Below are 46,268 nucleotides of genomic sequence, written 5' to 3'. Positions count from 1 at the left end.
CGTTGCTTATAATCTTTCTACGTCGCCGAATTTAGTACAAGTAAAAGCTATGCTGGAACAAGCTTTTACAGAGGACCATTACGAAAATACAATTCTCCACAGTGACCAAGGATGGCAATACCAACACGATTTCTATCATCATTTTTTAGAGGATAAAGGAATCCAACCCTCTATGTCACGTAAGGGGAATAGCCCAGATAATGGAATGATGGAATCTTTCTTTGGCATTCTTAAGTCCGAAATGTTTTATGGATATGAGAAGACGTTTCAGTCACTTGAGCAATTGGAACAAGCTATTGTAGACTACATTGATTACTACAACAATAAACGAATTAAGATCAAATTAAAAGGACTTAGTCCTGTGAAGTACAGAACTAAATCCTTTAATTAAATTATTTGTCTAACTTTTTGGGGTCAGTACATTGTCCTAGCCTCTTTTTATGAGTTCTTCAACTCCATTTATTGGTTGATTAGCTTTTCAGAAAGACTGTTTAATGGCGTTTTAAGCCCCGAAGCAAAGACTTCAAGAGTCCGATATCATCCGTCTGTAAGATCAAGCCCGCATATCTACGGCCAATATAGACAATCAGCCCTAAACAGGTCAGAACCAAAATTAGTAAGGATAGACCTGCTTCCAGATTCGATGCAAATCCGTTAATCAAACGGACAGGCATGTAAAACGGAGAAGAGAGAGGGAAGTAAGAAAGAACCTTCAGGACAATCGTATCTCCCGAATCCGTAAAGGCATAAGTTCCAAAGAACAAGGCCATGGTGAGATATGAAATAGGCTGGGCGGCCTTGGTCGCATCTTCTGCTCGGGTCACCAAGGAACCAGAAAAAGCAGATAAGATGACAAACAAGAGCAACGCAAAGATGGCAAAGACAACGATCAACACGTTCAATTGTCCAATCGCCATTTCAATAAACTCTCGGAAAGGAGCGACAGATTCTTGTTGAATCAGTATAGGATAAGCGATCAATGCTGCAAGGACATAAATTCCAATATGGGTCACAATCACCCCAAAAAGGCCTGCGATTCGAGCGAAAAAGTAATTTTTAGCTTCGATACTGGAGAAAATAACCTCCATGATCTTGGTGCCTTTTTCTCCTGCAATTTCTTGAGCCGTCATCGTCGAATAGATCAACAACAAGAAATACACAAAGAAATTAATCGCCATAAAGGACAGCTGTTGTACCGCCTTCTTCAAGTCTCCTGACTCATCCTTCAAGACCTCCTTATAGTCCGCTTGTTTACTGAGGATTTCTTGTTGAGAGGTAGATAATTGAGCTTGACTTTGATTTTCCTGGACCTGTAGTAGTTGGAGTCCTTGCATGAGCAACGTTTTCTTTGTCTGTGCTAGACTGTCATTTCCATGATAGGTCGCAACAACTTGTCCATTTTCATCGCTAATTTCGATATAGCCGTCTAATTTCTTGTCCTCAAACGCCTCCTGTGCTTGAGTCAAACTGGTGTAATGCTCAAATGAATCATCTCGATCCACAACCTGTTGGATTTCAGGAGTCGCCACTAAGGCAATCGGATCTTTCGCCGCACTTTTCGAAGTCATCCATCCTACAAAAAAGGAAAGTCCTAAAATCAGGAATGGCGCTAAGACCATGGAAATAAAGGCCCAGGATTTGATTTGTCGAAGATAAGTCTCGACAATGACTGTTTTAATTTGTTTCATCTTACTCCCCCGCAATCATTCTGAAGATTTCATCAACCGTCGGTGGTTGTTGGTCAAAAGTTTGGATATACTGACCACCCGTCAGTTTGTCAAATAAGTCTCGACCAGCTGACTCGTCCTCCAAAATCAGGCGCCACGTTCCCTGCTTGGTCACACTGACTTCTAGGACATGCGGCAATTGCTCCAACTCCTCTTGGGTCCAGTCACTGCTGATAAAGAGTCTGGTTCGACCATAGGACAAGCGCACTTCCTGTACCGTACCTGCAAGTGCAACTTCACCATCTTTTAGCATCACGAGGTCATCACAAATCTCTTCAACATCGGTCATGACATGGTCTGAAAAGATGATCGTTGCGCCACGTTGTTTCTCTTCCAAAATCACTTGTTTGAGAAGGCTGGCATTGACAGGATCTAGACCTGAAAATGGCTCATCCAAAATGATCAAATCTGGCTGATGGATCAAGGTTGCAATCAGCTGCACTTTTTGCTGATTTCCCTTAGAGAGACTCTTGATCTTATCCGTGACCTCTCCTTTAACCTGCAAGCGTTCCATCCAGCTTGGAAGAACACGCGATACCTCCTTCCGGCTCATCCCTTTCAATTCTGCCAGGTAGGCGACTTGATCCCGAACCGTCAGCTTGGGCATCAAGCTTCTCTCCTCCGGAAGATAACCCACCCGCTCAAAGGTTTGTTGCGTAATTCTCTGACCATCAAAAATAATCTTTCCTGTGAAGCTGACAAAGTTTAAGATGGAATGAAAAATCGTTGTTTTCCCTGCTCCATTCTTACCAACAAGACCCAAAATTCGCCCTGGTTCTACAGCAAAACTGACTCCATGGAGGACCTCCTTTTCGCCAAAACTTTTTCGTAGTTCTTGAATTTCTAACATCATTATCTCCTTATTTGTAGTACCGTTTGACAATGCGGTATTGGTGGATGATCATATAAATATAAATACAGCCTACTGTCACCATAGCTAAGGTGATATCCATCCTAAACAACGCACTTAAGATCAAGAGAAGAATCAAAATCGCTGGGATGACTTGGTTCGTCAATCGAATGACCAGCTCAAAATTCTCTTCATAATTAATTTGCTTTTCTACCTCATCCATATGGCTCATCAGAACCTCTCGCTTTTCCTTAGAGTTCGCATAGCGCGGAAGGGCTCGACCATTTACCACCTTATAACTTCTATCGGCAAGAATGCTCGTCGCCACACCAGATAGAAAAACAATGACTCCATATAGGTTAGCTAGTACCCCGTCTGCCTCATAGCGATAAACTGTTCCTATCATATAATTAAAGACGAGAAGGGCCGGAACGATTAAAACAGCCGCAATCATAAAGAGAAGACTAGACTCTTTCTGCGATCGAATTTCGATGGCATTTGCCAATTCCTCATCCTCCGTTTGACTTCTTAGGGCTACATTTTCCTTTAATTTGCGATAGAGATAGCCTGCTACCAAAAGCAAAAAGACAGATAGAGTAGTTAGCCCTCCATAGAGAAGGGGTTGGGAAAGGATGTTTGTCAGTCGTACACCCCTTTCTAGGTGAAAGACTTTTACTCCATACCCAATCAAAACACCACACAGACCGCTTAGTCCGATAATGAGGACATTCCTCCAGAAACGATAACGCTGCGTTTTTTTCCTCTTTCTCACTCTTCATCCTCCTCTATGCGAAATACACTCTCCACTGGTTCTTTAAAGATTTTAGCAATCGTAAGGGCAATGACAACCGAAGGTGTGTACTCCCCACGTTCTAACAGACTAACCGACTGTCTAGATATTCCGGCTAGTTTGGCTAGTTCGGTCTGGTTGAGACCATCCCTCGCTCTCAACTCCTTGAGACGATTTTTTAATACCATCTTGTCCTCCTATACTTGATAAATGATCAAGCCATTCTCAGTATCCTCTGCTCGAATCTCACCCTTGCCATACTTGATCAACAGCAGGTAGAGGTAGAAAAAGTCTCCTACACAGCCACAGGCATGAAAAGTAACCCAAAAAAGATAATGGACCGGTGAGAAAAGATGCAGCGCACAGCCTACTGTTAGGAGCGCTGTTAGCATGACAAACGGCGCTCCAGCAATCATCGCCATCTGCTTCCTCTGGTAGAGACTTCCAGGACTGGTCGCATAGGCCATCATCGAAGACCACTTGAACCCAAACCTGACAGGTCTTTCCGGAGCAAAAAGCTTGAAAAACAGCCCATGAATGAGCTCGTGGACAGCTAGTAAGGGAATAATCCCCAACATAACCCCTATCAGATCAGTATAAGGAACATCCCACTGCTGTTGCCCTCCTGCTAGAAAAACCGTCAACCAAGCAAACGGGAAAAGAAGAAGTATCCAAAGGATCACAGCAACCATGTTCAATCCAAAAACCAAGCGCTTGTTTTCCTGGATGTCCACTTTTTCTAAAATTTTCATATCGCCTCCTTGATCATCTGAACTATCTTACCTGTATAGTATAACACTTGGTTTTATTTTTGACAAGTATTTTTTTCAAAAAAATATCTATTGTTGTCATTTTGTACATTATTCGATACATCAAAATACCTGTTCATTTCCAAACAAAACCTGTAGACAAAGAAGAAAGTGTTCTTTTGTTCCTTATAACCTATCTGTTCTACCTAGCCTTCCCTTGCCACGCGTTCCTATCCGCAAAAAGGGTACATTTGGCTCCATCAAAAAAAGACCGAGGATTTCCTCAGTCTTCATTTGAATCTTATACATGTTGTCCGACTGCTGCGAGCAACTCAGCGATTTTGCTGGCATTGGAACCTCCTGCCATGGCCATGTCTGGTTTTCCACCACCACGTCCATCGACGATTGGAGCTAATTCTTTGACCAAGTTTCCAGCATGGATATCCTTAGTCTTGCTAGCTACAAGGACATTGACTTTGTCACCGATAGCGGCAACTAGGACAAGCACATCGGAGTAGTCTTTTTGTTTCCACTTATCCGCAAAGGTCCGAAGCGCACCAGCGTCTGATACAGACACTTGGCTTGCGATGTAACGGTGGCCGTTGACTTCTTGAACATTCTTGAAGACATCGCCTGCAGCTGCTGCTGCGGCTTTTTCTTTGAGTTCCGCATTTTCTTTTTGGAGTTGACGGAGTTGTTCTTGAAGACCTTCGACCTTGTGAGGGACTTCCTTGACTTGAGGAGCTTTAAGCGTTGCTGCGACAGCTTTCAAAGCGTCTTCTTGTTCACGATAAGCTTCAAAGGCTTCCTTACCAGTTACTGCCAAGATCCGGCGAGTTCCAGATCCAATCCCTTCTTCTTTGACAATCTTGAAGAGACCAATCTCAGACGTATTGCCCACATGGGTACCCCCACAGAGCTCGATAGAGTAGTCCCCGATCGTCACAACTCGAACGGATTTTCCATATTTCTCACCAAAGAGGGCCATAGCTCCCATTTCCTTAGCAGTATCAATGTCTGTCTCAACGGTCTCAACCGCAAGTGCTTCCCAGATTTTCTCATTGACTTGCTCTTCAATCGCACGCAATTCTTCAGGAGTTACGGCTTGGAAATGGGTAAAGTCAAAACGGAGAAATTCCACTTCGTTCAAAGATCCTGCTTGTGTTGCGTGATTTCCAAGGATATTGTGAAGGGCCGCGTGAAGCAAGTGAGTCGCAGTGTGGTTTTTCATGACCCGGTGACGACGATTGGTGTCGATGGCCAAGGTGTATTCTTGGTTCAAAGCAAGCGGTGCGAGCACTTCGACCGTATGGAGGGCTTGACCGTTTGGTGCTTTTTGAACATCGGTCACAGTAGCCACGACGTTTCCTGCTGCATCCAAGAGTTGACCATGGTCAGCGACCTGTCCACCCATCTCTGCGTAGAATGGTGTTTCCGCAAAGATCAGAGAGGCAGTCCCTTCAGAAACGGCTTCAACTTCTGCATTGTCCGCTACGATAGCGACTAATTTAGAAGACAATTGACTAGCATTGTAGTTGAAGACACTTTCTACGGTAATGTTTTGGAGGGTTTCATTCTGCATACCCATAGAGCCACCCTTGACAGCTGACGCACGCGCCCGCTCTTGCTGCTCTTTCATGGCTGCTTCAAAACCTTCACGGTCGACAGTCATGCCCGCTTCTTCAGCGATTTCTTCTGTTAATTCCACTGGGAATCCATAAGTATCGTAGAGTTTGAAGACATCTTGACCAGCAATGACAGATTGACCTTTTTCTTTCAAGCTAGCTACGATACCTTGGGCAAAGTGTTGACCAGAGTGCAGGGTACGGGCAAAAGATTCTTCCTCGCTCTTGATGATTTTTTCGATAAAGTCTCGTTTTTCAAGCACTTCTGGGTAGTAGCTTTCCATGATCTTTCCAACCGTTGGAACGAGTTTGTAAAGGAAAGGCTCGTTGATCCCCAATTTTTGACCGTGCATAGAAGCCCGACGGAGGAGACGACGAAGGACATAGCCACGACCTTCATTTCCTGGAAGAGCCCCATCCCCAATGGCAAAGGAAAGGGAACGGATGTGGTCAGCGATGACCTTAAAGCTCATGTTGTCGCCATCTGGATCGTAGACCTTTCCAGATAATTTCTCCACTTCACGGATAATCGGCATGAAGAGGTCCGTTTCAAAGTTGGTTTTAGCTCCTTGGATAACGGCCACCAAACGCTCCAAACCAGCGCCCGTATCAATGTTCTTGTGGGGCAGTTCCTTGTATTCGCTACGAGGCACAGCTGGGTCTGCGTTAAATTGTGATAAAACGATGTTCCAGATTTCGATGTATCGGTCGTTTTCGATATCTTCTGCAAGCAGGCGAATCCCGATGTTTTCTGGGTCAAAAGCTTCACCACGGTCAAAGAAGATCTCAGTATCGGGTCCAGAAGGCCCCGCACCGATTTCCCAGAAGTTGTCCTCGATTGGGACCAAGTGGCTTGGATCCACTCCTACTGCAATCCAGCGGTTGTAAGAATCCTTGTCATCTGGGTAATAGGTCATATAAAGTTTGTCTTTAGGGAAGTCAAACCACTCAGGACTGGTCAAGAGTTCAAAAGCCCAAGTGATGGCTTCATCACGGAAGTAGTCCCCGATTGAGAAGTTCCCTAGCATCTCAAACATGGTATGGTGGCGAGCCGTTTTTCCGACATTTTCAATGTCGTTGGTCCGGATCGCCTTTTGCGAGTTGGTAATCCGAGGATTTTCAGGAATGACAGTTCCATCGAAATATTTTTTAAGAGTCGCAACCCCTGAGTTGATCCACAAGAGAGTTGGGTCGTTGACTGGAACCAAGCTGACAGATGGTTCTACCGCGTGGCCTTTGCTGGCCCAGAAATCCAGCCATAGTTGGCGGACTTGTGCACTAGATAGTTGTTTCATGAGTTCTCCTTATTTTTGTTTAATTCGATCCGCTTTCCAGCATTTCTACATAGTCAATGGCGACACAGAGGGAAATGACCAGATCAGCGTATGCATCCTCAAGGACCGTGACGGTGTAAGTCGAGGTGAGGTGAAAGAGTTCTTTCCTAATCTCCGCAATGAGTTGGTCACGGTCATCCAATAGTTTGAAATCCAAATCCCAGATATTGCCCTCAATCCGAAGATTGAGGTTATCAAAGGTATACTTATCACGTAAGAAGGTCAACTTCTTGCGAATCACAAAACTTGAACCGTCCTGAAGCTGAATGGTAAAGCGTGGCAAGAAGGTCATCACTTCTTTACTGATGCTACTCACCTTCTGACCAGCTGCATCATAGAGGGTAAAAGTCTTGGGAATCTTCATAAAGGACCCTTCCACCTGATAAGCGATTTCTCCCCTGTCATCCTTGATAGCGAAGCGTTCGCCTCCAAAACGGAATTGTTGTTTCACGAGATAGGTTTTCATCTGCACCTCCAAAAGCAAAAGACAAGTCCACATCACGAAGGGCGAAAAACCGCGGTACCACCTTCATTCAATGAACTTGTCATTCTCTTATTCTTATGCAATTGTGACATCGAGTAGCATGACTCTCTCTCTCAGATGGCTCGCAGCACCGCCACTTCTCTGGACTAAGAGGACCGAAAATCAATTCTCAACCCCTCTATTATACTGTTTTTGAAAGCTTGCGTCAACTTAAAATCAGCCCCACTGTATCGTTGACAATGATGAACAATCCCATCGCATGGTTAAGTCTTCCCTTTATTTAGCCTTAACGAAGCAAGTCTAGCATTTCTTGATTCAGTCTTTCATAACAAGAAAAATAACCAACATCTATCTCAAACATATCCTGTAAAATGAACCGTTTCATTTTATCACTAAATATCCGTTTGTCAACTATTTTTTCAACTCACCAAAAAACGAACCAGTTTGACTGATTCGTTTTTTCTCTGATAGGTCTGAGGCTTTCAATGGAGATGGGAAGGAGCCAGAAGATAAGGCTGAGTCGCCTGGCCCTTCTAGGCTCATTGCCTTATCACCAGTTTTCACAGACGCTTACTTAGAGCTTGAACTTGAAGTGGAAGACTCTGATGTACTTGTACTTGAGCTTGCACTGGTGCTAGAAGATGCACTTGTTTTGGCGTATTGAGAAATAATGCTTTGGAAAGCTTCGTCTTTAACTTTTACATTGTACTTGGTCAAGGCTTCTCCGACGACTTTTGCTACATAGGTAGAGTCACTTTGTTTTGACTTAACGATAGCTTCCTTCAGGACATCCTTGTAATCTTCCCAGTTCTTAGACTTTTCAGTCTTCTTCACCAGCTTTACGATATAGTAGTTAGAAGCATAGGTACTGTAATCTACGACCGAAACGAGCTGAGACCCTACTTGACCGTCCTTAAGTGCAAAAATCGCTTTTTGGACGTCTGTTGGAACAGTTGTTGACGTTGAATCAAACTTAACAGTTCCTCCATTTTCTTTTGTCGTTTTGTCTGTGGAATTTTCCTTAGCCAACTGGGCAAAGTCATCCCCGTTTTGGGCTTTTTTCAAGACTTCGTTGGCCTTGTTTTGGTCCGTCATTTGGATGATTTGAGCTTCTACTTCTGGCGTGTAACTATCGTAAGCCGTCTTATATTGCTCATCGGTGATGTCTTTTTCAGCTGCAACCTTCACTGCATACTCTACCAGCTTGCTCGTCCGAATTTGCTGCTTGTAGGCTTCCTCTGTCATGCCGGCAGATGCCAAGGCTTGGCTAAAGGAATCCCCATAGTTTGCTTTTGATTCATCAAATGCCTTTTGGACATCATCATTGGTAACTTTGCTACCGTATTCTTCTTCCAACACATCCGAAATCAGCATTTGAAGCAAGACAGACTGAGCTTGGCTGTTGGTCTTAACCGTTTCGTAAAATTCACGGATGGTGATGCTTCCGCCCTTGTAGGTCACAATATCGTCTCCCTTCAAAGCTTTCGCTTCAAGGGCCTTATCTGTGTCTTTATTCGCACTCGAAATCGCTCCGTTGCTTGATGAACAAGCAGCTAGCGTCGTTGCAGCAACCAGTGTCACTGCCCCGAGAAGAAATTTTTTAGCTTTCATCAAAAGGTTCTCCTTTTTATTCATTAACTTTACCAGTATACCACAAATCCTTAAATTTTGCTTAAAACACTAGGCTTCCAATCGGACTTCCTCGACATTTTTTCTAAGTAGCAAAAGCCCATCACTTAAGGGCAACAAACTAGCCGTCAAGTCGGGATTGTCCAAGGTTGCATCAAACAAGCGCTGAAGCCCCCTATAGATCGTGCGCTGACCTCGTCGGACTTCCTGAATGTCCCGTGCTACATCTCCTCCTTGAAACACATCATCCAGCACAATGAGCCCTCCGACCTTGACTTTTTTCAAAATCTCAGGCAAAAAGACAATGTACTTGGACTTAGCAGAATCCATAAAGACAAAGTCATACTGATCATCTGGAAGGCTCGAAAGCAAGTCTCCGGCTTCTCCTTCTAGCAATTCAATCTGCTTTCGCTGGTCATACCGAGCTATATTCTCACGCGCGTAGCTCAGCATTTCTTCGTTCCGATCAATGGTCGTTATCCGAGCCTTGGGACTATTTTCTGCCATCAGCAGGGCTGAGTAGCCAATGGCTGTGCCCACTTCCAAGATTTGTCGTGGCTGAAGCGTCTGAAGTAAGACGCGAAAATAAGCCACTGTCTCATGTGGAATGATCGGAATATTCTGTCCACGCGCAAAGTCTTCTAGTTCTTTCAAAAATCCTGTATGTTGTGCTTGACGCTCCCGCATCAGCTCGACAATTTCTTCTTTCACAACTGGACGTCGCATGTTGTGATTTGCATTTTGACTATATGTTTTCACCATAGAGTTCATTATACCATAGCTCCTAGTAGAAACCAATGGACATCCCTTCGTAGCGATTCGGAGAGAGCCATCATGGGAGGCAGGGCCTTTTACTCTTGAGACAGCACTCAAAAAAGAGAGCGGCGTCGCTCTCCCTTAGACAGTTTGCTTTCTAATCCCTTCCCCGGAGACAAGGACTTAAAGATGAACGCCTTTTTCAATCAAGGCTTCTAACTCATTTAAGCGTTCCTCAAATACCTTGAAAGCATCATTGAGGTAATCTTCTTTGGTCATATCGACTCCTGCTTTTGCAATAACGGCAAGAGGATAATCTGAAGAACCTGCCTTTAAGTAATCCAGGTACTTTTCGATATCTTCTGGACTGCCATGGACGATTTTATGGGCCAGTGCAGATGCTGCCGCAAAACCTGTCGCATACTGGAAGACATAGAAATTATAATAAAAATGTGGAATCCGTGCCCATTCGTATTGGATCTCTGGGTTTTCTACCGCAGATAGGCCATAGTAGCGCTCATTCATCTCTGCATAAATCGTATTGAGAAGCTCTGCAGTAAGGACTTCCCCATCTTGATCGGCCTTGTGAATGGCTTGCTCAAACTCAGCAAACTGCGTTTGTCTAAAGACAGTCCCCTTAAAGCCATCTAAATAATGATTTAAAATGGCAAAGCGAGCTTTTTCATCAGTCACTTCTTGTAAGAGACGTTCCGTCAAGATATTTTCATTGGTCGTTGACGCGATCTCAGCTAAAAAGATCGAGTAGTGCCCGTACACATAAGGCTGGTTCTTCCGAGTATAGACAGAATGGATCGAGTGCCCCGTTTCATGGACTAGGGTAAAGAGGTTATCCAAGGTATCATCCCAGTTCAAAAGCATAAAGGCATTGGTGTCATAGGAACCCCCCAGAATAAGCGCCCGAACGTTTGCCTTCATTTTGCATCGCATCAATCCAGCGATCAGAAAAGGCTGCTTTCACATACGAACTGTACTCTTCCCCAAAAACAGACAGGGTTTCTGATGCTTTTTCCAGAGCTGCTTCATAAGTATAAGAAAGGTCCATCTCAGACAAAGGCGTATAGATATCATACATCTTCAAATCATCTAAGCCTAAAACCTTCTTGCGCAAGTCGACATAGCGTTGCAACAAGGGAAGGTGCTTGTTAACCGCTGAAACAAGGGTATCATAGACGGATTCTGGGATGAAGTTTTCAGCAAGGGCTGCTTCTCGAGCGCTAGAATAGTGGCGTAAGCGAGCATTCAAATTGTGGTATTTGGCATTGGTTTGCAGTGTTTTCGCATAGGTATGCTGAAACTGCTCATAGACTGCATAAAGGTTTTCGTAGGCTTCTCTGCGCAGTTCCCGGTCTTTAGACTCCATATAAGAGATAAAGGTTCCGTGGGTCAATGGTTTTAAATGACCCTGTTCATCTGCTACATCCTCAAAAGAGATGCTGGCATTGTCCAACACTGAGAAGGTCTCTGACGCAGCACCATAGATTTCAGAGGAAGCCGCTAAGACTTCTTCTACTTCTTGCGATAAGACATGGGCTTTTTTGGTCAACAGGGTATCCAATTGGTGGCGGTATTGTTGGAGAGCAGGCTCTGCCTCATAAAATTCTTCCAATTGTTCAGGTGTGATTTGCAGAAACTCTGGCTCATAATAAGCAAAAGCTTGAGAGAATTGGGAATAGGCTGTATTGGCCTTCGCTTGAAACTCCTGATACTTGGCCACTCGTGTATCTTGGTCATTTTTCATTGAGGCATAGACGTACAGCTTTTCAATCCGACGCATCAGGCTCAATTGTAATTCAGAGACTGTACGGAAGGTTTGAGCTGATTCGAGCAAGCGTCCTGCATAGTCTTTTCCAGTCTCAATCGTGGACAAAAGATCCTTGTATTCCTCTTCCCAAGCGGCGTCACTCGGATAAACGGTCGTTAAATCCCATTGGAATTTTTCTTCAATTTCCTGACGTTGTTTTGGCATAATCCATCTCTTTTCTTTTTAAATTGCTTCTATTATACCATCCTTCCCTTCGTCATGACAATCTCCATCTGCACCCTTTTTCCAAAAAATCGGTCCTAGGGGAGCCCCTTGAGTCCCTTGCTCTTCCCTCTTCTTCAGATCGAACTTCCTCCAGAACAATCTCTTCCTATCCATTCGTTTTCCAGACTGCCCTCTCCCTCCAAGGGGCGCTACTTCATTCGATAATATGCAGGAGAATACACGACTTGCTGTCGCTTATCCGTTTGTTCTTGGTAGTATCGGTCAAATGCTTGATAATAGTGGTTCAAATCCGTCGTAATTTGACAAAAATCCTGTCGCTTGACAGGAGTCAGTTGGGGATAAAAATCATCCCGTGAATAGGTCAATAGATTCTTTCCCTCTTGATAAGCTACGGCCTGCCGTTTCATCCATTTCGGATCACGGTGAAAGAGCTGGCAGGCCACATAGTGCTCGATGTCTGGATCCACTTTTGCCCTCAAGTGAGAAAGAGCTTGTCCTTGAAACGGAAAGCGAAAGATTGATAACAGATCTCCCTCCCCAAATGGGAAACATCTCTGCAGATACTGCACTTTCCCGTGCAAGTCTTCATGAATGAGGTATTTTAACCGGATTTCTTTCTGTTTTAGGTCTAATTCCCAATAGTGAAACCCACAATTCCAGCTAAAATATAAGAAGTGCTCTTGGAGCTTGGTAAGCCGGTCTTTCAGCCAGAGCTTCTCTCCCAATAACCATAAGACCCTTTGCCCATTGTTGTGATAACTTCTCGTCCGATCCTTAAGGCGCTGGATCGACAAGGAAGAACACTGAATCTCTAGTGCTAAGTTTGGAAAGACAAATAAATCCGCGATTTGCTGGATTTCTGGGAAGGCATATTCTATCTCGACTGCTTTCGTCTGTCTAAGCCAGCGGTATAAGCTGGCTTTCAATTCTAAATGCTGAGGGGATTCATTCTCCGAATAGGCCAAACAATCCTGTAAAGAGCGATGGGCAAAATGAGCTTGTAGGACCTCCCCTTTTTTAAAAATCAGCTGACCTCCACATCCCGGACAGGTATACCTTCCCCGTTTTAAGTTTGGGTCGGCTAGTAGATTGATTCGATTCCCGTGTGTATCAAGTGCTGTGAACATCCGCATACCTCCACTCTCTTTATTCGTAAAAGGGGGATAAAGGCAGCGAACGACTCTCAAAAGGGGTGAAGCAGCAAAAAGAGGCTGGGACAAAAGTCCTAGCCTCTCCATTGTTTTTGGATTGTCGAGCAAGACGCAGTGGTTGAGTGGGCTCTACTAGGCTGATTGCATCAGCCTTTACAGCCCTACTCAACTGTGCGGAGGTGGGACGACCAAATCGAATTCTAAGGAATTCCCGATTTCTGTCCCACTCTCAGATACATGATGTCATTCGCCTACTTCCATTTACGAGGTAAGCCATTCTGCTTATTCTCATTTTAAGAGTAGGAATACAGACAGGAAAGCATTAGGAATGAGAAATTTTAAAGAAGGGTAATCCCAATGCTGTGTCATCCTTGTCCGTGCTCTTTGTGTTAAACAGGTAAGACATGGTATACCAACCGGACAAGGATTGAGTATAGGGGTCGGTCACATATACCATCCCATTGTTGTAGCCTTTTAGCACAATCTCATGAGAACCTTGATTCACAAAGACATTTCTTTCTACACCAGCCAACACATAATCGCCTGACTTCAAGGCTGAAACAATGTGATTGTAACTAGATAAGTTCGTTGCTTTTAATCCCCAGGCATTTGCCGCTTTTACAATCCCTGGTGCGCGCGTCCCAGGAACAGTCCGATCGAAGTCGTTGGTGTTATGATATAACCAATCTGCAACTGCGGTTGGCATGATGGTTTTGCCAGTTAAAGAAGAAAATACCATACTAAGCGAAGTGGGAACACAGCCAGTATCACCCATTGTATAACGGCCGTAGTATTTGCTAATCCAGCGCGCATCTCTTTGGTTAAAGTAAGGCATGGGATACTTTTTTGGTTTGGCACTTTGTTGTGCTTGTTTCTTCACGAAGGCATTGGCAGTTGTGCCAGGAGCCTTGCTCCCTTTTTTAACCAAGGTGACTTCTACAGCTTCAACGCCCAAACTGAAGCCTTCCGTTCCTGCTGCTGATCCATTCTTGGTCCAACCCAACCAGCCCTTATTTTGACTATGCACACGATAATAGACATCGTAATCCTTACTAATATCACCGATTAAGGAAATCTTGACGGCTTCAACTTGCTTTCCTGATCCGCCAACCCCACTCGCCTGACCATCACGGACAAGGGGCACCCAGCCAACATTCTGTATGTGGGTCTGATAGGATACATGACCGAAATAATCCGAGTCCAAGCGGACCCCTAAAGCCTCAATTCGTCTATTCTTTCCGACGCTACCACTGACAGAACCATCCTTCACCTCTGTTTGCCAACCATTCTGCCCTACATAGGTGCGGTATGAAATACTGGCTACTTGTTGACCTTTTTTTATGAAACTACGACGGTTGTCTCCTTGAAAGCTGTCTTCTTTAGATACCAACTGAACTTCAATCGCTTCTAAGCGCAAGGACAAGCCTTCCGTTCCTGCATTCCCACCATTTTTAGCCCAACCTAGCCAGCCAACATTCTGAACATGTGTTCGATAATAGACGTCGTAATAGGTTGCTAATTCACCTGTCAGACGCATATTAAATGCTTCTAAACGTTTACTTTTTGCAACGGTGCCACTCATTTCACCTGTTTTAACTGTTGTTTGCCAACCAATATCTTGAACATGCGACTGGTAAATGATATCGCCAATAGCAGATAAGCCATCTTCTAGTTTGAAAACCAGCGCTTCAAGTCGCTTGCCTTTTCCAACTGTCCCGATGACTTGACTCGCATCAGAAAAGCCATTCCATCCAGTCCCTTGAACATGAGCATTGACCTTGATGTCTTTTGTATCTGCCTTTTTGTGTCCTTGGTCTCCTCCTCCTTCTTCCTCCGCAGAGGCTGTTGAGGTTGGTTGGACACCTGCTTCTGCTTGAGTGGAAGCTTCTGTTGTACTTCCATTAACTGAAGAAGCAACAGTCGAATCTATGGTATCCGAGGTCACTCCTACATTTGACGGTGTAACATCCTGTCTTGTGTCAGCCGATTGCTTCGATAACACGATACTGCCTGTCGTCGAATCCACACTCGTTTCACTGGTCTCCTCAGTTGAGCTATTCTGATTATCAACGATAGGAGAGGGGACTGCTTCATTCACTTGACGGTTTGTTTCTGGTATTTGAACATCAGATGCTGGGCTTAATGAAGTCCCATAAGCAGTCGTTGGTACTACTTCTTCAGCTAAAACACTCGGTGCTAGCAAAAGCCCTGTCAACGTGATACCAGCAACAACCCAATTTTTCTTTGACGGATATATCTTCCTTCTCATAAATCTACTCCAAACTATTACTACTACAACTATAAACTAATTTGATACCATTGTCTATATGCATCGCCCCTCTTTATCAAAAGAAATGAAAAAAATGAACCGTCCCCCATAAATTAGACTAAAAAATCTAACTTTTGGGGTGCAGTTCATTTTTGGGGATAGAAAACTTACTTCAAGTTCTTCGTTTATCCAATAATGGAACCATTCGGCACACTTGCATCCACTGTCAAGAGGGTTAAGTTTCCGTCGTGCTCTGCCGAGAGAATCATGCCTTGGCTGACATATTTTTTCATCATCTTGCGTGGTTTGAGGTTGGCCACGATTTGAACTTTCTTGCCGACCAATTCTTGTTCATTTGGATAGTATTTGGCAATTCCAGAGAGGATTTGACGGTCTTCACCGTCTCCAGCATCCAGGCGGAATTGAAGCAACTTATCAGAACCTTCTACTTTAGCAACTTCCTTGACTTCTGCGACACGGATTTCAACCTTGTCAAAGTCTTCAAACTTGATTTCATCCTTGTTGAGTTTCAGTTCCACTTCATAAGGATTCCATTCTTTTTCAACTGCTGGTTTATTGCCTTCCATTTGTTCCTTGATATAGGCAATTTCTTCTTCCATATCGAGACGTGGGAAGATAGGCGTTCCCTTAGCCACTACTGTGACTCCTACAGGGAAATCTGCTAGATGCAAGTTTTCAAGGCTGGTCGCTTCTGGGAGACCCAGTTGAGTCAAGACTGCACGACTGGTTTCCATCATAAAGGGCTCGATCAAGTGAGCTACGACACGAAGACTAGCTGCCAAGTGAGCCATGACTGCTGCCAATTGCTCCTTGTCACCCTCTTCTTTAGCGAGTACCCAAGGAGCGGTTTCGTCAATGTATTTGTTGGTCCGAGAGATGAGGGTCCAGACAGCTTCGAGGGCACGCGGGTAGTCAACTGCTTCCATGTAGGTATGGTAGTCAACGATAGATTGATCTGCTACTTGGGCTAGCGCAGTGTCAAACGCGGTCACCCCTTCTTCGTAAGCTGGAACTTGTCCATCAAAGTACTTGTTAATCATGGAAACCGTCCGGTTGAGGAGGTTTCCAAGGTCATTGGCCAACTCATAATTGATACGGCCCACATAGTCCTCAGGAGTGAAGGTTCCGTCCGAACCAACTGGAAGGCTGCGCATGAGGTAGTAACGAAGTGGATCAAGCCCATAGCGTTCGACCAGCATTTCTGGATAAACCACATTTCCTTTAGACTTGGACATCTTGCCATCTTTCATGACAAACCAGCCGTGAGCAATCAAGCGGTCTGGGAGTTTCATGTCCAACATCATGAGAAGGATGGGCCAGTAGATGGAGTGGAAGCGTAGGATGTCTTTTCCGACCATGTGGAAGACGGTTCCATTCCAGAATTTGTCGTAGTTAGCATGTCCTTCTTGACCATAACCAAGCGCAGTGGCATAGTTGAGAAGGGCATCAATCCACACATAGACTACGTGCTTCGGATTGGATGGGACAGGCACTCCCCAGGTAAAGGTCGTCCTAGAAACAGCCAAATCTTCCAAACCAGGCTCGATAAAGTTTTTTAGCATCTCATTGAGACGCCCTTCTGGGCTAATGAAGTCTGGATGGGATTTGAAAAATTCCACCAAGCGGTCTTGGTATTTGCTGAGGCGAAGGAAGTAAGATTCTTCAGACACCCATTCGACCTCATGGCCAGATGGCGCGATCCCGCCTGTCACATTTCCAGCTTCGTCACGGAAGACTTCTGCCAGCTGACTTTCTGTAAAGAATTCTTCATCTGATACGGAATACCAACCCGAGTACTCTCCCAGGTAGATATCATCTTGAGCCAGCAAGCGCTCAAAGACTTGCGCCACCACTTTTTCATGGTAGTCATCCGTTGTCCGGATAAAGTGATCATAGGAGATATCTAAAAGCTTCCAAAGTTCTTTAACCCCAACAGCCATGCCATCCACATAAGCTTGTGGCGTGATGCCTGCTTCTTCTGCCTTTTGTTGAATCTTTTGCCCGTGCTCATCAAGACCTGTCAGATAAAAAACATCGTATCCCATGAAGCGTTTGTAGCGCGCTAGGACATCGCAGGCGATAGTTGTATAGGCAGAACCGATATGGAGTTTTCCAGATGGATAGTAGATCGGCGTTGTAATATAAAAATTCTTTTCAGACATGTTTTTTCCTTTCCAGGCAAATGAAACCTGTTTGTTAACACTTTATTATACCAAAAAAGAGCCACTCCTGCACTCCTTTTTCGCTTGGCAAGAGGACTCTTATTCTTCTGGTTTATTGGGAATCACCTTAAATAAGTAGTAGGTGATAAAAATGGTGAGACCAAGTAGAGCGATCTTCACCCAGATGATGGGTGCAAAGTAAATGGAAATCCCCATCAACAGGTAAATTTGAAGAAGAATTTTCTTCTTTCTTCCTTTCGCAATGGCTTTTGTCTCTCGGTAGTCCGCCACATAAATCTGGTAGAGACGGCTATTGTACAGCCAGCTTTCAAAGCGTTTTGAACTGCGTGCAAAGCAAGCAATGGCTAATAATAAAAACGGGGTTGTCGGTAAGATCGGAAGCGGAATACCAATAATCCCTAGCAATAAAGACAAACAACCAATGATTAGATAAACCAGTCTCATCTTTTCTCCATTTTCTCTCTCATTTTCATATCACTTCAGACCAAAAATTGCTGATCCCACTCCCACTAAATAGCTCATCCGATGGTAGGCAACTACTTCTTTTAGAAGAAGGGTTCTCTCTCTTTGTCTTTCGTATTGATGCTATTATAGAATTTTCGACAGATATTTTCAAGCCCACAAATATCGGAAGTTCTTCCTTTTTGATATAATGGACACAGAAACTAAAAAAAGGATAGACTATGAAACTGATTTCCTGGAATATTGATTCCCTTAATGCTGCACTGACCAGTGATTCGGCACGTGCCAAACTCTCACAAGAAGTACTAGCCACTCTTCAATCTGAAGATGCAGATATTATCGCACTTCAAGAGACCAAACTATCTGCCACTGGCCCTAGTAAGAAGCACTTAGACATCCTAAGCCAACTCTTCCCAACATATGACCTCACTTGGCGATCTTCCGTCGAGCCAGCTCGCAAAGGCTATGCTGGAACCATGTTTCTCTATAAAAAAACATTGCAACCCAAGGTGACTTTTCCTGAAATCGGGGCTCCGTCGACCATGGATAGTGAAGGGCGCATCATTACCCTTGAATTTGATGACTTCTTTGTGACCCAGGTCTATACTCCGAATGCTGGAGATGGGCTCAAACGCTTGGAAGAACGCCAAATTTGGGATGTCAAATATGCAGACTACTTGGCAGAACTAGACCAGCAAAAGCCTGTTCTGGCAACAGGAGACTACAACGTAGCCCACAAGGAAATCGACTTGGCCAATCCAGCTAGCAACCGTCGTTCCCCAGGCTTTACCGATGAAGAGCGCGCTGGCTTTACTAACTTGCTAGCCAAAGGGTTCACTGATACCTTCCGCCACTTGCATGGGGACCTTCCAGATCAATATACTTGGTGGGCACAACGTAGCAAGACATCTAAAATCAATAACACAGGCTGGAGAATTGACTACTGGCTCACTTCTAACCGCATTGCGGACAAAGTGACTAAATCAGCTATGATTGACTCCGGTGCCCGTCAAGACCATACCCCCATCGTCTTAGAGATTGACTTCTAACAGACAAACAACAGGAACTCCCTTTTCTTTCTGAAGGACGTGAACGGTTTGAAATTTTTATTGGATTCGTTCTACTCATTTTAGCCATCTGCTTTTTCAAGAAGAAATTCGGGACTGTAAATATACAATCTATCCATTGGTTGATTGAATAGGTAACACTTATTCAATCAACAAAAATGGTGTATCGGACATCCTGAATAGGCGTCTCAAACACGCTATCAGCATAACAAATTACGCTCCCATACTACAGAAAAAACGAAGCAGTGATCCCCCTCACTGCTTTTTCTGATCTCTGTAGCTCTTGACGGAATCCATTTAGTTTCCAATTCAGCGAATCGTCAGCCCGTTACGCCGTAAATTGATATAAAAAAGCGCTTAGACATTAAGTCGCAAGCGCTTGAGATAGGCGGGACCGCCGAAGGTCGCCCGCATTTCTAGACCCACCTATAAAGGTGGCGCGTTGGAGGCGGATACTTTTCAACCTCTATCTCTCTTCGCATTCATCGTAACACTATTTTTATTTATTGTAAAGTCTCTTTCCTTCTTTCTTGAGCTTGTTAATTTTTTGCTTTTTGACTTTATGATAATCAATGACACTATCATCGACCTTTTAAACAATCTAAATAGGAAAGAAAAAACGTGCCCCTTGAGCACCAAAAAAGCCCCTTACACACGTCAGAAACGTTGATCTAAAGGGCTTTTCGTGTTGTTATTATTTTACAGCGTCTTTAAGAGCTTTACCAGCTTTGAATGCTGGAACTTTTGAAGCTGCAATAGTGATTTCTTCACCAGATTGTGGGTTACGACCTTTACGAGCTGCACGTTCGCGAACTTCGAAGTTTCCAAATCCGATTAATTGAACTTTTTCACCTTTTGAAAGATATTCAGAAACTGCTGCAAATACTGCTTCTACAGCTGCTGTTGAATCTTTTTTAGTCAATGAAGTTGCTTCTGCAACTTTTGCGATCAAATCTTGTTTATTAGCCATTGTGCTAAATCCTCCAATTTTTATTCTGGGGTGAGTGACTCACAACTTATATATTACCCCAAAAAGCGCATAAGGTCAAGTATTTCCCCACTTTCCTAGCTAGTAAATTTGCAAATAGCAGATGATTCTCCTCCAATAATGAACAAACGAATGCACCAATGCAAAAAACAACATACAGATGGCCCTATCACCCTGACCAGCTTGCGGACGATCCCTCGGAGAGGTCCGTTCAAAACCTGTCTAGATCACTTTATTTAGCTACTTTTCCGATAGAGATCAAAGATGATTTGGTCATTATATAAGTCAATGGTATTGGCTTTGACGTAAATCCCCAATTGATTTTCTATCTCGGGTAGCCGAATCGTAAGGGTCGCCTTTTCAGCATCAATGCTGACAAAATCGGGCAAATTGCCACCTTTCGCTAAGGCCTGTAAGACGGTCTCCTTGGGAACTTGGAAGGTCCCGACAGAGAAATCCTTGAGAGTTAACAAAACACTCCCATCTTCCAACTTACTAGGTTGAAAATAAATGTACAGAGGGTATTCGTTCCCTAAAAGGGTGATCTTCCCTTCTAACAGAATTTGTTGGTTATCCGCATACAATTTGTACTTGTCTAAACGATAAGACTTGAGCATGACCGCAATCGTGTCATTCAGTTGGGCACGATTGGTCGTCAGCGTCCCAATCTTTGCATCTTTTGAGGTATCCGAGGTTTGGAGTTGCTTCATATCTTCCCGCGGGGTCGATAAACGGCTATGAAGAACAAGTCCAAACGCAATGACAAAACTGAGAAGCGCAAAAAACAACCATTTCCAAATTTTCCCTCTTTTAAGTGAGGAACTTGACGGTCTACTGGACAGTTTGGGGTGTCCTGCCCGCATAAGGGGCCTATTTTTTGCTTTTCCACTGATCCTTGGTTTCATTCACTTTCTCCAATATCGCATCTTTCATGATTTCATATCCAGTATTATTAGGATGAAAACTGTCTTCCGAGTATAAGGCATCATTTGTAATGATGGTCTTGTCATTTCCGATTTGAGCCACGCCACTTTGTCCATTCACTCCTTTATAGAGCCGATCATTGATGGGAACAAAATACACATTCTCAAATTGCTTGACCGTATTTTCGGTTGTTTGATTCCAGCTGTCCACCACTGTTTGCATTTCCGTTAGCTCAGGGAAGTTCAGATAAAATGGATTGTAAATCCCAACAACATAGATAGGAAGCGTCGGATTTTCTGCACGCGCCAACCGAATGATTTCCTTGACATTCTGTGTATAGGTCTTGGCGGGTGTCGTAAAACTGCTGGCTGACAAATCTAAAAAATGATCCAAGACCACCTTTCGCACATCATTGCCACCCACTGTCAGGGTCAGGAGATCTGCGTCTTTTAAACTCTCTTTTATTTCACTTTTTTCCTGCATCCGCTTGAGGATTTGCGCACTGGTGTTTCCAGATACCCCATAATTGACACTAGTGACTTGAAATGCATTTTCATTGGTTAGACTTTGCGCTAAGAGTGGTACAAATCCTCCCTGATTGGTCGTATCTCCTACGCCTTGCGTGAGCGAATCGCCAATGGCCACATAGTGAAACTGGGAGAGTTCCTCGGTTGACTGGACTTTAGTCATGACTGGTTTAGCACTTGGCAGAAGGAGGTTCCACAACAAAATAAATGTTAAAAGGCTGGTAAAAAATACAACCAAGCCTTGAATAGTTTTTTTATGATTCATATCTCACCAAGATCGCCCAAGCGTCCTCCCCAGTATGGGTCTGTATGATCGAACTGGTCTCCAAAACCGAAATTGGTACCGGAACAAATGGCTGCAACTGCTCAGCCATCTCGTCTGCAAAATGACGAGATCCAGCATACGAAATCCCCAGTTCCTTGACCTTTTTGTGAGACAAACCTTCTGTGAAATTGTCCAACCATTTCTTAAAGGTCTTCTGTCCCCGTCCTTTGACAATCGGTACTAGAACATGATCTTGCATTTGCATAATCACGCGAATATTCAACAAGGAAGAGAGCAATCCAGTCACTCGGCCAATCCGTCCTCCCTTGACGAGATTTTCTAAAGTAGAGACACCGATATAGAGTTCAGAATGAGCCCGGACATCCTCAATCGCTGCTAGAATTTCTTCTTTACTAGCCCCTGCTTTTGCCATACGCGCAGCCTCTAGCACTTGAAACTTTGCGGCTTGGTCCGTAAAAGTGGAATCCACAACCGTCACATCTGCGCCGGAAAGATTTGCCCCTTGACGGGCTGCTTCCACAGTCCCAGAAAGAGAATGGGACATGTGGATGGCAATAATCTGACTCCCATCCTTGGCTAAGTCTGAGAAGATATCTGCAAAGACTCCGACAGGGGGTTGACTGGTTTTAGGGAGATTTTTCCCTTGTCGCATCAGCTCTAGGAATTGACCTTCTTCCAAATCGCTGTCAGAGTACACTTCTCCATCAATCATGACGGACAAAGGAATCACTGTGATTCCCAACTCTTGGGCGAGTTCCTTTTCCATTGTGTTACTTGAGTCTGTCACTATTTTTATACTCATAATTTCATTCCTATTCCAAGTTTCTATCCCTATTATTATATCAAAGAATGCTTGAAAAATAAAAGGATAGCAGTATTCTCCGCTGCTTCCTTTTACCAACAGGGCGGACCCGTTTTCTATCCTATTTTTCTAAAAGTGCTCTTGCTTGATTACGAGCAGCATCAGTCAGACGATCTCCCGCCAGCATTTTTGCGATTTCTTCCACTCGTTCCTCTGGTGTTAATAGACGAACGGTCGAAACTGTTGTTTGCGCATCTGATTTCTTTTCAATAAAGTATTGATAATCGGCGATAGCGATTGCTTGAGGGAGATGGGAAATCACCAAAACCTGCCCATGCTGGCCTAATTTATAAATTTTTGCCGCAATCGCTTGAGCTACACGGCCAGAAACTCCGGTATCGACTTCATCAAAGACGATGCTTGTTTTCGAATCCCGTCTGGCAAAGGCTGATTTGATGGCCAACATCAAGCGCGAAATTTCTCCACCAGAAGCTACTTTCACCAAGGGTTTTAGCTCTTCTCCCGGATTTGTCGCGATATAAAATTCGACTTGTTCATTCCCTTGAGAATTGAATTTAGCTTCCTGAAATTGAACCTGAAAACGAGCCTTTTCCATATATAGGTCTTTAAGCTCCTGTTGGATCTCATCCTCCAATTGATGGGCCAACTGATGGCGGGCTTGACTCAGTTCCTGAGCCGACTGGACCAATTCTTTCTGCAGGCGACGTAAGGTCCTCTCCAAGTCCGGAACCCCGCCACTTTGACCTGTCAGCAGGTCATATTCTACTGTACTATTTTGCCAGTAGGCTAGGACATCTTCTACAGAACCGCCATATTTTCGTGTCATCGAATGGATGACATCTAAGCGTCGTTCCACTTCCATCAGCTGATTGCCATCAAACTCCATCTCCTCGATCATGTCTTCCAGTTGCTTGCTGACTTCTTCCAGGTTGTAATAGAGGTCGCTGATCATTCCCGCCACTTCTTTGTAGCGTTCATCGTACTCTTCAATCGATGTGAGTTCATTCATCGCTAAACGGATATGATGAATACTGGAGACCTCTTCATTATCGAGTAAAATCGTGGCGTTTGTGAGACTATCTGCAATCTGCTTATGATTCAACAACTTTTGTCGTTCTTGCTGCAGGGATTGTTCTTCACCGGGTTGGAGGTTGGCTGCCTCGATTTCAGCGATTTGAAAAGCCAACATATCAATCCGTGCCTTGTTTTCTAACTCATGCTTTTGCTGGTGAATAACTTGTTTTCGGATCTGGCGATACTCTTCGAAAAGTTCTTGGTAGCGCGCTTTCAATTCCTTAAAATCAGCCTTTCCAAAACTATCTAACAGCCGAATATGATGGGGACTCCGCATCAGTTCTTCCTGATCATGCTGACCATGAATATCCACTAGGAAACTCCCAATTTGTCGTAGGAGGGACAAATTGACCAACTGACCATTAACCCGGCTGACAGACCGCCCATTGACCAGCACTTCCCGGCGAATCACCAGTTCATCTTCTCCTTCGATCCCTTGCTCTTTTAAGAGCTGGTGCAAAGCTTCTTCTTTCTCAATCGAAAAGAGACCTTCTACCTCCGCCTTCTCCGTCCCGTGTCGGATGACGTCCGTCGTTGCTCTAGCTCCTAGCAGGAGATTCATGGCATCAATAATAATGGATTTCCCCGCCCCAGTCTCACCAGTCAAAACAGTCATCCCATTTTCAAAAGACAGGCGGACAGACTCAATGATTGCAAAATTTTTAATCGAAATTTCTAATAACATTTCCTACCACGTTTGAATTGTCTGAATGATTTGTGGGACATAACCCGGATCCCGAGTTACAACCAAGATACTGTCATCATCTGAAATAACGGAAAAAAGGAAGGGATCGAAGTGCTCTAAAATCTGCTTTTTCAAAACAAAAGTCGTTCCTGGAACGGCATCAATGTGAATCATATTGTTCAAAGAGCGTACATCCCGTACAGTTGAAGCTTTGATTTTATTCTTATTTGACTTTGGCAAACTATAGCAGTACCCCTTTCCGACAGGGACCTTTACAATTCCAAGTTCCTTGACGTCCCGTGAAACGGTCGCCTGTGTCGCCTCGACTCCAGCTTCTTTCAAGCGCTCCACAATTTCGTCTTGTGTATCAATTTGATACCGTACTACAATATCTTTAATCAAAGCTAAACGTTGTCTTTTATGCATTTTTCCTAAACTCCTTATGAGCGCAGGCTACAACCTCCGCTATCTCTATCTTTTTAGCATTTTCTTTCACAGGGCCTTTTTTAAGATAAAGCAAAAATTCGATATTGCCATGACCGCCTTGGATCGGTGAAAAATCCAATCCCTGTGGTGAAAATCCATCTTCTTCCGCTATTTGAAGAACCTTTTCCAATACTTGACAGTGGATTTGGGGATCTTTTACGATCCCATTTTTCCCAATTTGCTCTCGTCCTGCCTCAAATTGTGGCTTCACCAAGGCGACAACTTCCCCGTCCTCGGCCAAAATGGTAGACAGAGCAGGAAAAATCAAACTCAAGGAAATAAAACTGACGTCTATGGATGCAAATTGGGGACGTCCTTGGTTAAAGTCTTCGATATTCGCATAGCGGAAATTATATTGCTCCATACTCACAACCTGAGGATTTTGCCGCAATTTCCAGACCAATTGGTTGGTCCCGACGTCTACTGCATAGACTCGCGCAGCTCCAGACTGAAGCATCAGGTCCGTAAATCCTCCCGTTGATGCCCCAATATCCAGGGTCACTAAATCCTCAACAGAAATTTGAAAAACATCTAAGGCTTTTTCAAGCTTCAAACCGCCTCTGCTGACATATTTCAGTTTTTCCCCTTTCAACCGTAGCTCTATTCCCTCGTCGATTTTTTCACCGGGTTTATCCAAGCGTTCGCCATTGATTGCTTTAACGACCAAGCCTGCCATCACCCCACGTTTGGCTTGCTCCCGCGTTTCAAAAAGCCCCTGTCTCAGCGCTAATATATCTACTCTTTCTTTAGACATTTTTTATCCGCATACTTTCTATCAAAGCCACCAGATCCCTCAGGTCACAGGCTTCTTCCTGCTCTATTTGTTCTAGTTCTACCAGTGCTTGCTGCAAACATTCCTCCAAAAAGACTCGAGCGCCTTCTAGCCCCATCAGGGAGGGGTAGGTCGCTTTATGGGCATCCTGATCCTTATTCGGCGTCTTCCCAATCTCCTCGAAACTCGCTGTGACATCCAAGATATCATCTCTGACTTGGAATGCTAAGCCAGTCAGTTTACCGATATTTCGGAAACGCTCGATGATTTCTGGTGAAAGCTCCAACACAATCGCTGCTGCAACAAATGGAAAGGTGAAAAGAGTCCCCGTTTTATGAGCATGAATCTGCTGCAACTCACCCAGGGTCAGGGAGCGTCCCTCTCCCATCATGTCCAAGGTTTGCCCTGCAACCATTCCAAAGGTTCCAGATGCTTGAGAAAGCTCTCTGATGAGCTGTAAAAGAATGGGAGCTGGCAAGTCAATCTGGGATAAAAAGCCAAAGGGATCTAAAAATAAGCTGTCTCCAGCTAAAATGGCAACAGCCTCTCCATAAACCTTATGATTGGTCAGTTGACCACGGCGATAATCGTCGTTATCCATCGCTGGTAAATCATCGTGGATCAAACTAGCTGTATGAATCATCTCTACAGTTGCTGCGACCTGGTAATGGGCCGTGGATAAAGGAATCCCAAAAGCCTCCACTAGGTTGAGAAAGATCATCGGGCGAATCCGTTTTCCACCGGCCTTTAGAGAATACAAGATTGCTTGATTCAACTGGTCCGCCACCAAGGGTTGGTAATAGGCAGCGAGGGTGTCTTCTAGGAGCCTTTTCTTTTCTACCTTACTCGTTCTCATCTTGTTCTACTTCACTTTGATCTTCTTGCACGATTTTGACCAAGGTCTTTTCGGCATCATTTAGGGTCTTTTGGAGTTTTTTTGACAAGGTCATCCCTTCTTGAAAGGCCTTAAGGGCATCTTCCAAGGCAATGTCCCCTTGTTCCAATTGGGTCACGATAGTTTCTAATTCACTCAAATTTTCTTCAAATGTTTTTTTCTTTGCGGGCATGTTTTACCTCCACTTCTACTTGTCCATCTTGCAGTTGGATGCTCCATTCTTCCCCTTCCTTAACTTGATCGACAGAACGAAGAAGAACATTGTTTTTCGATACAATCGCAAAGCCTCTAGCTAGTATTTTTTTCGTATCGAGTAGTTCCAGGGACTGTGAGATTTGTTCAAATCTCGCTGTTTTCCGATCCAGAATCTGAGTCATACTGGACTGGATCATTCTTTTCTCGCGCACAAGTCTCTCCCTTAGGCCTTCGATACGGGCCTTTGGGGACTGATTTTTTAACCGCTCGAGAATCCAACGAAACTGCTGGCGTTGCTCATCATAAAGACGGGTCATTTGGACCTGGAGATCATTCGACAAGCGATCGAGCTTTAGAAGATAAGAATCATAGAGTCGTTCTGGCTGGCGAAAGACAACAGATTGTTGCACCACGTCGATGCGCTTGCGCTGTTTCTGAATATAGGCAGCTAAGGCTTGAGACATGCGATTGTCTGACTGTTGGAGGTAGGTAAGAAGGTCCAGCTTCGTCACCGGAGTTGCCAATTCTGCAGCAGCCGTCGGAGTCGCTGCCCGGTAGTCTGCTACATAGTCTGAAAGGGTCGTATCTGTCTCGTGACCTACACTAGAGATGACAGGGATCCGAGATTCAAAAATCGCACGGACAACGATCTCTTCATTAAAAGCCCATAAATCCTCTATGGAACCGCCCCCACGGCCAACGATCAATACATCGATTTCACCGCGTTGATTGGCTTTCTGAATATTGCTCGCAATCGCTTCTGCCGCTCCATCTCCCTGTACCTTAGTCGGATAAAGAAGTATTTCAGCATTGGGATAGCGCCGATTGACAGTTGTAATAATATCTTGGATAACCGCGCCACTTGGACTCGTCACCACACCGATCCGCTTGCTAAAGCGGGGAAGCGTCTGCTTCAAGTCAGCCCGAAACAACCCTTCTTTTGTCAAGGCTTGTCTCAATTGCTCGAACTTGAGCGCTAAAGCCCCCAGTCCATCCGGCTCGATCTTTTCGATAATAATAGAATAAGATCCATTTGGTTCATAGAGTTGCACTCGTCCAACCACATTGACCTTCATCCCCTCTTCTAGGTCAAACCCCAACTTCTGATAGACCCCGGACCAGACAGTTGCCTGAATGACGGACTGCTCATCCTTGAGGGAAAAATATTGATGAGTTGGTCTTCTTCTGAAGTTAGAAACTTGTCCGGTCAAATAGACCCGCTCCAAATAAGGGTCCCGGTCAAATTTTAACTTTAAATATTTTGTCAACTGACTGACTGATAAATATTCAACCACACGGGCTCCTTTTCCTTATTTTTATTAATTATTATAGCAAAAAAGACAAAAAACCCATCTCGAAGGACTAGATTAGGGTAAAAAAACACCCAATGTTTTTCAAAAACAGAGGGTATAAGCGATTCATCCTAAACTTCTTGATGCGATACAGCCTATTTGATTCTGAGAGGGTCGGAAAAGTCTTCTCCCTCACAGACCCTCCTCATAAAGGATGGAATCTGCCTCGTAAGCTGACTAGGCAAGACGACATAGGCTTCTTTTTTCAATCCGTCTGCAATCGCTGAATGCACATAAGTGGCAGCTGTGACACATTGATAGAGCGAAACTTGTTTAAATTGCGCTGTAAAACCTGCAATCATCCCAGCCAAGGTATCCCCCATGCCACCTGTAGCCTGATGGGGACCGCCGACTTGTAACTGATAATGATCAGACCGACCTTTTTCCCATATGCGCGTGTGGGGTCTCTTCTCTACAAGGATGGCTCCTAAAGGCAAGCGCTCTATAGCCGTCTGGACTTTTTCTTTGGACTGTTGCTCCACTTCTAAACCGAGCAAGTCCTCCAGTTCCTTTTGGTGGGGGGTAAAAATCAAGCGACAATCTGGAAAAGGAATAGAGCCTTGAGCGATCAGACGGATAGCCCCGCCATCTAGGATGAGAATCTGCTCTTTTTGGATCTGCTGACAGACTAGACCTAATAATGTCATCCCCAAATCGTTTGTGGACAAGCCCGGACCAATAACCACCGTCCTAGCTTTTTGAAGCTCTTGTATCAAACTTGGTTGATCCTCTAGGTCAATGGCCATCGCTTCAGGGATCCGTGCATGGAGGGGGAGGATATTTTCACGATCTGTTGCCACAGTCACGAGACCTGCTCCACTGTAAAGAGCTGCCTGGGCCGCCATGAGGATGGCCCCACCGTATGGGTAAGTCCCCCCTATGAGTAAGACGCGACCAAAATCCCCCTTGTGGCTGTTAAATGGTCGCTCTTGAATCACTTCTCCTAGTAAAGACATGAGATTCCTCCTCTCAACCCTTTTTAGCTTAGGCAGGTTCTTCTGTGCAAGGCTTTTGAATAAAATGTGCCAAGCTTCCGCTACCCTTGAGCTATCCCAGGCCTCAAGCTTGCTGAGTTCGTAATGCTGCCTGGTAGGTCTGCTCCATCAACATGGTAATGGTCATCGGTCCGACCCCTCCTGGTACCGGAGTGAGGTAGCCAGCTCGCTCTTTGACAGCTTGAAAATCAACATCCCCGACTAATTTGCCATCTTGACCGCGGTTCACCCCGACATCGATGACGACAGCACCTTCCTTCACAAAGTCAGCCGTTACAAACTGACTCTGTCCAATCGCTACCACCAAGATATCCGCCTTTCTGGCAACGGATGCCAGATTTTCTGTCCGAGAGTGGGTCAAGGTCACCGTCGCATCCTCTTCTAATAGAAGCTGAGCCATTGGTTTTCCAACGATATTGGATCGGCCTATGACGACAGCATTTTTTCCAGCAATGGGAATATTATACTCTGATAAAAGCTCCATAATCCCTGCTGGTGTACATGGGACCATCACTCGTTGGCCAGACCAAAGATAGCCCATATTGGTAGGGTGAAAGCTATCGACATCTTTTTCCGGGCGAATCGCATGCAAAATCCGTCGTTCATCAATGTGGTCCGGTAAGGGTAACTGAACCAAGATTCCATGAAATTGGTCGTTTTGATTGTAGCTTTCGATGAGTTCCAAAATGACCGCTTCGCTGACAGTTTCTTCTAAGCGAATAGTTTCGCTGTGAATCCCCACTAAATTCGCTGCACGCTCTTTGTTACGCACGTAAACTTGACTGGCAGGATTTTCTCCTACAAGGATGACGACTAGACCTGGGACACAGCCTGTCTCAGCTTTCATCTGCGCAATTTGTTCCTTCAATTGAGTTTGCTTTTTTTGTGACAAGTGCTTGCCATCCATTAAAACAACCATTCTACTCTCTTTTCTTTCTGTGATATACAGTATTATAACAGAATTTTCACATCGGTACGGTTAGTTTTCCTTTAGGCCCCCTTATAGAAAGAAACTATACGAAAAAGAGGAGACTCTTTTTACAAGACTTTTGATAAAAAGTCCTTTGTTCGCTCCTCTTTTGTTTCTTCAAAGACTTGCTGAGGTGTCCCTGTCTCGACGACAAGTCCCCCATCCATAAAAATAACCCGATCTGCTACTTCACGCGCAAATCCCATCTCGTGTGTGACGATCACCATCGTCATCCCTGTCTTAGCCAAATCCTGCATTACTGTTAAAACTTCGCCAACCATTTCGGGATCCAGGGCAGAGGTTGGTTCATCAAATAGCAGGACATCTGGATCCATAGCCAAGCCTCGGGCAATGGCAATCCGCTGTTGCTGTCCACCAGAGAGACGCTGCGGATACGCCGTGGCCTTATCCGGCAAACCGACACGCTCTAAGAGCCCCATGGCCTTGACCTCTGCATCAGCGTTTGACAGACCTTTGGTCTTCACTGGTGACAAGGTAATATTCTCTAGAACCGTCATATTGGGAAAGAGGTTAAACTGCTGGAAGACCATGCCCATCTTTTCACGCATCTTAAAGATATCATTAGACTTATCCGTAATGTCCGTTCCTTCAAAGGAAATCACGCCCTTTGTCGGTGTCTCTAAGAGGTTCATGGAGCGCAACAAGGTGGATTTTCCTGAACCAGATGGTCCAATAATCACCACAACCTCTCCAGGAAAGATCTCCAAGTCAATCCCTTTTAAGACCTCATTATTCCCGAAATATTTGTGTAAATTCTTAATCGAAATGATTGCATCCGTCATTAGGCCGTTTCTCCTTTATTATATTTTTTCTCGAGCTGCTTGAGAATAGCAGAAAGTACCGTCGTCAATATCAAATAATAGAAAGCTCCTAGCAAGTAAGGGCCTAACGGCGTATAAGTCGCAGCCTGGACCGTCTGAACACCCTTCCATAGCTCCATGACCCCTATCGTAGAGAGCAAGGAACTATCTTTGATAATTGTAATGAATTCATTTCCAAGGGCTGGTAAAATATTCCGGAAGGCTTGAGGAAGGACAACATAGCGCATGGCCTTCCCAGGTCGAATACCAAGAGAATACGCGGCCTCTAGTTGCCCTTTAGGGACAGCATTAATCCCACCACGAACCACTTCAGAAACATAGGCTCCTGAGTTTAAGGCAATCACAATGACCCCCGCAATCAGACGTCCCGTATCAAGCTGAATCCCAAAGACGTTGAGAACAGGTGCCCCTGGAATATCAATCAAGAGATAGGAGAGGGAAATCTGGACAATCATCGGCGTACCACGAAAAATCCATACATATAGATTAACCAGCCAAACCAAAGGTCGGAACTTCGAGCGCTGCATGAGGGCTACCAACAAGCCAATAATCGATCCGAAAAATACAACCACTGCTGAAATGAAGACGGTGATTAGAGCTCCAGTATTAAAATAGGGGAGGTATTCTGAGATAAAGGAAAAATTATCATTAAAAAACTGTATCATGTCACTAAAATAAGGAAATGGGAGGATTTCCTGTCCTTTCTTTTGTTCTCTTTTATTCTAGCAAAAAAAGTATAATAATACAAGAATAAATGCTATTTTTTCTTTTTATGCACAAAAAGACAGCCTATCAGCTGTCTTTCTTATCGATAAAATGTTCAATAATTAATACAATAATTCGTAAATTTCCATCGCAATCAAATCAATACTATCAAATGTATAGGTTTCTCGTGCAGCAACATCACGCAAGGTAAATACTGCTCCGTTTTCTTCATCAAAACTATATGAGACTTCTGCTACAACAACGCCTTCGCGTTCAAAATTGCGCTTTAACGTTCCACCATCTGAAGCCATGGCTTCCAATCGATTAATAATTCTCACCAAATGTGATTCCATGTCATTTCTCCTATTTCTATATATCATATCTATATAACTAAGAATATTTTACCATAAAATGAAGAGAATCAGCAAGGAGAACCTTTAAAATCGATGATTTTTACCGATTTGGATGCTTTGAAAGCAGGGGGACTTCCTTCACTTTATCCTTGCTGGACCATCTATCTGACTCCTATTACAAGATCGTTCAATTTCTCAATGCAATCGTGGATCGTCTCCCCAGGTAACTTTCCCACTTGGTCGTCACAGAGAATACCTTTCCCATAAACCATATTTTCACCCAGCCGGCCTTTTATTCCCGCTGGAGCCTGAATCTTAACGCTGCTAAAAACTCCACCAGGTCTAGTATTTTCAAGTGCATCCCCTTCAAAAAAATAGGGAAAAGACTGAAAATACCTTTCCTCGTAGTGGCCAGCAATAACTTAGACCACCTTCCTCACTATTTCGCAGCCAAAGAGATCGCGGTCGCGGCCTTAGGTCAACGTAATAGCCATGTGAAATAGCAAAGGCTTGGTAGACTTTATTGCTCTTATTGTCATGGCTAATGGCCCAGTAGACCATCCAATAAGAGCAAAATAATCAGCATAAGAATGAAAAATCAGTGCAAAGTTCGTTTCCTCTCCCTACATTTTAATGATTTCTACTATTATTTATTTTTTAAGATAGCTTGTCGCTACCTGTTCTGCAAAATGGTCTATGGGGCTGACAAAAAGAGGGAGACCACATCTCATTTCTCTTTTTTGGCACTCTTTGCATTTGAGTGCTAATCCTTGATACTTTTTATTTGCTTTTTCAATAAATCTTGCTATAATGAAATTATATTTGACCTTTATTGACTATTTACCAAGGTCTTCCCTGAAAGGAGAATGTCTATGCTATGTCAAAACTGTCAGATCAACGATGCGACTATCCATCTCTATACCAATTTAAATGGAAAGCAAAAACAAGTTGATCTCTGTCACAACTGCTATCAAATTATGAAGACGGATCCGACGAACCCTATCATCCAAGGATTGGGAGATATCAATCCTAACAGCATGGATCCCTTCAGTGAATTTTTCAACAACATTGGAGGATTGACTGGGAATTCTCCTGTTAATAATTCTCGCTCTCGTGGGGAACAGACTCCTCCGACTCAGGCGGGACGTGGCCAAATCCCTCCACAAGAACCACCCCAAAATCGGAAACAGGGCTTGTTGGATGAGTATGGCGTGGATATTACCGAAATCGCCCGCAATGGGGATATCGATCCTGTCATTGGAAGAGACGATGAAATCAAACGGGTCATCGAAATTCTCAATCGTCGAACCAAGAATAACCCTGTCTTGATTGGGGAACCTGGGGTCGGTAAAACAGCCGTTGTCGAAGGCCTTGCCCAAAAGATTGTCGATGGAGATGTTCCTCAAAAACTTCAAAATCGCCGTGTCATCCGTTTGGATGTGGTGAGCCTCGTCCAAGGAACTGGTATCCGCGGGCAATTTGAAGAGCGGATGCAAAAGCTCATGGAAGAAATCCGTTCTCAGAAGGAAATTATTCTCTTTATTGATGAAATCCATGAGATTGTAGGGGCTGGATCAGCCGGTGATGGAAATATGGATGCCGGTAATATTTTAAAACCTGCCCTCGCTCGCGGAGAGTTGCAATTAGTGGGTGCCACTACCTTGAACGAATACCGGATCATTGAAAAAGACGCGGCCCTCGAACGCCGGATGCAACCCGTTCTCGTAGATGAACCCACGGTGGAAGAGACCATTACCATCCTAAAAGGAATCCAATCCAAATATCAAGACTACCACCATGTCAAGTACACGGATGAAGCGATAGAGGCCGCAGCGACGCTTTCCAATCGTTATATCCAAGATCGCTTCTTACCGGATAAGGCCATCGATCTCCTGGATGAAGCGGGTTCGCGAATGAACTTGACCTTAAATTTTGTCGATCCAAAAGAGATTGATCAACGACTGATCGAAGCGGAAAATAAAAAGGCCCAGGCTACACGAGATGAAGACTACGAAAAGGCTGCCTACTACCGTGATCAGATTACGAAATATAAGGAACTACAGAAAACATCGATCAGCGATGAAGATCTACCGGTCATTACCGCGAAGGAAATTGAAGCCATTGTCGAGCAAAAGACCAATATCCCAGTTGGGGAACTCAAAGAAAAGGAACAGACACAATTGGTTCATCTGGCAGATGACCTCAAAGCCCATGTCATAGGACAAGATGCTGCTGTCGAAAAGATTGCCAAAGCCATTCGACGCAACCGGGTCGGTCTGGGTGCTCCAAACCGTCCGATTGGAAGTTTCCTCTTTGTCGGTCCAACCGGTGTCGGAAAGACTGAGCTGTCCAAACAGCTGGCCATCGAACTCTTTGGTTCTGCAGATAGCATGATCCGCTTTGACATGAGTGAATACATGGAAAAACACAGTGTCGCAAAACTTGTCGGTGCCCCTCCAGGTTATGTCGGCTACGATGAAGCGGGCCAGTTAACCGAACAAGTCCGTCGCAATCCTTATTCTCTCATCTTGTTGGATGAAGTAGAAAAGGCCCATCCTGATGTGATGCACATGTTCTTACAGGTTTTGGATGATGGCCGCATGACAGACGGTCAAGGTCGAACAGTTTCTTTCAAAGATACCATCATCATCATGACCTCCAATGCTGGAACAGGGAAGGTCGAAGCCTCCGTTGGGTTTGGTGCTAGCCGGGAAGGTCGGACCCACTCTGTCCTAGGTCAACTCGGTGATTTCTTTAGCCCTGAGTTTATGAATCGCTTTGATGGGATTATCGAGTTCCAAGCACTAGGGAAAGAAGACTTACTCAAAATCGTCAACCTCATGTTGGACGATGTCAACCACCGTCTGGCAACCAATGGGATCCACATTCATGTGACAGATAAAGTAAAAGAAAAATTGGTGGATCTTGGATATGATCCGAAAATGGGAGCTCGTCCGCTTCGCAGAACGATTCAAGACTACATCGAAGATGCTATTACCGACTATTATTTGATCCACCCACACGAAAAGAACCTACGAATTGGCTTGACCTCCAACGGAAAGATCACCGTCAAATCAGCCACTTCTCATTAACATATGGGAAGGCTCCTGATCCCTACTATCTTCACGATGGTGGGGATTTTTTCTATGCAATTTTTTTGTCCATATTTTTCACATCAATTTAGACGCATCTCTGTCCAGTCGGAGACTAGACTCTCTGTCAGTCCTCATTTGGCATTCTTTCTTAACATTTCGATCCTTAACTAAAAAACACCCAAAGGCGATTGATTTCTCAAACCTTTTGGGTGTTGCTGTGATTGAAGGCTTTAAAAACTACAGAAAGGAAATCTTTTACTGCTTGTCTTCTTCTCCATCACTCTCTTTTTCCTTATCCGAACTATTGACTGCAGACTTAAACTCAGATAGCATCTTTCCAATAGACTGGCCCAACTCTGGCAAACGCTTCGGACCAAAAATCAGCAAGGCTCCTAGGATAATAATGATGAAGCCTGGTGCTCCGATATCCCGTAAAATTCCCATTATTTTCTCCTTTTTCTTTTATAGACAAATCTGCTCAAGAAAATACTCACTTCATAGAGCAGAATCAGCGGTACGGTCATGGCCAAATCACTGATAAAATCAGCAGGCGTCAACACAACAGCTAGAACCAATAACACAAAGTAGGCATACCTGCGGTAGTGGATCAACCAAGACGGATTCAATAAGCCAATCCTTGTTAAAAATGCGACGATAACGGGCAACTCAAAGAGTATCCCCATTGGAAGGGTCGTATGCAGCAAGAAGAGGAGGTAGTTTTGAGCAGTTAATTGCGTTTCAAACAGCCCATCTCCTAGACTGAGGAGGACCTGTAGAATGGCCGGACTGACAAAGTAAAAGCCAAAAAGCAAGCCCAAAACAAAGCAGATAAAACTGGCAGGGATGTAGAGCAGAGCAGCCTTCACTTCCCCCTGTCTCAAAGCTGGCTTGACAAACTGCCATATCTGAAAAAAGCTAAAAGGCAAGGTCAGGGACACTGCCATGATGCTGGCTAAATTCACATACACCCAAAGAATATCATTCGGTCCCAGCACCAGTAATTTCTGCTCAAAACCAGCCGTCAAAAAGCTGTATAAATCCCCTGCGAAAACAAAACTTCCACAAAATACCAGTAAAAAACAGAGCAAAACCGCCATGAATCGTTTCCGAAACTCTAGTAAATGCTCAACGATCGTCAACTCCTTATCCTTTTTCATGATGTCGCACCATGACTAAGGCAATCACCAGAATGAAAAGCCCTTGCGCTCCCAAAACCTCTAGACTCGGGTAGATGCCCGCCCAATCAATCGTTGGAAATCCATCAACTAAATGACTGGGGACTATATTGGTCAGCTGGAGGGCATGGATGCTAACTCCCAGCATTTTAAAGGCCAAGGCATAAATCAGCCAGGTTAAGACGAAAAAGATTTTATGAGGCTTGAAATAGTGACTGGCCTTGGTCATGACCAGCGCAATAATGACTAAGATCAGGATAGCTAGTAAAATCCCCGATAAGAAATCTTGCATGGTAATGCGAGGAATGATTCCAACATAAAAGAGGATGGTTTCCGCTCCTTCACGGAACACGGCTAAGAAACTAAGGGCAAACATGGAGACAAAACTTCCCGTCGCCGTCACAGCCTTCATTTGCCGATCCATAAAGTCATTCCACTGTTTGATGGAGGTCTTGCTATGTAGCCAAATCCCAATCAAAATCATCATCAAGACTGCAAAGATTCCGACTGCTCCTTCTATAATCTCCCGGTTAGAAGCTGAGGTTACAGCTGGAAAGACCAGTTGCAAGACGACTGCGATGACCGCACTCGCTAAAATACCGACAAAAGCGCCACCGTAAACCCACTTCAGTCCCTTTTTCAGTTTGGCTGCTTTGAGTGTCGTCACGAGAGCCATGACGATGAGAAGAGCTTCGACGCCTTCTCGTAGAAGGATCAACATAGCATCAAAAGCATTGTAATTAGCACTGGTATCAATGGCTGATAAGTCTGTAATCAAACTTTCCAGTTTATCTTGGTATTCTTTTTCTGCTCCCTTTACCATAATCACAGGACTGTCACTTTCGACCCGTGTATAGAGGCTCGGATTGGTCGTGCTAACAGCTCCCTCGATCGTCGGCCAAATGGTGATAAATTCCTTCATATTGGCAGAAGCTTTCTTGTTCTCACCAGATTGAAACTGACTCAGTGCTTCTTTAAGGAGTTTAATCCCATCTTGCAAGGTCGAGTCAGTAGAAGCTTCTTCCACCTTTGTCCCCTTAACAAAGTTATCAATGGCTGTTTTTAAATCATCAAAAGAGGTCTGAATGGCTTCAAAATCTGTAGGCTCTGTCTCAATCGCACTTCGAAGGAAAGAAATCGCAGTCTCAACCTTCCCATAATGTCCTGTACTACTATCCCGGACGACACCTTCGTTGATCGTCCAGGTAGAGTTCATCTTTTTATAGGCTTCTTTGGTTTGCTCCAAATTCTTCGCTGTTATAGCTGACTGCAAGTCTGCAAACTTTGGCTCCAAGCGGCTAACCAACTTGGACTTTTCAGCATCCAAGTCCACGGGGTTTTGCTCTTTTTCAAAGGCCAAAATCGCCGCTGAAACCTGAGTCAACTTGCTCTCGGTCACTTCTCCCTCTATTTCCAAGGCCTGACTCACTTTTTTTCCTGCTTCAGAGTCATGATTGGTCTTGCTAGCAAAGTCTGCCTGTAGCTCTTCTACTAACTCCTTGGCTTTTGCTTGGTCCCCAGCCTTTACAGCCGTCGTCGCATCCGTAATCTTAATAAAGAGCTCGCTATAGGATTCCGCAGCAGAGACGGGTGTCCCCAAAAAAATCAAGAAGAGACTCAGTACCCACAAGATTCTACTCAAATAAGTCTTGACCAAGGTAGCCTCCTTTCTCCACTCCAGCAAAGCAAGCAAACAGGCCACTTCCGATATGGGTAATGTATTCGTTCATCTTGTCGTCTGCTCCGAGATTGGTTTGCACTTTTACAAAACTATCTGGGTCCTTTTGATAAGAGATAAAGAGTAGTCCCGAATCAAACTGACCGGTCGTCTCATCGATTCCATCTGAGTAAGAATAGGACCTGCGATAGATGGGTTTGTCCACCTCTTTGGCGAGTCGAACGTGTGAGTCTACCGGAAGGAGACTCAGGTCTACCTCATCAAACTCATTTTTTTTGCCAAAAGGCGCTCCACTATCTTTGTACCGTCCAAAGGTATTTTCCTGCTCCTGAAGGTTGGTCCGATCCCAGGTCTCTAGGTGCATCTGAATCCTGCGAACGGCCATATAGGAGCCGTCTTTCATCCAGTCCTTACTATCCGTCCAAACCACCTGATCAAAGTCACTTTCCTTCGTGACATTGGCCGTCCCATCTTTAAAACCAAAGAGATTTCGCGGGGTCTCCAAACGATTTCCAATGGCCGCAAAGCCTGACTGACTCCATTTCATGGTAATGCTATTGCGACCTTTGCGAATCAGATTACGGATAGCATGAAAGGCCACCTGCTCATCGTCTGCACAGGCTTGAATGGCGATGTCCCCACCAGTGTATTTGTCCTGCAATTGCTCCTTAGGAAAAGGAGGCAAATCTCGAAAGAGTTTTGGTCGTTTGCTTTCCAGTCCCATCTTTTTGAGAAAATCAGCCGATACTCCAAAGGTCAAGGTCAAGCGATGAGGATTAAGACCAACCGTCTCCCCTGTATCCGTAGGTGGTAAGAGAGCATTGCTCCCATCCTTTTTGACCAATTCGCCCTCGACGAGCTTCGCGCTATAATCTGTCCAGTCCTTAAAGAGCTGGATGATTTTGTCCTTGTCCGTAGTATGTAAGTCCAAGACAACAAAGTAAATATTTTTTTGCATGGCAGTAGTGATACCTGCCTGATGCTTTCCGTAAAAACGGATCTTCTCATCACCATCGGAAATCTTCTCTGCTTCATCCGTCTTAGTAGCGAAAAAAGCAGATGCACCAGAGAGACCTAGTGCTAGTCCTGCTCCTCCGATACCTGCTTTTTTGAGAAATTCCCGACGATCCATCTTTTGTTCAAAAAAAGTCTCGTCTTTCGTCATCATTTTTCTCCGTCAAGGATAGTTCCCATCTGTGACAAAGGTTCCCCGAGTTTGGTAACTGCTTCTGCCAACTCTTTCGTATCTTCCTTTGTCAAATCCGTGTAGAGTTTATAATGCTCCTTGTCTGTCATGTGTTTGTCCAGCAGACTATTGACATTTTTAAACTCCGTTTCCAGTTCCGTTACCAAGTTCGGATTTTTCTTTTGAATGAGAGGCTTGAAGAGTTCAAAAATCTTTTGTGCCCCTTCGATATTGGCTCTAAAATCGTAAAGGTCTGTGTGGGAATAGATTTCTTCTTCACCTGTGATTTTGCTCGTCGCTACTTCATTGAGCAAGTCCACAGCACCGGTTAGCATAATATCCGGCGTCACTTCTACTGTTGCGATCTTCGCTTTGAGTTCCTTGATATCCTTGACCAGTTGTTCCCCGTATTCAACGGTTCCTTCTGTCGTGTTCTTCTCCCACATGATTCGCTCAATCCGGTGGAAGCCTGACCAGCCATCCTCTGTCTTATTTTCATCCAGATAGTCCGCTAGGCGGAAGTCAATCTTCACATCTGACTCTCCAAAACTCTCTGCAATCGGCTCCGAACGCTCGTAAGCCATACGGATCAGTGGATAAACCTTCTTGGCTTCCTCGAGTTTTCCTTCTTTAAGAAGAGTGACAAAACCTTCTGTATCCGTCAAAAGTTGGCTAATTTGTCCTTCTACAAAGGTTTTATAATCAGCCGTTGCTTGATTGAGCTCCTTTTGATCGGCAGAAGACAAGGTCACACTTGCCTGGCTGGAATCCGAAGTTTTGTTGCTTGTTGGTGAGGCACAAGCAGTCAAGAGCAGTGCGGTAGAAAAGAGTAAAAAACTTCCTTTTTTCATGATATCTCCTTTTATCATTAGATAAATTCTCAACTTCTATTATAGCATCGTTTTTCCCACTTTTCAATAATTGTCAGATAATTCTTAGAAACTTTCTCCACTTCAGCAAACACAAAAGAAAATCTGCCCTTTTCGATTCTTTCATCCCATAAAAAAACTTCAACGATTCAAAAGAACAGTCTTTTGGCATCCGTTGAAGTTAAAACAGAATGTAAGGTCAATCCAACCAATTTTTTCCCAGAGCTATATGAACCGCTTCGGTTCGATTGCTGGCGTTCAGCTTGGTCATGAGACCGGTCACGTAATTGCGGACAGTCCCATCTGAAAGGAAAAGTTGACCAGCAATCTCTTTATTACTCAATCCCTTAGAAATCAAGGCTAGAATTTCTTGTTCCCGAGGACTTAGCGGATTTTCCTGCCGAAACATCCCCTCCATCAACTCAGGAGAGTAATCTTTTCCTCCGGCCAGCACCTTATGGATGGTGGTCATGAGTTCACTAGTGGAGCGGTCCTTTAAGACATAGGCATCCACGCCAGCCTTGACCGCTCGCTCAAAGTAACCAGACCTCTTAAAGGTAGTGACGATGACGACCTTGATAGGGTGATGAGTCTGTCTCACCCATTCCAGGACTTCTAAGCCAGATAACTGGGGCATTTCAACATCTAGAATAGCCACATCGAGCACTTCCTTTTGCATCACCTCAAGGGCTTCCTTCCCATCCTTAGCTGGAAAGACTTCTTCCACATCCTCCTCCATCAAGAGCAACTGGCACATGGCGTCTCGTAACATGGCCTGGTCTTCCGCTACTAGTAGTTTCATCTTTTATCTCCTTCTATGGTAAGGACCACTCGGGTCGGGTTTTTCCGTGATTCAACGGTGACGGTGCCTGTCAACAGACCCAGTCTATCTCGGATACTATGGAGCTCTCTTCCCGTCAACTCACCAAAACCAATCCCGTCATCTTCCATGACAACTGTGATCGCCTGGTCTTCAAACAGTCTCAATCTCACCTGCCCGGCCTGACTGTGTTTGATGACATTATTGGCCAACTCACGGACAAGCATGACCAGTGTTGATTGAACCACAGGAGAGAGAAGCTTCCCTTCTAGTTCATTGGTCAGATGAACCTCAATCCCTGCAGTTGTGAGAAGCTCATCAAGACTCGTTAATTCCTCCGATAGACTTCGGTAGGTTAGATCTGTAACGATATCGCGAACCTCCTGCATACTCGATCGACTAGTGGCATGAAGCTCCTCTAAGTTTTTTCGAACAGCGGTGAGATCCCCTTTCTCCAGCTGCCTGAGAGCTAACTCCGTCTTAATGGTCATCATGGCAAAGGTGTGCCCTAAGGTATCGTGCAAATCGCGTCCGATTCGATTTCGTTCATTTTCCGCAGACAAAAGATTGATCTGCTGATTTTTCTCCCATAGCACCCGCTCCTGTTCGCTTTTTTCTGCTTCCTTCTTCCAGTAAAAAAGCATGGTCAGGTTAATGACAGGGACCAAGACAGTCATGATTTGCGAAGTTATATCGACTCCGTAGACGATTGCAAAAATAATCAGAGCCAACATGGTGAATACATAGCTGAGCATCCGAAAGGAGACCAGGTTATCCTTAAATTTAAACGCGAGCGGACTCGTAAAGTAGAAGAAAAACCACATCATCCCACCATTCACCGCAATCGTCATATAAAAAACATAGGCCAACATATAGAGCCAGATAAGATTGGTCCAACTGGACACCCGACTATGGATGATGGTGAGATAGCTCAAGGTAAAGCCCGCCGTTAGCCAGATGGTCCAAAAAGGATAGCCAAAGTAAAAGACCCCTAAGATTGGAAAGCTCAAAAAGATCATGGGCATGTAATAGAGAGGATGTTGCCTCTGAACGTTTCGAATCATGATTCTCTGCCTTTTCGTTTGTTAATCAGGACCGCAAATCCTAAAATTATTATGGCATATCCTGCTAAAATTGCAAGTGAGAGCCAAGAAAACTGACCGGCATAGTAGGAAATGAAGAGATTGAGATAATGGTGAGTGGGGGTCAGCTTGACAATCATTTGAAGCCAGTGAGGGAAGGACTGCATCGGATACCACAGGCCTCCCAGAATGGCTAGACCCATATAAAGAATATTGGTCAAGACAGACAAGGTTTCCGTTGATTGGATGTAGCTCAAAAGGAGCCCAATCGGTAAGATGGCAACAGCACCTATCAGCAAAAAGAGGGTCGACATGGCCCAGTCACCAGCGGACATAGAAATCCCCTTGCTCACATAGCCTACACCAAAGACAATCACAACCGATAGGGCAAAATAACAAAGAAGCCGGAGCATCTTGACTGCGTAATACTGCCAAAGTGGCACAGGGGAATGTTCGATACTACGGAGACGGTTGCCAATCCTATCCTCTTGCAAGGCGTAAGGAAAGGTATAAATCGCAAGTGACAAGACCGAACTCGCCGTCATGGCCATCAACACCTGTCGATAGACGGCATTTACCTGCTCTGGGGATAAATCCCCCAGATTTGAGATAGAAGAAAAGAGGAGAAAAAAGGTCACCGGCATCCCCAGTGTTAAGATCAGGGATTTCCAATTCCGAAAAACGAGTTTCCACTCGAGCAACCACATGGCTTTAAATGTTTTCATCTTCTTTCTCCTCTCCTGCTGTCGCAAAGACTTGACTCAGCAAACTCCGATTGGTCATCTCGATCTCACTAAGGCTACAGCCCAGCTGCATCAAGTTCTCCCAAACACCCTCCACATCCTTTGTGGCAAAGCGAAGGGTATCTCCATTCTCTTCTATATCGTAAATGTTCTCCAAGGACACCAGCCCATCTCGATAGGACCTCGGGAGGGTAAAGCACTTTTCCTTGTCCTCTTGCCGCATGGCATAAGGAGTCGTATCCCGAAGCAACCTCCCCTGATGCAAAACCAATATCCGGTCGGCGGTATGTTCTACCTCTTCGATATAATGACTGGAGTAAATAATGGTCTTTCCAGCCGCCTTCAAACGGGCGATAATTTCCCAAAACCGCTTGCGTGTACTGGTATCCATCCCTGCTGTCGGCTCATCCAGCAAGATCAGGTCGGGCTGACCGATCAACACTTGTACAAAACCTAGGAGACGACGTTGCCCACCCGATAGCTTTTCTGCAAATTGATTTTTCTGCTCGTCAGTGAAGCCCAACAACTCATCAATCTCTTGAGTAGACAAGGGATTGTTGTATATTTGCTGTTGGAAACGGAGCAATTCCTTTACTTTGAGATTGCTCTCCGTGCTATTTTGCTGAAACAACACACCAAGAGAAGGAGTTGATCGCATCACCTGACCAGGCTTTGTCTTCCAATCCCCCAAGAGGCAATTCAAAAGCGTGGACTTGCCCGCCCCGTTTGGCCCAATCAAAGCCAAGCAATCCCCCGGGTACACATCAAAAGAAATATCTTTCAGAATGTCTTTTTTTCCAATGCCTTTCGTCAAGTGCGATACACGAATCACGGGTTTCATTAGCCTTCCTCCTTCATCTTTTTCAAGATCCATTTAGCCAACTCTATAGCCACCATACTAGAAATCAAGAGCCCCATCATACTTCCAAAGAAGGCATAAAACTTCTCCATAGGGAAGCGTTCAAAAAAGTCAGTCCATAGACTCAGTCCTGCAAAAAACAATGAGATAATAGCATAAAGCAGATACGATTTTTTCATTTTCATTGGGTTTCCCTCACCTTTCTGACACTAGTTTACCCTAAAAAGAGGGATGTGATTAGCCCATTTTGTCACCTTGCTCACATGACATTTGTCAATATTTTGTGTATAATATTTCTAAGAAATTGAGGTACGAAAAATGGCAAATCCAACCTTTGGTGAAAAAAAAGAAGGCGTTTCCTACCAGAATCGTTACGGTGTCTACGCCGTCATCCCTGATAAAGCAAATGAAAAAATTATCCTGGTCCAAGCTCCAAACGGAGCCTGGTTTCTTCCTGGTGGCGAGATTGAGAAAGGCGAAGACCACTTGAGCGCCCTTCGTCGTGAGTTGATCGAGGAGTTGGGATTTACGGCAACGATCGGTGACTATTACGGACAGGCAGACGAGTATTTTTATTCACGGCACCGGGACACCTACTACTACAATCCAGCCTATCTTTACGAAGTGACCGACTTTACAGAAGTTGGAAAACCCTTGGAAGACTTTAATCACTTAGCTTGGTTTAGCATTGACGAGGCTATCCTTGCCCTCAAGCGAGGTAGTCATCAGTGGGGAGTTCAAGAATGGAAAAAAGGCCACCTGTCCAATAAGCCCTAGTCAAAGTGACCCGGGAGTGCTATAATAGAACTAAAGAAAAGAGGACCTCGCCTATGAAATTAATCAATACAACAAATTCACGTTCCGAACTTGTTCGAAATCAGCTGGCAAATACGGACGCAAATCTGATTGAAACCTTTTCTGCTGGAAATACAGATGTGATTTTCACCCAGGCTCCTAAACATTACGAAATCCTCATTTCAAATAAGCATCGCGCTATTCAAGAATCTGAGGTAGAAACCATTCGTGAGTATTTCCTCAGACGAAAAATTAAGCTCTCAGATATTGACCCTCAAAAGATTCAAACCATCTATACGAAAAATATTATTGAAATTTCGATTCCCTGCAAAGAAGACCCGCTCAATTGAGCTAGGTCTTCTTTTTTGACACACAATAAAGCCAGTGCACTGCACTGGCTTTATTAGGAGATTATGAAAATATTTAGGATAGATCTAGTATATCCTAATTAGACGGAAATCCCATCGGTCTGAGGTCCGATTTTTTCCTCTTAATTTACTTCATCCCCTCTTCTCTGAGCAAAAATTAGTAAAGTGATGGGTATTGCTATCTTTGAAGGAAGCAAAGATTATTATCAGTTCTCCTCAAATCCTTGAGCAACAGCATCTGCAAAATTTTCTTCGACGATGCTTGCACAGTGGTCACAGATCGTCGCATGGTAACTCCGTTCTGCAGTTGTTGGGTCAATACGACGGCAACGGTCACAGACTTCACCAGCCGCACGCTCTACTGTAAAGGCAACCTCTTCAAAGCTGACAGCAGCTTCTGGAGCAGGTCCTTCTGCGATGGTCAACTCTGACACGATCAAGAGTTGCGCCACATTACTATTAACTGCTTCCAACAAGGTTTTTACCACTTCATTTGGATAAACAGTCAAGTGAGCTTCCAGCGATTTACCAATCACTTTTTCATTACGAGCTTCTTCCAAGGCTTTTTGAGCTTGTCCGCGGAAGTCCATAAAGGCTGCCCATGTGTCCAAGATTTCTTCTTGGTTGGCAAAGCTTTGTGCTTCTGGCAATTCTGCTAATTGAACAAAGTCTTCTGCTTCAAACTCAAGGTAGGACCAGATTTCTTCTGCTGTGTGAGGCAGGATTGGAGTCAAGAGTTTGGTGATTTTCACCAAAATATCATAGAAGACTGTTTGCATTTGACGACGTTCCAAAGATTTGGCACCTTCGATGTAGACGACATCTTTAGCAAAGTCAAGATAGAAGGCAGACAGTTCCACGTTGATGAAGTTGACCAAAGCCTTGTAGATGGTCAAGAATTCAAAGTCCGCATAAGCATCCCGAATGGTTTTCACAAGCTGATTAAAGCGGATGGTCATGTACTGATCAACGGAACGAAGTTCTTCATATGCGACAGCATCCTCGGCTGGATTAAAGTCAGAAGTGTTGGCAATCAAGAAACGAAGGGTATTCCGGATCTTACGGTAGGTTTCAGAGACTTGACTCAAGATATCCATGGAAATCCGTACGTCGTTGCTAGAGTCCACACTAGTTACCCAGAGACGCAAGATTTCCGCCCCAAATTGTTTTTCAACATCGCTTGGAGCAATCGTATTTCCAAGAGATTTAGACATCTTTTCACCCTTCCCATCCAAGGCAAATCCTTGTGACAAGATTTGCTTGTAAGGCGCCACACCATGATTGGCAACTGATGTGATAAGTGAGGAATTAAACCAACCACGGTACTGGTCAGAACCTTCTAGGTAAAGATCTGCTGGGTAAGTCAACTCAGGACGGTTGACCACAACCCCATTCCAGGAAGAACCTGAGTCAAACCACACGTCCATGATGTCCGTTTCTTTCTTGAACTCGCCATTTGGTGATCCTGGATGGCTAAAGCCTGCTGGCAAGAGGTCTTTGGCATCCCTTTCCCACCAGACGATAGAACCGTGCTCTTCAAAGAGTTGCGCCACATGCTCGATGGTTTCAGCCGTCATGATTGGGGTTCCATCTTCTGCATAGAAGATTGGAAGAGGAACTC

Annotated in this window: 44 protein-coding genes and 1 pseudogene; 5 read left to right on the top strand and 40 right to left on the bottom strand. The window is 44.5% G+C overall.

All coding sequences use genetic code 11. The features are described 5' to 3' along the window. On the top strand, nt 1-391 hold a 391-nt coding region (locus STRDD13_RS00510), incomplete at its 5' end, for an IS3 family transposase (RefSeq protein WP_156471261.1). A 100-nt stretch (nt 392-491) separates the two neighbouring features. Here STRDD13_RS00510 and STRDD13_RS00505 read toward each other — a convergent pair. The 14 genes and pseudogenes from STRDD13_RS00505 to STRDD13_RS00440 all read right to left on the bottom strand — a co-directional run bounded on the left by STRDD13_RS00505 (nt 492) and on the right by STRDD13_RS00440 (nt 18,020). Beyond that, complete coding sequence (locus STRDD13_RS00505; RefSeq protein WP_067100445.1) at nt 492-1,688, bottom strand: ABC transporter permease; 1,197 nt, start codon at nt 1,686-1,688, stop codon at nt 492-494. Between the two features lies 1 nt (nt 1,689). Then, nucleotides 1,690-2,577 carry an ABC transporter ATP-binding protein gene (locus STRDD13_RS00500; RefSeq protein ID WP_067100442.1) on the bottom strand — a complete coding sequence of 296 codons (888 nt, stop codon included), beginning with the start codon at nt 2,575-2,577 and terminating at the stop codon, nt 1,690-1,692. Between the two features lie 10 nt (nt 2,578-2,587). Next, on the bottom strand, nt 2,588-3,349 hold the full coding sequence (locus tag STRDD13_RS00495) for a DUF3169 family protein (RefSeq protein WP_067100440.1): 762 nt from the start codon (nt 3,347-3,349) through the stop codon (nt 2,588-2,590). After that, a complete protein-coding gene (locus STRDD13_RS00490; RefSeq protein ID WP_067100437.1) occupies nt 3,346-3,555 on the bottom strand; it encodes a helix-turn-helix transcriptional regulator in 210 nt (69 codons plus the stop codon). The genes STRDD13_RS00495 and STRDD13_RS00490 overlap by 4 nt, the downstream gene beginning before the upstream one ends. A gap of 9 nt (nt 3,556-3,564) precedes the next feature. Next, nucleotides 3,565-4,119 carry a DUF3267 domain-containing protein gene (locus STRDD13_RS00485; RefSeq protein WP_067100434.1) on the bottom strand — a complete coding sequence of 185 codons (555 nt, stop codon included), beginning with the start codon at nt 4,117-4,119 and terminating at the stop codon, nt 3,565-3,567. 298 nt (nt 4,120-4,417) lie between these two features. After that, nucleotides 4,418-7,036, bottom strand: a complete 2,619-nt coding sequence (alaS, locus tag STRDD13_RS00480; RefSeq protein WP_067100432.1) for an alanine--tRNA ligase — start codon at nt 7,034-7,036, stop codon at nt 4,418-4,420. Nucleotides 7,037-7,055: 19 nt separating this feature from the next. Continuing rightward, complete coding sequence (locus STRDD13_RS00475) at nt 7,056-7,541, bottom strand: LURP-one-related/scramblase family protein (RefSeq protein WP_067100429.1); 486 nt, start codon at nt 7,539-7,541, stop codon at nt 7,056-7,058. A gap of 588 nt (nt 7,542-8,129) precedes the next feature. Then, nucleotides 8,130-9,170: a peptidylprolyl isomerase gene (locus STRDD13_RS00470; RefSeq protein ID WP_067100426.1), complete on the bottom strand. Its 1,041-nt coding sequence runs from the start codon at nt 9,168-9,170 to the stop codon at nt 8,130-8,132. A 69-nt stretch (nt 9,171-9,239) separates the two neighbouring features. Then, nucleotides 9,240-9,950: an O-methyltransferase gene (locus tag STRDD13_RS00465; RefSeq protein ID WP_067103111.1), complete on the bottom strand. Its 711-nt coding sequence runs from the start codon at nt 9,948-9,950 to the stop codon at nt 9,240-9,242. A gap of 177 nt (nt 9,951-10,127) precedes the next feature. Beyond that, nucleotides 10,128-11,931, bottom strand: a pseudogene (gene pepF, locus STRDD13_RS00460) (oligoendopeptidase F). Between the two features lie 209 nt (nt 11,932-12,140). Continuing rightward, nucleotides 12,141-13,079: a competence protein CoiA family protein gene (locus STRDD13_RS00455; RefSeq protein ID WP_067103109.1), complete on the bottom strand. Its 939-nt coding sequence runs from the start codon at nt 13,077-13,079 to the stop codon at nt 12,141-12,143. A gap of 346 nt (nt 13,080-13,425) precedes the next feature. Next, nucleotides 13,426-15,372 (bottom strand): C39 family peptidase, encoded by a 1,947-nt coding sequence (locus STRDD13_RS00450; protein WP_067100424.1) that lies wholly within the window; start codon nt 15,370-15,372, stop codon nt 13,426-13,428. A 185-nt stretch (nt 15,373-15,557) separates the two neighbouring features. Beyond that, complete coding sequence (gene metG, locus STRDD13_RS00445; protein WP_067100421.1) at nt 15,558-17,555, bottom strand: methionine--tRNA ligase; 1,998 nt, start codon at nt 17,553-17,555, stop codon at nt 15,558-15,560. A gap of 99 nt (nt 17,556-17,654) precedes the next feature. After that, on the bottom strand, nt 17,655-18,020 hold the full coding sequence (locus STRDD13_RS00440; RefSeq protein ID WP_067100419.1) for a YbaN family protein: 366 nt from the start codon (nt 18,018-18,020) through the stop codon (nt 17,655-17,657). Nucleotides 18,021-18,259: 239 nt separating this feature from the next. Between STRDD13_RS00440 and STRDD13_RS00435 the strand changes: the two genes are divergently transcribed. Beyond that, complete coding sequence (locus tag STRDD13_RS00435) at nt 18,260-19,087, top strand: exodeoxyribonuclease III (protein ID WP_067100416.1); 828 nt, start codon at nt 18,260-18,262, stop codon at nt 19,085-19,087. Nucleotides 19,088-19,799: 712 nt separating this feature from the next. Here STRDD13_RS00435 and STRDD13_RS00425 read toward each other — a convergent pair. The 15 genes from STRDD13_RS00425 to STRDD13_RS00355 form a co-directional block, all read right to left on the bottom strand. Beyond that, on the bottom strand, nt 19,800-20,075 hold the full coding sequence (locus STRDD13_RS00425) for an HU family DNA-binding protein (RefSeq protein ID WP_067100410.1): 276 nt from the start codon (nt 20,073-20,075) through the stop codon (nt 19,800-19,802). A 254-nt stretch (nt 20,076-20,329) separates the two neighbouring features. Continuing rightward, nucleotides 20,330-20,881, bottom strand: coding sequence for a YpmS family protein (locus STRDD13_RS00420; protein ID WP_443031059.1), 552 nt, complete (start codon nt 20,879-20,881; stop codon nt 20,330-20,332). A gap of 82 nt (nt 20,882-20,963) precedes the next feature. Beyond that, nucleotides 20,964-21,809, bottom strand: coding sequence for an SGNH/GDSL hydrolase family protein (locus STRDD13_RS00415; RefSeq protein ID WP_067100406.1), 846 nt, complete (start codon nt 21,807-21,809; stop codon nt 20,964-20,966). Then, complete coding sequence (locus STRDD13_RS00410; RefSeq protein WP_156471260.1) at nt 21,799-22,635, bottom strand: DegV family protein; 837 nt, start codon at nt 22,633-22,635, stop codon at nt 21,799-21,801. Before STRDD13_RS00410 ends, STRDD13_RS00415 begins: the two co-directional genes overlap by 11 nt. A 118-nt stretch (nt 22,636-22,753) precedes the next feature. Continuing rightward, entirely contained in the window at nt 22,754-24,412 is a 1,659-nt protein-coding gene (gene recN, locus STRDD13_RS00405; RefSeq protein WP_067100401.1) for a DNA repair protein RecN, read from the bottom strand. A 3-nt stretch (nt 24,413-24,415) separates the two neighbouring features. Beyond that, nucleotides 24,416-24,838 (bottom strand): arginine repressor, encoded by a 423-nt coding sequence (locus STRDD13_RS00400; RefSeq protein WP_067100399.1) that lies wholly within the window; start codon nt 24,836-24,838, stop codon nt 24,416-24,418. Continuing rightward, nucleotides 24,831-25,652, bottom strand: coding sequence for a TlyA family RNA methyltransferase (locus tag STRDD13_RS00395; protein ID WP_067100396.1), 822 nt, complete (start codon nt 25,650-25,652; stop codon nt 24,831-24,833). Before STRDD13_RS00395 ends, STRDD13_RS00400 begins: the two co-directional genes overlap by 8 nt. Next, nucleotides 25,645-26,526 carry a polyprenyl synthetase family protein gene (locus STRDD13_RS00390; RefSeq protein WP_067100394.1) on the bottom strand — a complete coding sequence of 294 codons (882 nt, stop codon included), beginning with the start codon at nt 26,524-26,526 and terminating at the stop codon, nt 25,645-25,647. Before STRDD13_RS00390 ends, STRDD13_RS00395 begins: the two co-directional genes overlap by 8 nt. Then, entirely contained in the window at nt 26,513-26,737 is a 225-nt protein-coding gene (locus tag STRDD13_RS00385) for an exodeoxyribonuclease VII small subunit (RefSeq protein WP_067100391.1), read from the bottom strand. The genes STRDD13_RS00390 and STRDD13_RS00385 overlap by 14 nt, the downstream gene beginning before the upstream one ends. Then, on the bottom strand, nt 26,712-28,055 hold the full coding sequence (xseA, locus tag STRDD13_RS00380) for an exodeoxyribonuclease VII large subunit (protein ID WP_067100387.1): 1,344 nt from the start codon (nt 28,053-28,055) through the stop codon (nt 26,712-26,714). Before xseA ends, STRDD13_RS00385 begins: the two co-directional genes overlap by 26 nt. 152 nt (nt 28,056-28,207) lie before the next feature. After that, nucleotides 28,208-29,068 carry an NAD(P)H-hydrate dehydratase gene (locus tag STRDD13_RS00375; RefSeq protein WP_067100384.1) on the bottom strand — a complete coding sequence of 287 codons (861 nt, stop codon included), beginning with the start codon at nt 29,066-29,068 and terminating at the stop codon, nt 28,208-28,210. Nucleotides 29,069-29,171: 103 nt separating this feature from the next. Continuing rightward, the gene (locus STRDD13_RS00370; protein ID WP_067100381.1) at nt 29,172-30,026 is read right to left on the bottom strand and encodes a bifunctional methylenetetrahydrofolate dehydrogenase/methenyltetrahydrofolate cyclohydrolase; all 855 of its coding nucleotides are present in this window, start codon (nt 30,024-30,026) and stop codon (nt 29,172-29,174) included. Nucleotides 30,027-30,145: 119 nt separating this feature from the next. Then, the gene (locus STRDD13_RS00365; RefSeq protein WP_067100379.1) at nt 30,146-30,880 is read right to left on the bottom strand and encodes an amino acid ABC transporter ATP-binding protein; all 735 of its coding nucleotides are present in this window, start codon (nt 30,878-30,880) and stop codon (nt 30,146-30,148) included. Then, nucleotides 30,880-31,584, bottom strand: coding sequence for an amino acid ABC transporter permease (locus STRDD13_RS00360; protein ID WP_067100376.1), 705 nt, complete (start codon nt 31,582-31,584; stop codon nt 30,880-30,882). Before STRDD13_RS00360 ends, STRDD13_RS00365 begins: the two co-directional genes overlap by 1 nt. A 162-nt stretch (nt 31,585-31,746) precedes the next feature. Next, nucleotides 31,747-31,977, bottom strand: coding sequence for a DUF1797 family protein (locus STRDD13_RS00355; RefSeq protein ID WP_067100372.1), 231 nt, complete (start codon nt 31,975-31,977; stop codon nt 31,747-31,749). Between the two features lie 872 nt (nt 31,978-32,849). On the opposite strand from STRDD13_RS00355, the gene STRDD13_RS00350 reads away from it, so the two are divergent. Further along, the gene (locus STRDD13_RS00350) at nt 32,850-35,069 is read left to right on the top strand and encodes an ATP-dependent Clp protease ATP-binding subunit (protein ID WP_067100369.1); all 2,220 of its coding nucleotides are present in this window, start codon (nt 32,850-32,852) and stop codon (nt 35,067-35,069) included. A gap of 258 nt (nt 35,070-35,327) precedes the next feature. Here STRDD13_RS00350 and STRDD13_RS00345 read toward each other — a convergent pair whose 3' ends face one another. From STRDD13_RS00345 to STRDD13_RS00300, 10 genes are all read right to left on the bottom strand, one after another. After that, the gene (locus tag STRDD13_RS00345) at nt 35,328-35,516 is read right to left on the bottom strand and encodes a twin-arginine translocase TatA/TatE family subunit (RefSeq protein ID WP_067100366.1); all 189 of its coding nucleotides are present in this window, start codon (nt 35,514-35,516) and stop codon (nt 35,328-35,330) included. Next, nucleotides 35,516-36,229 carry a twin-arginine translocase subunit TatC gene (gene tatC, locus STRDD13_RS00340; protein WP_067100363.1) on the bottom strand — a complete coding sequence of 238 codons (714 nt, stop codon included), beginning with the start codon at nt 36,227-36,229 and terminating at the stop codon, nt 35,516-35,518. Before tatC ends, STRDD13_RS00345 begins: the two co-directional genes overlap by 1 nt. Continuing rightward, complete coding sequence (locus STRDD13_RS00335) at nt 36,216-37,904, bottom strand: FTR1 family iron permease (RefSeq protein WP_067100360.1); 1,689 nt, start codon at nt 37,902-37,904, stop codon at nt 36,216-36,218. Before STRDD13_RS00335 ends, tatC begins: the two co-directional genes overlap by 14 nt. Beyond that, nucleotides 37,882-39,090 (bottom strand): iron uptake transporter deferrochelatase/peroxidase subunit, encoded by a 1,209-nt coding sequence (gene efeB / locus STRDD13_RS00330; protein ID WP_067100355.1) that lies wholly within the window; start codon nt 39,088-39,090, stop codon nt 37,882-37,884. Before efeB ends, STRDD13_RS00335 begins: the two co-directional genes overlap by 23 nt. Beyond that, nucleotides 39,090-39,962, bottom strand: a complete 873-nt coding sequence (efeO, locus tag STRDD13_RS00325; RefSeq protein WP_067100351.1) for an iron uptake system protein EfeO — start codon at nt 39,960-39,962, stop codon at nt 39,090-39,092. Before efeO ends, efeB begins: the two co-directional genes overlap by 1 nt. A gap of 217 nt (nt 39,963-40,179) precedes the next feature. Beyond that, the gene (locus STRDD13_RS00320; RefSeq protein WP_067100346.1) at nt 40,180-40,782 is read right to left on the bottom strand and encodes a response regulator transcription factor; all 603 of its coding nucleotides are present in this window, start codon (nt 40,780-40,782) and stop codon (nt 40,180-40,182) included. Next, nucleotides 40,779-41,864: a sensor histidine kinase gene (locus STRDD13_RS00315; RefSeq protein ID WP_067100343.1), complete on the bottom strand. Its 1,086-nt coding sequence runs from the start codon at nt 41,862-41,864 to the stop codon at nt 40,779-40,781. The genes STRDD13_RS00320 and STRDD13_RS00315 overlap by 4 nt, the downstream gene beginning before the upstream one ends. After that, nucleotides 41,861-42,607, bottom strand: a complete 747-nt coding sequence (locus STRDD13_RS00310) for an ABC transporter permease (RefSeq protein ID WP_067100339.1) — start codon at nt 42,605-42,607, stop codon at nt 41,861-41,863. Before STRDD13_RS00310 ends, STRDD13_RS00315 begins: the two co-directional genes overlap by 4 nt. Continuing rightward, a complete protein-coding gene (locus STRDD13_RS00305) occupies nt 42,594-43,466 on the bottom strand; it encodes an ABC transporter ATP-binding protein (protein ID WP_067100333.1) in 873 nt (290 codons plus the stop codon). Before STRDD13_RS00305 ends, STRDD13_RS00310 begins: the two co-directional genes overlap by 14 nt. Continuing rightward, nucleotides 43,466-43,669, bottom strand: a complete 204-nt coding sequence (locus STRDD13_RS00300; protein WP_067100330.1) for a hypothetical protein — start codon at nt 43,667-43,669, stop codon at nt 43,466-43,468. Before STRDD13_RS00300 ends, STRDD13_RS00305 begins: the two co-directional genes overlap by 1 nt. 133 nt (nt 43,670-43,802) lie before the next feature. On the opposite strand from STRDD13_RS00300, the gene STRDD13_RS00295 reads away from it, so the two are divergent. Together STRDD13_RS00295 and STRDD13_RS00290 are read left to right on the top strand one after the other, a co-directional pair. Then, nucleotides 43,803-44,261, top strand: a complete 459-nt coding sequence (locus STRDD13_RS00295) for an NUDIX hydrolase (protein ID WP_067100327.1) — start codon at nt 43,803-43,805, stop codon at nt 44,259-44,261. Between the two features lie 53 nt (nt 44,262-44,314). Further along, nucleotides 44,315-44,629, top strand: a complete 315-nt coding sequence (locus STRDD13_RS00290; RefSeq protein ID WP_067100323.1) for a DUF1827 family protein — start codon at nt 44,315-44,317, stop codon at nt 44,627-44,629. 224 nt (nt 44,630-44,853) lie between these two features. Here STRDD13_RS00290 and STRDD13_RS00285 read toward each other — a convergent pair. Beyond that, nucleotides 44,854-46,268, bottom strand: a 1,415-nt coding sequence (locus STRDD13_RS00285; RefSeq protein WP_156471259.1) for a class I tRNA ligase family protein, incomplete at its 5' end; no start/stop codon positions are given.

Source organism: Streptococcus sp. DD13 (assembly GCF_001578875.1).
In the GTDB taxonomy this organism is placed as follows: domain Bacteria; phylum Bacillota; class Bacilli; order Lactobacillales; family Streptococcaceae; genus Streptococcus.
This window is presented reverse-complemented; position numbering and strand designations above follow the sequence as displayed.

What these genes read in the sequence shown, in the direction of transcription:
- STRDD13_RS00505 (WP_067100445.1), bottom strand. Translation starts at nt 1,688, where the DNA reads ATGAAACAAATTAAAACAGTCATTGTCGAGACTTATCTTCGACAAATC.
- STRDD13_RS00500 (WP_067100442.1), bottom strand. Translation starts at nt 2,577, where the DNA reads ATGTTAGAAATTCAAGAACTACGAAAAAGTTTTGGCGAAAAGGAGGTC.
- STRDD13_RS00490 (WP_067100437.1), bottom strand. Translation starts at nt 3,555, where the DNA reads ATGGTATTAAAAAATCGTCTCAAGGAGTTGAGAGCGAGGGATGGTCTC.
- STRDD13_RS00485 (WP_067100434.1), bottom strand. Translation starts at nt 4,119, where the DNA reads ATGAAAATTTTAGAAAAAGTGGACATCCAGGAAAACAAGCGCTTGGTT.
- alaS (WP_067100432.1), bottom strand. Translation starts at nt 7,036, where the DNA reads ATGAAACAACTATCTAGTGCACAAGTCCGCCAACTATGGCTGGATTTC.
- STRDD13_RS00475 (WP_067100429.1), bottom strand. Translation starts at nt 7,541, where the DNA reads ATGAAAACCTATCTCGTGAAACAACAATTCCGTTTTGGAGGCGAACGC.
- STRDD13_RS00470 (WP_067100426.1), bottom strand. Translation starts at nt 9,170, where the DNA reads ATGAAAGCTAAAAAATTTCTTCTCGGGGCAGTGACACTGGTTGCTGCA.
- STRDD13_RS00465 (WP_067103111.1), bottom strand. Translation starts at nt 9,950, where the DNA reads ATGGTGAAAACATATAGTCAAAATGCAAATCACAACATGCGACGTCCA.
- STRDD13_RS00455 (WP_067103109.1), bottom strand. Translation starts at nt 13,079, where the DNA reads ATGTTCACAGCACTTGATACACACGGGAATCGAATCAATCTACTAGCC.
- STRDD13_RS00450 (WP_067100424.1), bottom strand. Translation starts at nt 15,372, where the DNA reads ATGAGAAGGAAGATATATCCGTCAAAGAAAAATTGGGTTGTTGCTGGT.
- metG (WP_067100421.1), bottom strand. Translation starts at nt 17,555, where the DNA reads ATGTCTGAAAAGAATTTTTATATTACAACGCCGATCTACTATCCATCT.
- STRDD13_RS00440 (WP_067100419.1), bottom strand. Translation starts at nt 18,020, where the DNA reads ATGAGACTGGTTTATCTAATCATTGGTTGTTTGTCTTTATTGCTAGGG.
- STRDD13_RS00435 (WP_067100416.1), top strand. Translation starts at nt 18,260, where the DNA reads ATGAAACTGATTTCCTGGAATATTGATTCCCTTAATGCTGCACTGACC.
- STRDD13_RS00425 (WP_067100410.1), bottom strand. Translation starts at nt 20,075, where the DNA reads ATGGCTAATAAACAAGATTTGATCGCAAAAGTTGCAGAAGCAACTTCA.
- STRDD13_RS00415 (WP_067100406.1), bottom strand. Translation starts at nt 21,809, where the DNA reads ATGAATCATAAAAAAACTATTCAAGGCTTGGTTGTATTTTTTACCAGC.
- recN (WP_067100401.1), bottom strand. Translation starts at nt 24,412, where the DNA reads ATGTTATTAGAAATTTCGATTAAAAATTTTGCAATCATTGAGTCTGTC.
- STRDD13_RS00400 (WP_067100399.1), bottom strand. Translation starts at nt 24,838, where the DNA reads ATGCATAAAAGACAACGTTTAGCTTTGATTAAAGATATTGTAGTACGG.
- STRDD13_RS00395 (WP_067100396.1), bottom strand. Translation starts at nt 25,652, where the DNA reads ATGTCTAAAGAAAGAGTAGATATATTAGCGCTGAGACAGGGGCTTTTT.
- STRDD13_RS00390 (WP_067100394.1), bottom strand. Translation starts at nt 26,526, where the DNA reads ATGAGAACGAGTAAGGTAGAAAAGAAAAGGCTCCTAGAAGACACCCTC.
- STRDD13_RS00385 (WP_067100391.1), bottom strand. Translation starts at nt 26,737, where the DNA reads ATGCCCGCAAAGAAAAAAACATTTGAAGAAAATTTGAGTGAATTAGAA.
- STRDD13_RS00375 (WP_067100384.1), bottom strand. Translation starts at nt 29,068, where the DNA reads ATGTCTTTACTAGGAGAAGTGATTCAAGAGCGACCATTTAACAGCCAC.
- STRDD13_RS00370 (WP_067100381.1), bottom strand. Translation starts at nt 30,026, where the DNA reads ATGGTTGTTTTAATGGATGGCAAGCACTTGTCACAAAAAAAGCAAACT.
- STRDD13_RS00365 (WP_067100379.1), bottom strand. Translation starts at nt 30,880, where the DNA reads ATGACGGATGCAATCATTTCGATTAAGAATTTACACAAATATTTCGGG.
- STRDD13_RS00360 (WP_067100376.1), bottom strand. Translation starts at nt 31,584, where the DNA reads ATGATACAGTTTTTTAATGATAATTTTTCCTTTATCTCAGAATACCTC.
- STRDD13_RS00355 (WP_067100372.1), bottom strand. Translation starts at nt 31,977, where the DNA reads ATGGAATCACATTTGGTGAGAATTATTAATCGATTGGAAGCCATGGCT.
- STRDD13_RS00350 (WP_067100369.1), top strand. Translation starts at nt 32,850, where the DNA reads ATGCTATGTCAAAACTGTCAGATCAACGATGCGACTATCCATCTCTAT.
- STRDD13_RS00345 (WP_067100366.1), bottom strand. Translation starts at nt 35,516, where the DNA reads ATGGGAATTTTACGGGATATCGGAGCACCAGGCTTCATCATTATTATC.
- tatC (WP_067100363.1), bottom strand. Translation starts at nt 36,229, where the DNA reads ATGAAAAAGGATAAGGAGTTGACGATCGTTGAGCATTTACTAGAGTTT.
- efeB (WP_067100355.1), bottom strand. Translation starts at nt 39,090, where the DNA reads ATGACGAAAGACGAGACTTTTTTTGAACAAAAGATGGATCGTCGGGAA.
- efeO (WP_067100351.1), bottom strand. Translation starts at nt 39,962, where the DNA reads ATGAAAAAAGGAAGTTTTTTACTCTTTTCTACCGCACTGCTCTTGACT.
- STRDD13_RS00320 (WP_067100346.1), bottom strand. Translation starts at nt 40,782, where the DNA reads ATGAAACTACTAGTAGCGGAAGACCAGGCCATGTTACGAGACGCCATG.
- STRDD13_RS00315 (WP_067100343.1), bottom strand. Translation starts at nt 41,864, where the DNA reads ATGATTCGAAACGTTCAGAGGCAACATCCTCTCTATTACATGCCCATG.
- STRDD13_RS00310 (WP_067100339.1), bottom strand. Translation starts at nt 42,607, where the DNA reads ATGAAAACATTTAAAGCCATGTGGTTGCTCGAGTGGAAACTCGTTTTT.
- STRDD13_RS00305 (WP_067100333.1), bottom strand. Translation starts at nt 43,466, where the DNA reads ATGAAACCCGTGATTCGTGTATCGCACTTGACGAAAGGCATTGGAAAA.
- STRDD13_RS00300 (WP_067100330.1), bottom strand. Translation starts at nt 43,669, where the DNA reads ATGAAAATGAAAAAATCGTATCTGCTTTATGCTATTATCTCATTGTTT.
- STRDD13_RS00295 (WP_067100327.1), top strand. Translation starts at nt 43,803, where the DNA reads ATGGCAAATCCAACCTTTGGTGAAAAAAAAGAAGGCGTTTCCTACCAG.
- STRDD13_RS00290 (WP_067100323.1), top strand. Translation starts at nt 44,315, where the DNA reads ATGAAATTAATCAATACAACAAATTCACGTTCCGAACTTGTTCGAAAT.